General features: G+C 43.0%; 56 protein-coding genes and 1 pseudogene (1 of these 57 running past the window's edge). 30 read left to right on the top strand and 27 right to left on the bottom strand.

Annotated elements, in window-relative coordinates; genetic code table 11:
* Positions 1-361: the beginning of a DUF3541 domain-containing protein gene (locus ACQEXU_RS09660; RefSeq protein ID WP_427010639.1), read on the bottom strand. Its footprint begins 722 nt before the window's first position; the window shows 361 of its 1083 coding nt (coding positions 1-361); the start codon lies at positions 359-361; its stop codon lies off the left edge, out of view.
* 128 nt (positions 362-489) lie between these two features.
* Positions 490-1101, bottom strand: coding sequence for an alpha-ketoglutarate-dependent dioxygenase AlkB family protein (locus tag ACQEXU_RS09655; protein WP_427010638.1), 612 nt, complete (start codon positions 1099-1101; stop codon positions 490-492).
* A 162-nt stretch (positions 1102-1263) separates the two neighbouring features.
* On the opposite strand from ACQEXU_RS09655, the gene ACQEXU_RS09650 reads away from it, so the two are divergent.
* Together ACQEXU_RS09650 and ACQEXU_RS09645 are read left to right on the top strand one after the other, a co-directional pair.
* The gene (locus ACQEXU_RS09650) at positions 1264-2634 is read left to right on the top strand and encodes a diguanylate cyclase (RefSeq protein WP_427010637.1); all 1371 of its coding nucleotides are present in this window, start codon (positions 1264-1266) and stop codon (positions 2632-2634) included.
* Between the two features lie 98 nt (positions 2635-2732).
* On the top strand, positions 2733-3167 hold the full coding sequence (locus ACQEXU_RS09645) for a DUF962 domain-containing protein (RefSeq protein WP_427010636.1): 435 nt from the start codon (positions 2733-2735) through the stop codon (positions 3165-3167).
* 331 nt (positions 3168-3498) lie between these two features.
* Here ACQEXU_RS09645 and ACQEXU_RS09640 read toward each other — a convergent pair whose 3' ends face one another.
* Entirely contained in the window at positions 3499-5013 is a 1515-nt protein-coding gene (locus tag ACQEXU_RS09640) for a DUF3612 domain-containing protein (RefSeq protein WP_367990163.1), read from the bottom strand.
* Positions 5014-5207: 194 nt separating this feature from the next.
* Between ACQEXU_RS09640 and ACQEXU_RS09635 the strand changes: the two genes are divergently transcribed.
* Positions 5208-5777, top strand: a complete 570-nt coding sequence (locus tag ACQEXU_RS09635) for a hypothetical protein (RefSeq protein ID WP_367990162.1) — start codon at positions 5208-5210, stop codon at positions 5775-5777.
* Positions 5778-5841: 64 nt separating this feature from the next.
* Here the strand turns inward: ACQEXU_RS09635 and ACQEXU_RS09630 are convergent, their stop codons facing one another.
* The 4 genes from ACQEXU_RS09630 to ACQEXU_RS09615 all read right to left on the bottom strand — a co-directional run bounded on the left by ACQEXU_RS09630 (position 5842) and on the right by ACQEXU_RS09615 (position 7834).
* The gene (locus tag ACQEXU_RS09630) at positions 5842-6615 is read right to left on the bottom strand and encodes a substrate-binding periplasmic protein (RefSeq protein WP_427010635.1); all 774 of its coding nucleotides are present in this window, start codon (positions 6613-6615) and stop codon (positions 5842-5844) included.
* Positions 6616-6722: 107 nt separating this feature from the next.
* Positions 6723-6977, bottom strand: coding sequence for a Rho-binding antiterminator (locus ACQEXU_RS09625; protein ID WP_427010634.1), 255 nt, complete (start codon positions 6975-6977; stop codon positions 6723-6725).
* A gap of 11 nt (positions 6978-6988) precedes the next feature.
* Entirely contained in the window at positions 6989-7297 is a 309-nt protein-coding gene (locus ACQEXU_RS09620) for a cupin domain-containing protein (protein WP_427010633.1), read from the bottom strand.
* Entirely contained in the window at positions 7298-7834 is a 537-nt protein-coding gene (locus ACQEXU_RS09615; RefSeq protein WP_427010632.1) for a DUF924 family protein, read from the bottom strand.
* A 175-nt stretch (positions 7835-8009) separates the two neighbouring features.
* Here ACQEXU_RS09615 and ACQEXU_RS09610 point away from each other — a divergent pair, with 175 nt between their 5' ends.
* The 3 genes from ACQEXU_RS09610 (at position 8010) to ACQEXU_RS09600 (ending at position 10161) form a co-directional block, all read left to right on the top strand.
* The gene (locus tag ACQEXU_RS09610; RefSeq protein ID WP_427010631.1) at positions 8010-8852 is read left to right on the top strand and encodes a DMT family transporter; all 843 of its coding nucleotides are present in this window, start codon (positions 8010-8012) and stop codon (positions 8850-8852) included.
* A gap of 145 nt (positions 8853-8997) precedes the next feature.
* Positions 8998-9279 (top strand): hypothetical protein, encoded by a 282-nt coding sequence (locus ACQEXU_RS09605; RefSeq protein ID WP_427010630.1) that lies wholly within the window; start codon positions 8998-9000, stop codon positions 9277-9279.
* Between the two features lie 108 nt (positions 9280-9387).
* Complete coding sequence (locus ACQEXU_RS09600; protein ID WP_374144823.1) at positions 9388-10161, top strand: substrate-binding periplasmic protein; 774 nt, start codon at positions 9388-9390, stop codon at positions 10159-10161.
* A 61-nt stretch (positions 10162-10222) separates the two neighbouring features.
* On the opposite strand, the gene ACQEXU_RS09595 is transcribed toward ACQEXU_RS09600, so the two are convergent.
* Positions 10223-10771, bottom strand: coding sequence for a hypothetical protein (locus ACQEXU_RS09595; RefSeq protein WP_367990155.1), 549 nt, complete (start codon positions 10769-10771; stop codon positions 10223-10225).
* 298 nt (positions 10772-11069) lie between these two features.
* On the opposite strand from ACQEXU_RS09595, the gene ACQEXU_RS09590 reads away from it, so the two are divergent.
* A complete protein-coding gene (locus ACQEXU_RS09590) occupies positions 11070-11510 on the top strand; it encodes a GNAT family N-acetyltransferase (protein WP_427010629.1) in 441 nt (146 codons plus the stop codon).
* A 113-nt stretch (positions 11511-11623) separates the two neighbouring features.
* On the opposite strand, the gene ACQEXU_RS09585 is transcribed toward ACQEXU_RS09590, so the two are convergent.
* Positions 11624-11779, bottom strand: coding sequence for a DUF3012 domain-containing protein (locus ACQEXU_RS09585; RefSeq protein WP_367990152.1), 156 nt, complete (start codon positions 11777-11779; stop codon positions 11624-11626).
* A 298-nt stretch (positions 11780-12077) separates the two neighbouring features.
* Between ACQEXU_RS09585 and rbsD the strand changes: the two genes are divergently transcribed.
* From rbsD to ACQEXU_RS09550, 7 genes are all read left to right on the top strand, one after another.
* Complete coding sequence (rbsD, locus tag ACQEXU_RS09580) at positions 12078-12497, top strand: D-ribose pyranase (protein WP_367990151.1); 420 nt, start codon at positions 12078-12080, stop codon at positions 12495-12497.
* A 24-nt stretch (positions 12498-12521) separates the two neighbouring features.
* Positions 12522-14027 (top strand): ribose ABC transporter ATP-binding protein RbsA, encoded by a 1506-nt coding sequence (gene rbsA / locus ACQEXU_RS09575; RefSeq protein ID WP_427010628.1) that lies wholly within the window; start codon positions 12522-12524, stop codon positions 14025-14027.
* Positions 14024-15007: a ribose ABC transporter permease gene (gene rbsC / locus ACQEXU_RS09570; RefSeq protein WP_367990149.1), complete on the top strand. Its 984-nt coding sequence runs from the start codon at positions 14024-14026 to the stop codon at positions 15005-15007. Before rbsA ends, rbsC begins: the two co-directional genes overlap by 4 nt.
* A gap of 58 nt (positions 15008-15065) precedes the next feature.
* Positions 15066-15944 carry a ribose ABC transporter substrate-binding protein RbsB gene (rbsB, locus tag ACQEXU_RS09565; protein ID WP_367990148.1) on the top strand — a complete coding sequence of 293 codons (879 nt, stop codon included), beginning with the start codon at positions 15066-15068 and terminating at the stop codon, positions 15942-15944.
* A gap of 147 nt (positions 15945-16091) precedes the next feature.
* Entirely contained in the window at positions 16092-17009 is a 918-nt protein-coding gene (gene rbsK / locus ACQEXU_RS09560) for a ribokinase (protein WP_427010627.1), read from the top strand.
* A gap of 13 nt (positions 17010-17022) precedes the next feature.
* Complete coding sequence (locus ACQEXU_RS09555) at positions 17023-18033, top strand: substrate-binding domain-containing protein (RefSeq protein ID WP_427010626.1); 1011 nt, start codon at positions 17023-17025, stop codon at positions 18031-18033.
* A gap of 20 nt (positions 18034-18053) precedes the next feature.
* The gene (locus ACQEXU_RS09550; RefSeq protein WP_427010625.1) at positions 18054-18716 is read left to right on the top strand and encodes an SDR family NAD(P)-dependent oxidoreductase; all 663 of its coding nucleotides are present in this window, start codon (positions 18054-18056) and stop codon (positions 18714-18716) included.
* Positions 18717-18767: 51 nt separating this feature from the next.
* Here ACQEXU_RS09550 and ACQEXU_RS09545 read toward each other — a convergent pair whose 3' ends face one another.
* The 3 genes from ACQEXU_RS09545 to glpT all read right to left on the bottom strand — a co-directional run bounded on the left by ACQEXU_RS09545 (position 18768) and on the right by glpT (position 22184).
* Positions 18768-19448 (bottom strand): outer membrane beta-barrel protein, encoded by a 681-nt coding sequence (locus ACQEXU_RS09545; protein ID WP_427010624.1) that lies wholly within the window; start codon positions 19446-19448, stop codon positions 18768-18770.
* 249 nt (positions 19449-19697) lie between these two features.
* On the bottom strand, positions 19698-20753 hold the full coding sequence (gene glpQ / locus ACQEXU_RS09540) for a glycerophosphodiester phosphodiesterase (protein ID WP_427010623.1): 1056 nt from the start codon (positions 20751-20753) through the stop codon (positions 19698-19700).
* Between the two features lie 66 nt (positions 20754-20819).
* Entirely contained in the window at positions 20820-22184 is a 1365-nt protein-coding gene (gene glpT / locus ACQEXU_RS09535; RefSeq protein WP_367990142.1) for a glycerol-3-phosphate transporter, read from the bottom strand.
* A 420-nt stretch (positions 22185-22604) separates the two neighbouring features.
* On the opposite strand from glpT, the gene ACQEXU_RS09530 reads away from it, so the two are divergent.
* From ACQEXU_RS09530 to ACQEXU_RS09520, 3 genes are all read left to right on the top strand, one after another.
* Positions 22605-23504: a LysR family transcriptional regulator gene (locus ACQEXU_RS09530; protein WP_427010622.1), complete on the top strand. Its 900-nt coding sequence runs from the start codon at positions 22605-22607 to the stop codon at positions 23502-23504.
* A 365-nt stretch (positions 23505-23869) separates the two neighbouring features.
* Entirely contained in the window at positions 23870-24763 is an 894-nt protein-coding gene (locus tag ACQEXU_RS09525; RefSeq protein WP_367990140.1) for a LysR substrate-binding domain-containing protein, read from the top strand.
* A gap of 374 nt (positions 24764-25137) precedes the next feature.
* The gene (locus ACQEXU_RS09520) at positions 25138-26313 is read left to right on the top strand and encodes a lytic polysaccharide monooxygenase (RefSeq protein ID WP_427010621.1); all 1176 of its coding nucleotides are present in this window, start codon (positions 25138-25140) and stop codon (positions 26311-26313) included.
* A 123-nt stretch (positions 26314-26436) separates the two neighbouring features.
* Here ACQEXU_RS09520 and malK read toward each other — a convergent pair whose 3' ends face one another.
* Positions 26437-27561, bottom strand: a complete 1125-nt coding sequence (gene malK, locus ACQEXU_RS09515; RefSeq protein ID WP_427010620.1) for a maltose/maltodextrin ABC transporter ATP-binding protein MalK — start codon at positions 27559-27561, stop codon at positions 26437-26439.
* 647 nt (positions 27562-28208) lie between these two features.
* Here malK and malE point away from each other — a divergent pair.
* The 3 genes from malE (at position 28209) to malG (ending at position 31939) form a co-directional block, all read left to right on the top strand.
* Positions 28209-29390 (top strand): maltose/maltodextrin ABC transporter substrate-binding protein MalE, encoded by a 1182-nt coding sequence (malE, locus tag ACQEXU_RS09510; protein WP_427010619.1) that lies wholly within the window; start codon positions 28209-28211, stop codon positions 29388-29390.
* 71 nt (positions 29391-29461) lie between these two features.
* Positions 29462-31036, top strand: coding sequence for a maltose ABC transporter permease MalF (gene malF, locus ACQEXU_RS09505; protein WP_427010618.1), 1575 nt, complete (start codon positions 29462-29464; stop codon positions 31034-31036).
* Positions 31037-31048: 12 nt separating this feature from the next.
* Complete coding sequence (malG, locus tag ACQEXU_RS09500) at positions 31049-31939, top strand: maltose ABC transporter permease MalG (protein WP_367990135.1); 891 nt, start codon at positions 31049-31051, stop codon at positions 31937-31939.
* Between the two features lie 326 nt (positions 31940-32265).
* On the opposite strand, the gene ACQEXU_RS09495 is transcribed toward malG, so the two are convergent.
* Both ACQEXU_RS09495 and ACQEXU_RS09490 read right to left on the bottom strand, forming a co-directional pair.
* Positions 32266-32511: a hypothetical protein gene (locus ACQEXU_RS09495; RefSeq protein ID WP_367990134.1), complete on the bottom strand. Its 246-nt coding sequence runs from the start codon at positions 32509-32511 to the stop codon at positions 32266-32268.
* A gap of 134 nt (positions 32512-32645) precedes the next feature.
* Positions 32646-33131, bottom strand: a complete 486-nt coding sequence (locus ACQEXU_RS09490; protein WP_367990133.1) for an acyl-CoA thioesterase — start codon at positions 33129-33131, stop codon at positions 32646-32648.
* 383 nt (positions 33132-33514) lie between these two features.
* Here ACQEXU_RS09490 and ACQEXU_RS09485 point away from each other — a divergent pair, with 383 nt between their 5' ends.
* Complete coding sequence (locus tag ACQEXU_RS09485) at positions 33515-35242, top strand: amidohydrolase (RefSeq protein ID WP_427010862.1); 1728 nt, start codon at positions 33515-33517, stop codon at positions 35240-35242.
* A 49-nt stretch (positions 35243-35291) separates the two neighbouring features.
* Here ACQEXU_RS09485 and ACQEXU_RS09480 read toward each other — a convergent pair whose 3' ends face one another.
* From ACQEXU_RS09480 to ACQEXU_RS09465, 4 genes are all read right to left on the bottom strand, one after another.
* Positions 35292-35492 carry a hypothetical protein gene (locus tag ACQEXU_RS09480; RefSeq protein WP_367990131.1) on the bottom strand — a complete coding sequence of 67 codons (201 nt, stop codon included), beginning with the start codon at positions 35490-35492 and terminating at the stop codon, positions 35292-35294.
* A gap of 154 nt (positions 35493-35646) precedes the next feature.
* Positions 35647-37083 carry a glyceraldehyde-3-phosphate dehydrogenase gene (locus ACQEXU_RS09475; RefSeq protein ID WP_427010617.1) on the bottom strand — a complete coding sequence of 479 codons (1437 nt, stop codon included), beginning with the start codon at positions 37081-37083 and terminating at the stop codon, positions 35647-35649.
* Between the two features lie 329 nt (positions 37084-37412).
* A complete protein-coding gene (locus tag ACQEXU_RS09470) occupies positions 37413-38459 on the bottom strand; it encodes a sulfate ABC transporter permease (protein WP_427010616.1) in 1047 nt (348 codons plus the stop codon).
* 3 nt (positions 38460-38462) lie between these two features.
* Positions 38463-38891, bottom strand: coding sequence for a hypothetical protein (locus ACQEXU_RS09465; RefSeq protein ID WP_367990128.1), 429 nt, complete (start codon positions 38889-38891; stop codon positions 38463-38465).
* Between the two features lie 121 nt (positions 38892-39012).
* Here ACQEXU_RS09465 and ACQEXU_RS09460 point away from each other — a divergent pair, with 121 nt between their 5' ends.
* Positions 39013-41667: an ATP-binding protein gene (locus tag ACQEXU_RS09460; RefSeq protein ID WP_427010615.1), complete on the top strand. Its 2655-nt coding sequence runs from the start codon at positions 39013-39015 to the stop codon at positions 41665-41667.
* Here ACQEXU_RS09460 and ACQEXU_RS09455 read toward each other — a convergent pair.
* From ACQEXU_RS09455 to ACQEXU_RS09440, 4 genes are all read right to left on the bottom strand, one after another.
* Complete coding sequence (locus ACQEXU_RS09455; RefSeq protein WP_367990126.1) at positions 41650-42102, bottom strand: dCMP deaminase family protein; 453 nt, start codon at positions 42100-42102, stop codon at positions 41650-41652. The two genes, ACQEXU_RS09460 and ACQEXU_RS09455, sit on opposite strands and share 18 nt — an antisense overlap.
* Positions 42103-42880: 778 nt before the next feature.
* Complete coding sequence (locus ACQEXU_RS09450; RefSeq protein WP_427010614.1) at positions 42881-43783, bottom strand: AraC family transcriptional regulator; 903 nt, start codon at positions 43781-43783, stop codon at positions 42881-42883.
* 428 nt (positions 43784-44211) lie between these two features.
* Positions 44212-45435, bottom strand: coding sequence for an HlyD family secretion protein (locus tag ACQEXU_RS09445; RefSeq protein ID WP_427010613.1), 1224 nt, complete (start codon positions 45433-45435; stop codon positions 44212-44214).
* Positions 45432-45761, bottom strand: a complete 330-nt coding sequence (locus ACQEXU_RS09440) for an MFS transporter (RefSeq protein WP_367990123.1) — start codon at positions 45759-45761, stop codon at positions 45432-45434. Before ACQEXU_RS09440 ends, ACQEXU_RS09445 begins: the two co-directional genes overlap by 4 nt.
* A gap of 109 nt (positions 45762-45870) precedes the next feature.
* Here ACQEXU_RS09440 and ACQEXU_RS09435 point away from each other — a divergent pair, with 109 nt between their 5' ends.
* Both ACQEXU_RS09435 and ACQEXU_RS09430 read left to right on the top strand, forming a co-directional pair.
* The gene (locus tag ACQEXU_RS09435) at positions 45871-46878 is read left to right on the top strand and encodes a helix-turn-helix domain-containing protein (protein ID WP_427010612.1); all 1008 of its coding nucleotides are present in this window, start codon (positions 45871-45873) and stop codon (positions 46876-46878) included.
* 108 nt (positions 46879-46986) lie between these two features.
* Complete coding sequence (locus ACQEXU_RS09430; protein ID WP_427010611.1) at positions 46987-47745, top strand: class II glutamine amidotransferase; 759 nt, start codon at positions 46987-46989, stop codon at positions 47743-47745.
* Here ACQEXU_RS09430 and yjeH read toward each other — a convergent pair whose 3' ends face one another.
* Positions 47746-49008, bottom strand: a complete 1263-nt coding sequence (gene yjeH, locus ACQEXU_RS09425; RefSeq protein ID WP_427010610.1) for an L-methionine/branched-chain amino acid transporter — start codon at positions 49006-49008, stop codon at positions 47746-47748.
* A 285-nt stretch (positions 49009-49293) separates the two neighbouring features.
* Between yjeH and ACQEXU_RS09420 the strand changes: the two genes are divergently transcribed.
* The 5 genes from ACQEXU_RS09420 (at position 49294) to ACQEXU_RS09400 (ending at position 52675) form a co-directional block, all read left to right on the top strand.
* Positions 49294-49779: an Lrp/AsnC family transcriptional regulator gene (locus ACQEXU_RS09420; RefSeq protein ID WP_427010609.1), complete on the top strand. Its 486-nt coding sequence runs from the start codon at positions 49294-49296 to the stop codon at positions 49777-49779.
* Positions 49776-50690 carry a LysR family transcriptional regulator gene (locus tag ACQEXU_RS09415; RefSeq protein ID WP_427010608.1) on the top strand — a complete coding sequence of 305 codons (915 nt, stop codon included), beginning with the start codon at positions 49776-49778 and terminating at the stop codon, positions 50688-50690. The genes ACQEXU_RS09420 and ACQEXU_RS09415 overlap by 4 nt, the downstream gene beginning before the upstream one ends.
* A 97-nt stretch (positions 50691-50787) precedes the next feature.
* Positions 50788-51402 carry a LysE family translocator gene (locus tag ACQEXU_RS09410; protein ID WP_427010607.1) on the top strand — a complete coding sequence of 205 codons (615 nt, stop codon included), beginning with the start codon at positions 50788-50790 and terminating at the stop codon, positions 51400-51402.
* Positions 51403-51522: 120 nt separating this feature from the next.
* The gene (locus ACQEXU_RS09405) at positions 51523-51921 is read left to right on the top strand and encodes an OsmC family protein (RefSeq protein ID WP_367990116.1); all 399 of its coding nucleotides are present in this window, start codon (positions 51523-51525) and stop codon (positions 51919-51921) included.
* 136 nt (positions 51922-52057) lie between these two features.
* Positions 52058-52675 carry a DUF1294 domain-containing protein gene (locus tag ACQEXU_RS09400; RefSeq protein WP_427010606.1) on the top strand — a complete coding sequence of 206 codons (618 nt, stop codon included), beginning with the start codon at positions 52058-52060 and terminating at the stop codon, positions 52673-52675.
* 3 nt (positions 52676-52678) lie between these two features.
* On the opposite strand, the gene ACQEXU_RS09395 is transcribed toward ACQEXU_RS09400, so the two are convergent.
* Positions 52679-53107, bottom strand: coding sequence for a L,D-transpeptidase family protein (locus ACQEXU_RS09395; protein WP_367990764.1), 429 nt, complete (start codon positions 53105-53107; stop codon positions 52679-52681).
* 341 nt (positions 53108-53448) lie between these two features.
* Here ACQEXU_RS09395 and ACQEXU_RS09390 point away from each other — a divergent pair, with 341 nt between their 5' ends.
* Positions 53449-55572 carry a GGDEF domain-containing protein gene (locus tag ACQEXU_RS09390; RefSeq protein ID WP_427010605.1) on the top strand — a complete coding sequence of 708 codons (2124 nt, stop codon included), beginning with the start codon at positions 53449-53451 and terminating at the stop codon, positions 55570-55572.
* 51 nt (positions 55573-55623) lie between these two features.
* On the opposite strand, the gene ACQEXU_RS09385 is transcribed toward ACQEXU_RS09390, so the two are convergent.
* Both ACQEXU_RS09385 and ACQEXU_RS09380 read right to left on the bottom strand, forming a co-directional pair.
* The gene (locus ACQEXU_RS09385; protein ID WP_427010604.1) at positions 55624-57252 is read right to left on the bottom strand and encodes a BatD family protein; all 1629 of its coding nucleotides are present in this window, start codon (positions 57250-57252) and stop codon (positions 55624-55626) included.
* 14 nt (positions 57253-57266) lie between these two features.
* Positions 57267-57671: pseudogene (locus tag ACQEXU_RS09380) on the bottom strand (hypothetical protein); the annotation flags it as partial.

Genomic DNA, 57671 nt, shown 5'->3' with positions numbered 1-57671 from the left:
TGTAGCGTCGGACACTGCGTTCATCTTTGTCACCAATATAACCACTGAGACGTTTTTCTGAATACAAATAGATCTGCTCTGGTGTATAAACTTCGGCCGCAAATTGATTTAACCGACTACTTACACGGGCCAGATCACTCCAAACCGCAGCACGATATTTGGTATCCAGTGTTTGCCTGAACATGCGCAGGCCATAATGCCCTTCTTTAAAGGCTGAAAGCGTATAGAGTTGAGGTTCGTATGTCTGTCGAATGACAGCTGCAGAATCAGGATAAGAAAGCTTTGGTACGTCTTCAACCGAGGCTAAAGCGCTGAAAGAACATGTTAAAGAAAGGCATAATGCTATCAAAGGGTTGCGCATATAGTGTACCAAACGTAAATAACAACAGAGTATTTGAACGTATCAGCTATTGAACGTATCAATGTAATCGTAGCGTCAGATTCACGTTAAAGCCCTTTTACAAGTGATCTTATGCTCATTCCGAGAGATTATTTTTGGTCGTATACGTAACGATAAGTCAGATTAATTCGTTCGCTGCAAGGGCGGCGTGTTTTGGGTACGCTGTGTTTCCAGAAATGCTGGGTAGCGCCTGCCATAATCAGTAAGCTGCCATGTTCTAACTCCATCGTGTGTTTTTCTCCAGATGGCTGGTGGCGAAGTGTAAATCGGCGGGTTTCCCCCAAACTTACTGAGGCGATAACGGGATTTTTGCCCAATTCAGGTTCGTTATCTTGGTGGGAACCCATAGAGTCTTGGCCATCACGATACATATTTGCAAGCACCGAGTTGAATGGACAACCAGCAATCTCTTCACAGCGCTGTTTAATGTCATGTAATGGTTCTACCCAAGGAAGTGGATTAACGGTTAACCCCGAGTACGTGTAGGGGTGTGAACCATACCAAGCTTGCAATCTCGGTTGTAAAACGGAGCGGCCGAATAGACGTATGGTTTCTTGTTTCCACGGGACGCATTGCTTAAGGCAGGAAAAGAGCTGATCAGACTCTTGTTGAGAAAGGAAGTTGGGTAACCAAAGTAATTGACTATCAGGCAGTGTTAACCAAGAGTGTTGATTTGCTGATGATGTAGAGAAAAGATCCATTTTAACCTCTCATATTTATAAATGAATCAATAGGCGTGAAGGTAACGTCTGTATTATTATAATTGATATAAATATTGGCTTGGTAAACAGATTGTTTTACAAGTCAGATAATAACAAAAAGATATTAATTTAATATGTTGCCAGATTTTTACTGGGGGAAGAATGAAAGAAACTCATGGTGGACATAAAACGGTAATATTGCTGTTTGTAGCGATTGTTATGCTGTCCATTGTTATGATTGAGTTCCTGAATCGTAGTCAAGCGTCGTTTGTCCGAGACGGGTTGCTGACACGAGCGAAAGAAGAGCTATCCATTATTCGATCTGAATTAGAAGCCGCGATTGTGTCAGATATCTACATTGCGAATAGTCTATCGGCACTCGTTTCTGCTAATCCTGATATTCAGTTTGTTAACTGGATATCGCTTGCATCGAGCATCAAAAGAAAAAGCAGTCATATTCAGGTGATTGGGCTCGCCCCCAATGATGTGGTTGAGTATGTCTATCCGATCAAAGGAAATGAAGAAGTTATCGGGTTAGATTATCGAAGTGTGCCTGCTCAGTGGCGTTCGATAAAGAAAGCCAAAGAGATAGAAGAAATATTCATTTCAGGGCCAGTGAGTCTAGTGCAAGGTGGGAACGCATTAATCGCACGTGTCCCTATTTTTGTCGATCCACCTTTAAACCTAAGGTATTGGGGGGTGTGTAGCATTGTGCTTAACTTGGATACCTTATACCTTGATGTCGGCATTCCGGCTTTTGCGTACAAGTACCATTTGGCAATACGAGGAGTAGATAGCGCAGGGAAAGATGGCGAACTGTTTTATGGTGAGCAAACGACCTTTGATAATGCATTTGCAGTGGAAGAAGTCCATTTTCCGTATGGTAGCTGGGTAATTGCGGCAGCAGCAAAAGACAACCTGATTGAGCAAGTGCCATGGTATCGGGTTCATATAGCCAGAGTATTAGGGTACCCAGTGATCCTGATGTTACTGCTGGCATTTGGCACCATCTATCATTTGTACACATTGGCTTATGAGCGCTCATTGCACGATGAATTAACTCGGCTTCCCAATCGCCGTTATTTCATATACACCCTAAAACATCATTTCGATACTGTAGCCAGAAACAAAAAAGGGGATGTATTTGCGATCCTCAATATAGATATCGATAAGTTCAAATCGATTAATGATAACTATGGACATGCGGCAGGGGACAAGGTGCTGATCGCTTGTGCAGAAAGGATACGATCAACATTACGTGCGACCGATGTGGTAGCGCGTATGGGAGGAGATGAATTCTTGGTTCTATTGCCTCGAATCTCCAAACCAGAAGATGTAGACATGATTAATATCGAGCTACAGAAGGCAATCTGTCATACCCCAGTAATTTACGAACAGCACCTGATTAACCTCAGTGTGAGTGTCGGCTATGCGTTGTATAAACCAGAGTTTGACGATATTCACCAAATGATGAAGTTAGCGGATACGCGTATGTATGAAGAGAAACGCCGACAAAGCGCCTACTTCTTATAAAGTGCAGTTTCATAATGAATGGCAGGCGTGGAAAGCCTGCCCACCTACTTTCTTTGTGAGGGTATATACTTAAAGAAAACAAAGAAGTGGGGTGAGCCATGCGTCAATTATCAGATTGGCTTTCAGCGTATGGAGAAAGCCATCAAAATCCAATCAATCAGAAAATCCACCACATCGCTGTTCCGGGTATCTTCTTGTCGATTGTCGGCTTGATTTGGTCGATTCCAACCTTGAGCATTGCTGGCATCGAGTTTAACTGGGTGTGGCCTGCAATAGTTCCTGTTTTGATTTTTTACTTTCGTTTATCGCTCAGCGTGTTTCTCATGATGCTCGGGTTTACCTTTGCATGCATTACACTTATTTGGTGTTTAGAGCTGCTTCATGTCCCTATTTTCCTAGTATCTGTTTGTGGTTTTGTCATTCTTTGGTTGTTTCAATTTGTTGGTCATAAGGTTGAAGGTAAGAAACCTTCTTTCTTTACTGATATCCAATTCCTACTGATTGGCCCTATATGGGTGTTTCGTAAACACTGACTTGTATTAGTAGAAAAGTAAAATTGCATTATAGGAATGTGGTAATTTGCATTTTGCACGCAAATTGCAAAATGCATTTTTGCTATGCATTGTGTTTTGTTAAATCTGGTGCTTATTTGAGCAAATACGTGTTTTTTTGGTGATTCAAAAGTTGGCACGCATCGTGCTTTAGTATTAATGACCCTTATTAAGCCGAGGGTCACCTAGCCAACTGACGTTGTTAGTGAACCTTATATTTTGTTCACACTTATATATAGCCAATCACGCGTATTGTGATTGGCTTTTTTTCTTTTTGTCACTGGTAAATGTGGAAGTAGGTTTATTGTCCTAACTAGCTACACGGTTGATAGCAACTTGGCTTTCTCGGGCATACCGCTCCCCTTGAGCAGATAACTCTTGCTTCTGATTGCAACCCTCTTTCTATCCAGTTGATGTTAAGAATGCGAGCAATAGTCGTGAACTCTTTCTGAATATGGTGTGGAATGGCTGATGTGCCCCCGTTTTGCACACACATAGCTTTCAGATCTTCTGCGATTTCTCTTGAGTTACCACCTTGCGCGTCGATAGCGGGGTTAAGGTCAATACCAGCACATAACACGCGATTATTCCCCGCAGGATCGGTCATATTGACGGACTCACAACAATAGATCCTTGGTTCATCGCCAACATGTAAGATAGAAATTTGAGCAGAACTTCCTTCTCTAGGTTCCGACAAACGACGAAAAACAGCCCAATGTTGGCAAGGGTCATTGACTTGTCTCATGTTGCCCCAAGGAAGTGGAATACCATTACCCCGATAAACGGCTTTAAGTTTGTTTTGCCCGTAGGCATCAAAATAGTGCCAATGTGGGTAAGGTGATACCACCGTCATACGTCGCATCGCAACTGATGGGGATACTCCCGCTTTTTTGTGAACATCGATTTCGTACCCATTGCGATCCAGCAGCTGTCGAAAAGGGACTTTGGGGCATAATAACGCCCCGGCAAAAAAGCTCGATTCAAAGTCTCGCCAAGCTTGTAAAATATCTTGAGAGTTGAGCTCAGAACTACTGGGTGGCGTCATGCCATTGTTCCACTCGTTACTGTGACCAACAGAAAGAACGCTTTTCAGACCTTCCTTGCTATGCAATACGCAGTGCCCAATGTAGACCGCCAAATCATATTTCAGCCGGGTAGGGTACTCTTTGAGTACTTCATTAAGATAAATGCTGCCTGGCGGCTCAAAAAAAGAGGTGACAACTTGTTTTGCACTGACGCCAAGTTCATCCACCACGTCCTGTGGTGCTCTCGAAACCCAGCGAATGGTCAGGCCTATGCTACGGGCGATGTCCATCAAATCTTCAACTGACAGATTGAGGCGCTTTAGGCCAACTTCTTCTGCTGCGCGCTCTAGATCAGGAAAATGATTCTGATGGCTCTCTTGGTGAGCACGAATCAGCAGGTGCGCAAATTGTCGTCCAGTGATCCCAGTTTGTGACAGCATTTCTGGAATGGCAATTTGCAATATGTCATTTGAGAAAAGAAAGCTAGGCTCTAGTGCCATGCCGCTGATGCCACCACGATTGCCTTTATCCGGAGTGATGGCATTTTGTTCAGGTTCATCATCGAGAAACCATGCGGGATCTTTCTGAAATACCTCAGCGATGACTTCCAACATATCGATACTGGGAACACGCTTTCCGCGCTCAATCATGGATAGATATGAAACGGAAGGCGCGTATTCGGGGCTAACACGAACACAGCGAGCTGAGAGATCTTCCATCGTTAAATGGTTGCGTTTTCTCAGGTTTCTAATTTTTGTCCCTAAAAAGTGGGACTGGCGGATCAGACTTTTCGACAGCGACATTTTGTAAAATTCACATTGTAAAATTTTTGTTGTGAAATTGTAGTAAAAAATTCGCTAGTCTACAAAGTAAGCAAAGTCACAAATTTGCAGACAACTGAAAGCAAGATTGAGAACTTTGCTCTAAATAGGATTTTTAGTGAGTCGTACCAGCCTCATTCATAACAAAGGTTGGTGACGTAAAAGAGGGAAAGACTATGAATATGCTGACATTCGATAACCAACAAATCCAACAACAAGACACGACGTTTATCGCTGAAGCAGTCTTTGCCGTCGAGACCATCAGCGCCAACAAGCAAATGGAGAAGCAAGAGAAAGCGAAACAATTACTTGATCGCCTATTCCCTCTTGAAAATGGCTCACACAATGATGTTACGGCTTACGTAATTGATTATCGCCATGTGATGGCATACTTCAAAGATGGAAGCCACAGCGGCCTTAAGCATCCAAAACACTTTGTTGCCTTTACCGGAGAAAAGGAAGACCCAGAATCTATTCTTTTCCGAGATGGTTCGGGTAGCCACGTTGAAGTGATGTTTGGCAAACATAAAGGTACAGGGTGCATTGAATTAATTGAAATTGATGACATCCACCTAGAAACATGCACCATGTTTCCACAATCCACATCAGGTGTTGCTGCAATGCGCCACTGGATTAGCTTGGTAAAAGGGGATGAAAAAGGGAAGCCTAAAGCATGCAGCGAGCATAAAGAATATACCGCTAAAAATGGTGAAGATTACACCTTAGATTGCTGCTATACCCTGTAAAGCCACGTTATGCAAAAGCCTCTGAATATGATTCAGAGGCTTTTTTCTTAGCGCTAAAAGAAAACTAAGGAGAGGTATGCCGGATAATAATATTTTCTATCTCTCCGCTGCGTTTTAAGCGGGCAATCTCTTTGTTGATGAGTTCTCGGAGTTGCTCTTTATCTGCTCTGGTTTGCGAGATCATCATGTAAAAGCGATGTTTATCCATGTTGGGGACGTTACGTTCCTCAAACTCATCGCCAATAATGCTGATATTCCAAATCTTTTTGAACCCTTGATGAATCTCTTTCCAACTAATAAAGACATCACACTGTTTCTGGCGAACGGCATTTAAGCCTTGATAAATGGAGTTTGCATACTGCTGAATGTCATCAAGGTTGAAGTCGCGATAGTTATAACCAAAGATCCCGCATACCACGTAATTGTTCAGATCTGAGGGGGATTTTAATTCAATCCCTTTTGGATGGTTCATGCGAGAAAACACATAAACAGGGGTAATGTCATAGTACCAGTCGGTGTAGAGGTATTTTTGCTCTCGTTCTTTGGCGAATGTTGCACTTAGGGCAATATCATACATGCCTTGTTCGACGCCTCTTAAGCAGCGGGTCCAAGACGTCATCGATACGTCGTAACGGATATCGTGTTTATCAAAGATGTTCCTCAAGATATCAACATCAACACCCAAAACTTGGCCTTTATCGGTATAAGTGTAGGGAGGCCAATCGACGGCATCACCACATAGATGGATAGTGCCGTCATCACGCTCATGAGCATACGCGGAGGAGATAAAGGAAAGCACACTGATGATAGCAGTGCTAGAAAGTAACATTGGATTCATACACGCACTCAAACTAAGGTTTAGTTTGAGTATAGTTGAGAGGGAGCATGGCGTGCGCTATCTCCCCATTTTAGTTTGGCTTTATGACACTCTTCACACCCCAAGTATCACGCTGTTTGTGTGAACTGGATGGTGTCAAAATGTGGATTTGCGATGAGAGCTTGCATGGTGAGTAGTTCCTCTGTTGGAACCACGATTTCCCCTAATGGACCAAGGATGACTATCGACTCTTTTTTGTTTTCGTTATATCGCGTATCCATTGCTTTGCCTTCAATAATTTTACCTGAGAGCAAAGTGAGTTTGACCGGGATCTGATACAGGCAGGCAACTTCGATATAGTCATATTGCTGGCATGAAATCATGTGAAACTCCTTTAGTAAAAGACAGCTAACCAAATGGTGATGGCATCTGGTTTGGTCCAACTTACCTGATGTTTGGTATGGGCGGGAATATTGACATGATCGCCGACGTTTAACTCTATCTCTGAGCCATCGCCATAACGAATTCTTCCAGCCCCTTCAAGTACGACCACCCACTCATGTTCTGGTTGATCGTACCACTCGTCTTCTGCAGTTACATGCCCGAAAGAGACGATGCGTTCAACGCGTACATGTTCTGTTTTGATTAAGTCTTCAAACACTTCACTGGAAAGATCACCGGGTAATTGCTTGAACAAGTTCATCTAGAAACTAGACCCTGGTTGTTTGAGAAATTCAATTTCTTCTGCTGTACTTTCGCGACCGAGGAGTTGATTCCGGTGAGGGTAGCGACCAAACCGGTCGATGATCACTTTATGTTTTAGCTCAAAGTCGTAATTATTTTCCATACCCGGTTGCTTAAATAGTAACTCTGCTTTTTCATGAATAATTGGAGACTCACTGTGCATGAATGGCATGAATAAGAAGCTTTTTTCAACGGTACTTAGTGATTGCTCCGCCCCTGAAGCGATGGCTTCTTGTGCTAGAGCGAGCGCAAGAGGGTCTTGAGAGAAAGCTTTAGCCGTATTGCGATAAACATTACGAGAAAACTGGTCAAGCACAATGACTTCTGCAAGTCGACCATGTGGCGTTGTACGCCAGCCACTAAGCTCACATTTAGAGGCCTGTTCAAGGAGTTCGGAAAATCGATTTGTGATGAGCTGATCAATGTCGGTGTTGGTAACAAACCAGTCTTTAGGCTGAAGTTCTTTAAACCAAAACTCGAGTACTTGTTGGTACATATTAGGCTCTCTATAAATGATGACTAGATGGACTTACAGTAGAGGGAAAAGAGAGTGAGGTAAAGTCAGTCTGTTTGGTGTGTTTCTTCTAATTATCTGAACAAGTGGGAAAAATATTGAATATCTTCATTGATATAACCGGTCTTATATCGCGTTTATGTAGGAATAAAAGAAAATGCACACTTATTTAGTCACGTTTGTCGCCATGGCGGCTTTTGCGGCAAACTCCATTTTATGCCGCTTAGCATTACAATCAGGAGCGATAGAACCGGGGACGTTTACCGTGATTCGGTTGTTCTCTGGAGCATTTGTGCTTGTTGCACTAAGTGGTGTTTGGAAAGGGCGAGTTTACGTACTGAAGTCGTCTATGACTTTATGGAATGGCTGCGCACTTTTTGTTTATGCGATCTTTTTCTCTTACGCGTATGTTGCTCTTGCGGCAGGGACTGGCGCTTTGATTTTATTTGCGACGGTGCAATTTGCTCTTATCGGTGCCTATTTGTGGCAAGGCCATAAATTATCAGGGCGTGAAGGCTTTGGAAGCTTGTGCGCTATTGTTGGCTTTATTATCTTGATGTTGCCTGGTGCGCAGCAGCCGGATCTGTTCGCAGCCATCATGATGATCCTTTCGGGATTGGGTTGGGCAGCTTTCACGCTTTTAGGTCAAAAAAGCAGTTCAGCGGTGGTTGGTATTACTCAAGGGTTCGTTGGCGCAAGTCTTGTCATGTTGTTTATTTTACCTTGGATTGGCTTTGCGTCTGGTTTAAGTGGCTATGGGGTATCGCTTGCACTGCTTTCTGGTGTGGTGACTTCTGGCGGTGGCTACGTATTGTGGTATTGGATCTTAAAACGGCTTTCATTATTGCAAGCTTCAGTCGCGCAGCTCTCAGTGCCGCTACTCGCGTTTATTGCTGGCACAATATGGTTAGGAGAAGCGCTTTCTCTACAAGCCGTCATAGCTTCAATTTTGATCTTAGGAGGCATCTTAGTGGTCATGAAAGTCAAGTCTGAGCGTTGAACTTGCCTAGGGTCTGTGACCTTTCGAGCTGATTTTAACCGCGAAAGATCAACAGACCCTAATCTAAGCCATCAGTAAATACGGTTATTCATCGTGATCATATGGATATATAATCCACCCTTTGCTGTTGCCGTGTTACTTCATTATGAGCCCCAAACCTGATCGCATGACCGCCATGCAGTTGATTATTCAACAAGTAAAAGCAGAATTGCCGCTATATGAGTCTGAAACATTTGTATGTGGTGTGAAGGGAAACTGTATTGGCTGCCCCAAAAAGCTGCTAGAGCTGGTGGATTCAGAGCTTACCTATTGGGAATCTGCGATGTCACGCGGAGTCATTCCTCAATTTGATGATATTCGGCGCTTCGGAAAACTGTGTACTAATGTGAGACGAGGACTGGTTAGAAATAATCTACTGTCTGCTTAGGTATGAGTTAACAAAGTAAATAATGTCTCAGCCTTAGTACAATTTTTTCTATACGGAGGGCTTCCACTGGACTAGCTTTAAAGTAGCTACATGGATGTGGAGCCTACTATGTTTACAGTCCGTATCACTGGTTTTTCTACCGTATTGATGATGGTGGCAGCTAATGCGCATGCTGCGGTCAACAGTTTATCTGACTTACGCTTTAATACCGAAGAGTATCCGCCAGCTAATTTTACGCTTGATGGAAAGCTTCAGGGATTTGCCGTCGATATTTTGCTGTCTGCCAGTCAGATGATGGGGCAGGAAGTGAAGATGGAACAGATTCATGTCGGGCCTTGGGCACGGTCCTACCGAGCGACATTAACGCAAAAAGATGCGGTTCTTTTCTCCACGACTCGAACTGAACATCGTGAAAACTTGTTCAATTGGGTTGGTCCAATTAGTGATATTAAAGTTGTTGTTCTTGCCCGCAAAGACGCCAACATAAAAATCAATGATCCAATGGAAATGGCCAATTACACCATTGGTGTCATTCGGGATGATATTGGAGAGCAGTCCTTACTAGCCATGGGAATTCCCCGGGACGCCATGCAAGAAGCGTCGTATGTTACAACCTTGGCTGAGCAATTGATGAAAAAGCGCATTGATCTTTTAGCTTATGATGAAAAAGCAGCGTATTGGTGGGCAAAACAAGTTGGCGTGGAAAGCAGTTTGTTTGAGGCGGTGTACACCTTAAGAGAAGGGGAAGTTTACTATGCGTTTAATAAACACATCCCGCAGCCTTTGTTGGATGAGCTGCAACAAGCGCTTGATGAAATGAAGACAACCATGACGGAAGAGGGTGTCTCTCTCTACGATAGTATCATTTTCAAATATCGTTAGAGATATTGTATGGAATAAACAAAAACAGCCCGATAAGGGCTGTTTAACGTTTGATTAAGGTTTAAAACACCGCTTTCTTCACGAAATATGGGTTATCAAATTTCTTTGGTGAGCCCAGCTCTGAAATCACCAATTTGTTCCACAGTTTGCGGTCAAACTCCCCTTTAGGGATTGAAGGGTAGATGGTTTCCAGTTCTTCATTAGCATAACGCATCATCTGTTTCTTTTTGATTTGGTTATACTTTTTTGCAACTCGGTTGTGTTTTTGAATCCACTCTTGCTTGAATGCTTGCAGTGCTGGCTCCGCCTTTTCTAATGCTAAGCGCGATAGATAAACACGTTTATAAGAGACTTTACGATCCAGCATAGTCCGCATTGCCGTTTGGATATAATTACCGTGATGGGTAATGGAGAAGTCATCTTTCTCAAACGGTTTAACACACCAACCTGCGGGAAAATAATCGGTTTTACGATAACGCTGATTGCGAGTTTCCAGCACGCGGTGCAGGACAAGATCAGACGTGCCTTTGAATGTTTGTTGCCACTTACCGATGCGGATTTGAAAACCCGTTGGTATGCGGTACACATTGATAAATTTGTCTTGTTCCATCGGTGAATACGCTAAATAAACAATTACACACACTTCCTTGAAGTGCTCAAAACCTGAAAAGAAGCGTTAAGGCATTGGCAACACAAGGAAAACTGAGTTTGAGAAAAATATATAGACTTATGCCGCACATTCTAGGGTAAAGAATAAAATGTCGCCAGCTCAATTTAGTCATAAAAACGCAAAATTTTCATATTCGAGTCTTGTGTTACATAGGGTTAGCTTTTAAAAATGAGTATTGTCTATGTTTTTATATGCGGCTTAGTGCATCGTTAATATTGGGGCTGAAAAAGTGAGCACAATGAAGTACACAGTGCGTCCGGCGAAGGTATCGGATTATTCATTTCTTTTTGAATTGAAAAAGGCGGCGGAGTTTCCTGTGATAGAGCAGGTATTTGGGTGGAACGAACAAGATCAACGCGTTATCCATGCAAGAGAGTGGCAGGAAGATAGGCCAACGATCATTGAGGTTGAAGGAAAAGCTGTAGGCAGCTACTTATGGAAAATTAGCGAAGAGCAGTGCTACTTAGGACGCTTCTTCATACTGCCTGAATATCAGGGAAGAGGCTTGGGCAGTGATGTTTTGAGTCAGCTATTAACCGAAGCCGATCGCTTAGGCGTACCGACAACACTGTGTTACTTGCAAGGCAATCGCGTAGCAAAGTTATATCAACAATTTGGGTTTTCAAAGAATTCCGAAGATGATGCCTTTGTTTATATGAAGCGAGAGCCGAGTGTCTGATGAAGAGTTATTGAGAGGTTTTGCTTAGAGCTCTAGGCGAGAAACCTCTCACACACTTAACTCGCTGTTCGCTTGAGCGATATACGCATCTCGCGAGCCAGTGTATCACTCACTTAGAAAATGCAGTGCTTAGCAAAGTCTTTTGCTTCGTTGGCTGTCCAGTCACCTTTTGGTTTTTCCTGCATATCTTTACACCATTCTTCACTGCCGACTTCTGTACATGCCATCAGTTGAGTCGCTAAAAATAGTAGTAGTGCGATTTTTTTCACATTGTGCTCCTTCAAAATTCTGAGACCGAAAAGGTCGCGAGTATAACGGCTTTTACTTAACCGATATGTAAAGAATGCCTGATTTTTTACTTATGTCGCAACTTTGTTACCGTGATCAAATTCTCTTTTTCTATTTTGAAAATCCCTTGTTCAAGGATCCCAATCACACAATAACTTTAACTACCTCGCAAATCTGATGAGACCAATTATGATTTCATCGAAACGTTTCGATGAGTGTTTTATCACTAATGTAGTTAAGAATGCTTACTGTCGGCGTAACGTGTCTGAGAGATGAAAAATGAAAAAAAGTACCCTGATAAATTCTGAACTTTCTTATTTGGTGGCGACCTTGGGCCATACGGATGAAGTCACTATTTGTGATGCAGGCCTGCCGATTCCTGAGGAAGTGCAACGTGTTGATTTAGCCCTGACTCGAGGCACGCCCAGCTTTATTGAGACCGTACGTGTTTGGCTCTCGGAATCTCAAATTGAAGGGGTGATTATGGCAAAAGAGTTTGCTGACGTTAGCCCAGAGCATCATGTTTGGTTGCTCAACGAATTAGAAGAGGAGCAGCGACAGTCAGGCAGGAAAATCAGCATCGACTATGTTTCTCATGAAGAGTTTAAAACTCGAACCCAGCAAAGCCGAGCGATTATTCGTACTGGGGAATTCACACCTTATGCGAACGTTATTTTCAAAGCTGGTGTGGTGTTTTAACCCATTAAAGGTTGAGGACGGATTATGACTGAAGCGATTTTGCAACTCAGTGATATTGAAAAAGCTTTTCCCGGAGTGAAAGCTCTGGATAAAGCATGCTTGAACGTGTACCCGGGAAAGGTGATGGCCTTGATGGGAGAAAACGGGGCAGGTAAATCAACATTAATGAAGGTGTTGACGGGGATATACAGCTTAGACGCTGGTTCAATTCGTTATCAAGGACAACCAGCAGCCTTTAAGGGACCACGAGATTCCCAACAAGCGGGCATTAGTATTATCCACCAAGAACTAAACCTTATCCCAGAGTTGACTATTGCAGAAAATATCTTCCTAGGCCGAGAGTTTACTGGTGCGTTGGGTTCAATCCAATGGGGCCGAATGTACCAAGAAGCCGACAAGTTGCTGGCGAGGCTGAATGTTAAACACAGCTCCAGAGCTTTGCTAGGTGACTTGAGCCTTGGTGAGCAGCAAATGGTTGAGATTGCAAAAGCTCTCTCTTTTGAATCTAAAGTCATCATCATGGATGAACCAACCGATGCACTCACTGACACCGAAACCGAATCTTTGTTCAAGGTGATCAATGAGCTACGTGATGAAGGGTGCGGCATTGTTTATATCTCCCACCGTCTGAAAGAGATTTTCCAAATTTGTGATGACATTACGGTGCTTCGCGACGGTAAATTTATCGGTGAGTGCCAAGTCGCAGACACCAATGAAGACGGCCTGATCGAAATGATGGTTGGGCGAAAGTTGGAAGAACAATACCCACGGGTTGATGTTAGACATGGTGACACCTGCCTTGAAGTCATCGGTTTAACGGGATCGGGTGTGCATGATGTCAGTTTTACCTTGAAACGCGGCGAGATCTTAGGTGTTTCTGGCCTGATGGGAGCTGGGCGCACTGAGCTGATGAAGGTTATCTATGGCGCACTCCCCAGCAAACGAGGGGTTATTAACCTAAACAACAAAACCATTAACCCTGTGAGTCCGCAAGATGGCTTAGCAAATGGTATTGCATACATCTCAGAAGATCGTAAAGGGGATGGTTTAGTGCTCGGGTTGTCGGTTAAAGAAAACATGTCTCTTTGCGCGTTGGATAAACTGACTAAGGGTGTTCAGATTCGTCATTACGACGAAGTGACCGCAGTCGAAGACTTTATCAAGCTATTTAACATTAAAACGCCAACTCGCGATCAGATCATTGGCAATTTATCGGGTGGTAACCAGCAAAAAGTAGCGATTGCGAAAGGGTTAATGACCAAACCAAAAGTATTGATCCTCGATGAACCCACTCGTGGCGTTGACGTTGGGGCAAAGAAAGAAATTTATCAACTCATCAACAAATTTAAAGCAGACGGCATGAGCATCATACTGGTTTCCTCTGAGATGCCAGAAGTTCTGGGAATGAGCGACCGCATTCTGGTTATGCATGAAGGCCGTATTAGTGGTGAGTTTGATGCCAAAGACGCCGATCAAGAAAAACTATTGGCGTGTGCAGTAGGCAAAAAGATTAACGAGGAAGCAGCATGAGTACCAAGACCATGAGCAAACCAACTGAAAACAGTACAAAAACGCTGTTTAGCAAAGAGTGGTTGATTGAACAAAAATCACTGATTGCATTACTATTTTTAATTGTTGTTGTGTCGTTTTTAAACCCTAACTTTTTTACCGTCGACAACATTCTCAATATTCTTCGTCAAACTTCTGTTAATGCAATCATTGCGGTGGGTATGACGTTAGTAATACTCACTGCGGGTATCGACTTAAGTGTCGGTTCCGTACTGGCGTTATGTGGTGCATTTGCAGCCAGTTTAATTGCAATGGAAGTTCCGGTTTTGATTGCGGTACCGACTGCGTTACTTGCAGGTGCGGCACTTGGAGCGATTAGCGGCATAATCATCGCGAAAGGCAAGGTTCAAGCCTTCATTGCTACACTGGTTACAATGACGTTATTACGTGGTGTCACCATGGTTTATACCGATGGTCGACCTATCTCAACTGGCTTTACTGATACGGCTGATGCGTTTGCATGGTTTGGTACTGGTTATGCGCTAGGTATCCCTGTTCCTGTTTGGCTTATGGTCGTCGTATTTGCTGCTGCTTGGTATTTACTAAACCACACTCGCTTTGGCCGCTATGTCTATGCACTGGGTGGTAATGAGTCAGCGACTCGCTTGTCGGGTATCAATGTTGACCGTGTAAAAATCGGTGTCTATGCCATTTGCGGTTTGTTAGCTGCTTTGGCTGGCATCATCGTGACTTCGCGACTTTCTTCTGCTCAGCCAACGGCTGGTATGGGATACGAGCTCGATGCGATTGCTGCGGTGGTACTCGGTGGCACCAGTCTAATGGGAGGTAAGGGCCGTATTATGGGAACATTAATCGGCGCACTGATTATTGGCTTCCTTAATAACGCCTTAAACCTTCTAGATGTTTCTTCTTACTATCAGATGATAGCAAAAGCAGTGGTGATTTTGCTGGCGGTACTGGTAGACAACAAAAACAAGTAAACCATAACAATAGAGCCAGTTGCTAAGCACTGGCTCACTTAAACAAAGGACGATAACGATGAAAAAACTGGCAACTCTTATTTCTGCTGCACTGCTTTCTTCCACCATGTCTGTTGCTGCGCAAGCGCAAGACACAATGGCCATCGTGGTATCCACGTTGAATAACCCATTTTTTGTCACCATGAAAGATGGCGCGGAAGCAAAAGCAAAAGAGCTGGGCTACAACTTGATTGTTCTGGACTCACAAAACGATCCAAGTAAAGAGCTTTCCAATATTGAAGATTTAACCATCCGTGGTGTTAAAGCTATTCTGATTAACCCAACAGACTCTGATGCGGTATCCAATGCTATTCGCATGGCAAACCGTTCGAAAATCCCTGTACTGACGCTAGACCGTGGCGCGAGCCGTGGTGATGTTGTGAGTCACATTGCTTCTGACAACATTGTTGGCGGTGAAATGGCGGGTCACTACATTGTGGAAAAAGTAGGTGAGAAGGCGAAAGTTATTCAGCTTGAAGGCATTGCAGGTACATCGGCTGCGCGTGAGCGTGGTGAAGGTTTCATGAATGCCGTTAAAGGCAGCAAGATGGAATTACTGGCTAGCCAACCTGCAGACTTTGACCGTACGAAAGGTTTGAACGTAATGGAGAACTTGCTTGCAGCTAACCCAGATGTGCAAGCGGTATTCGCGCAAAACGATGAAATGGCGCTCGGCGCGTTACGTGCGGTTCAAGCATCTGGTAAAGATGTCATGATCGTTGGCTTTGATGGAACTGATGACGGCATTGCTGCGGTTAATCGAGGCAAGCTTGCAGCGACAGTAGCTCAGCAGCCAGACATGATTGGTGCGCTCGGTGTTGAAACGGCGGACAAAGTACTTAAAGGTGAATCGGTTGAAGAGTACATTCCTGTGCCACTTAAAGTGATCACCAAATAAGTTTTATGCCCTCCTTTCATTTTTCTCCTGTCGTTTGTTGGGAGGAGGGCTTTCTTCACAGAGTAGATAGCTTTGCGTTTTGGCAAAGTCCAAAGCTATCTGTTCCAACGTTTGTATAAAGGTTCGCTAAGAACCGAGGATTACCTTATGAGTAAGTTAGTGGTGTTAGGTAGTGTTAATGCTGACCATGTTTTAAAAGTGCCTTCATTTCCTCGCCCGGGCGAGACGTTACATGGTCATGGCTATCAGGTTATTCCCGGTGGGAAAGGAGCAAATCAAGCGGTTGCTGCGGCACGACTAGGTGCTGATGTCGGGTTTGTGGCATGTGTCGGCGATGATGCGTTTGGTATTAATATCCGTGAAAGCTTCAAGCTTGACGGTATCAACATCTCAGGGGTAAAAATGCAGCCCAATTGTCCCACTGGTATTGCGATGATCCAAGTGGCAGAAAGTGGCGAAAATAGCATTTGTATCTCTGCAGAGGCGAATGCAAAGTTAACCGCGGAAGCGATTGAGCCGGATTTAGAAAAAATTCGTCAAGCCAACTACTTACTCATGCAGCTAGAAACACCGACTTGTGGTGTTGAAGCAGCAGCAAAAGAAGCGGCGCTCTCGGCGACTAAAGTGATTTTAAACCCGGCACCAGCGAAACCATTGAGTGATGAGTTGCTTGCGTGTGTTGATGTGATCACGCCAAATGAAACGGAAGCGGAAGTGCTTACTGGTGTGGCGGTCTCTGATCACGACTCGGCTCAGGAAGCGGCTAATATTCTGCATGCGAAAGGGGTGGAGACGGTCCTTATTACACTAGGTGCACAAGGTGTTTGGTTAAGTGAAAACGGAGTAGGCGAGATCATTCCGGGCTTTAGAGTGGAAGCCACGGATACAACAGCGGCAGGAGATACGTTTAATGGGGCATTGCTCACTGGTTTATTAGAAGAGAAGCCACTAAAATCAGCTATTCAGTTTGCTCATGCAGCGGCTGCGATCAGCGTAACACGTTTTGGAGCACAAACGTCGATACCAAAACGGGAGGAAGTGGATCGCTTTCTTGCTAGTCAATAATTAGGAGAATGACATGGCAACAATGAAAGATATTGCGAAACTCGCCGGAGTTTCTACCTCAACGGTTAGCCATGTCATCAATAAAACCCGTTTTGTTAGTGAAGAGATTTCAGAACGGGTGAATAACGCAGCTAAAGAGCTCAACTACTTTGCCCCTTCCGCTATCGCTCGAAGCTTAAAAGTCAATCGAACTCAAACCATTGGTATGCTTGTGACTACCTCGACCAACCCATTTTTTGGTGAAGTGGTGAAAGGGGTTGAACGCAGCTGCTATCAAAAAGGCTACAACCTCATCTTATGTAACACAGAAGGTGATAATGAGCGGATGAAAGCCTCGATTAATACCTTATTGCAAAAGCGAGTTGATGGCTTGATCTTGATGTGTTCGTCTTTGGAAGGTGAGCGACTTGATGTCTTTGAAAAGTACACCAGCCTGCCTGTTGTGGTGATGGATTGGGGGCCGATGCTGTTTACCAGCGATAAGATCCAAGACAATTCACTTCGTGGAGGATACCTTGCGACCAAGCATCTGATTGAAGCAGGACATCGAGACATTGGTTGTATTGCAGGGCCTTTGATTAAACACCAAGCTCAAATGCGTTACGAAGGCTATAAACGGGCGATGAACGAGGCGGGACTTGAGTTCGCCTCACGCTGGATTGTCGAAGCGGATTTCGAATGTGAAGGTGGCTACGAAGCATTTAATAAAATGCATCAAGCAGGCCCGCTACCGAGTGCCATTTTTGTGTGTAATGACATGATGGCGATGGGGGTAATTAATGCGGCGAACGAAAAGGGTATAAAGATTCCTGATGAGCTTTCCCTTATCGGTTACGATGATATCCATATTGCCAAGTTCATGACTCCGTCACTCACCACCATTCACCAGCCTAAATATCGTTTGGGTCAAGCGGCCGTAGAAACGTTATTGAACAAATTAAATAAAGTGACATCTGAGCCGCAAATCGTGCAGCTGGAGCCCACGTTGGTGAAACGCAAAAGTGTTGCCCAGCACCATCAATAGACCACACTGAAGGAACCATTATGATTTTAATTACGGGAGCAACAGGGGGACTAGGCTCTGCATTGGCTAAGCTCTATAGCGAAGAAAGCCCTGTATTACTCAGCGGGCGGAGTGAAGCTAAATTAGCGGCGTTAGCTCAGACTCTGTCTGGTGATGTGACCACTTCGGTAGCGGATTTAATGGACGAAAACCAGATTGTTCAATTGCTCGATACGCTACCTGAAACGCCAAAGATGATCTACCACTGTGCGGGAAGTGGTTGCTTTGGCCCGATTGAAACACAATCAGCAGAATCATTGACTCAGTTAGTGGAAAATAACCTTACGTCCACTATGTTGTTTTTAAAAGCTTTAGTTAGCCGTTACCAAAACCAACCAGTCACAGTGGCGGTGGTGATGTCTACCGCAGCACAAGTCGCGAAAGCAAATGAATCCACTTATTGCGCAGTGAAGTGGGGCGTGCGTGGATTGCTGGAATCGCTTCGTATCGAGCTGAAAGGAAAGCCCATGAAATTAGTTGGTGTATATCCGGGTGGGATGGCAACGGAATTTTGGGTAACCAGCGGTACGGATATGGATACCTCTTCATTTATGACAGGAGAAGAGGCGGCCACCATGCTTAAGCAGGCGATGCCATCAACCAAACATGGGTATGTGTCTGATATCACCATTAATCGACAATAGTGCATAAAAGCTTGGCAAAAAAAAGGATGGCGCATGCCATCCTTTTTGTATTTACATAAACCAGAATACGCCGACTTTGAATGTTTGCTGATCCAGTTTCTCGTCGCTGCTGAACTGAACCCCGTCAAATAGGTATTGGTAAGAAAACTTCATTCCAAAATTCTTAGTTATGTTGAAATCCGTACCCAGCTCAACGGCACCATGAAAGTACTTTTCTTTATTACTTGCATTTGTACTTTTGCTGTCACTGTCTAGGAATAATCCGCTGTCATAAATGCTGCGTGAACCACTGTAGTACACATCAGCATCGGTAATGGTGTAATGGATAGAAGGCTTAGCGAACAGGTTTAACTTGGTATTCAAAGGTAGCGTGAACTTGGGTGCAAGTGAGAACGAATAAATATTAGTCTCTAAATCCAAGAAATTACGTGTTCTTACACTGGTGCTACCCAAGGTCACCGTATTATAAATGGTCTCTGTAATAGGGTTTGAGTATGTATAACTTGCACCTGCTTCCAAAGACAGCCACTGACTATATCGATACCCTAACGTCGCACCAAGACCAAATGCAGATTTATCTACATCATAATTTTGGCCGTCGATGGCGTAGTCTGAAGATTTATAATCAATCACCGAACCTGTCGTTTCTAATCCGATGTAAAAATGATTTGCTTGGGCAAAAGGAGCAAGTAAAAGCGTGGTTGCAGCAAGAGATTTTATTGTCAATTTCATTGATTAAGTCTATTACGTATTATTGTTGTGTCAGCAATCCATTCCGTTATGTTTGATGCGGTTGTCCATCTGGGTAACAACGCGCAAATTGAATTAATTGTCCGTAATTATATTTCGCGCTGAATTATATAAATTACAAATTGCTTGCCAACATCTTGAGCGGCAAAACAGTTTTGTCGTATGGAAACAATAACGTTAGGGGAAAGAAAAAGGTGGCATCAACGCCACCTTTCATAGGGGATTTGAAGGTTAGTGATTTAGAAACTCGACGGCTTTATCTGGGAAGTCGGTGAATAATCCATCTACTTTCACTTGGTTGTAGAAAATATCTAGCATGTCTTCAAAGTTTTCTGCGTATGGTGCGATACGCCCTGGATCGGCACGGAATGTATAAGGGTGAACTTCAAGCCCGGCCATTTTTGCCTCTTTCATTAAAGGCTTGATGATAATATTGCCTTTGGTTGATTTGTTATCCACCAACATTGGCTTCCAAGGGCCTAGTCCTTCTGCATATTCCGCCACTTTTTTCATTGCGCCGGGCTCAAACATCCAGTCGTAACTGTAAGGTGTGGCTTTTTCACGTTGGTATACCATGGTTTCGTTCCAGTCGGTATAAGCGACTAACTGAACTAATTTTACGTCCATATTCATTGATGGCATCAGCTCATCGTTGATTCGTTTTAATTCATTTGGATCGAAGCACTGAAGGTAGACTTTATCGTCCTTGCTGTCGTAGCCATATTGTTTCAGTACTTTTAGCACGGCGCTACTGATGTCTTTACCTTCATGGCGGTGGAACCAAGGTGCTTTTATTTCTGGGTAAATACCAATGTCGTAGCCCAATGTTTTGTTCAAACCTTGGATGAGTTCGATCTCCTCTTCCAGAGTTGGAACGGTAAAATCACCTTTCCACATAGGGAAGCGAGTTGGGTACCCAGCAACCTTGTTCCCTGCATCATCCAGTTTAAACCCTTCGGTGACCTTTAAGGTTTTGATTTCAGCAAGCGTAAAGTCAATTGCATAGTAGCGGCCGTCTTTTCTTGCTCTGTTTGGGTACCGCTCAGCAACGTCAGTCACGCGGTCTAGGTAGTGATCATGTAAGACAACCAAGCGATCATCTTTGGTCATGACAACATCTTGTTCGATGTAATCCGGCTTCATCGCATAGGCAAGTGCTTTGGCTTCCAGTGTGTGTTCGGGTAGGTAAGCTGAAGCACCGCGGTGTGCGACGACGAGTGGTTTGGCGAATGCATTGGCGGACAAGCTGAGTGCAATAACGGATGCACAAAAAGTAACAGTTTTCATGATTTATTCCTTATCAGATAGCAGCCCAAAGGCTGCCATCAATTTATGACGTTATTACGACAGATTTTATGCAAGTGCTTCTTTTTCTTTTTGCTTACGTTCGTGGTGAGCTCGTTCGCCAAGGAAGGCATAAGTCAGACACACGATAGATGTAATACAAGAACCAACTAGAATGATAAAACCACCATCCCAACCGAAGTGATCAACGGTATAGCCCAAAATTGCATTTGCAGCGACCGCGCCACCTAAGTAACCAAATAGTCCGGTTAAGCCAGCCGCCGTACCCGCTGCTTTTTTCGGTGCAAGCTCAAGTGCGTACAGGCCAATCAGCATCACTGGACCGTAAATTAGGAATCCGATCGCAACCAAAGCCGCCATATCCACTGCTGGATTACCAGCTGGGTTAAACCAATACACAAGCACCGCAAGCGTAACGAGTACCATAAATAGAATGCCCGCTGGGGCACGGCGCCCCTTGAATAGTTTGTCAGAGATCCAACCACACAAGAGCGTGCCAGGAATGCCCGCCCACTCGTATAAGAAATAAGCCCATGAAGATTTATCCACGGTAAATTCTTTGGCTTCTTTTAAGTATACCGGAGCCCAATCGAGCACACCGTAGCGGATCAGGTAAACGAAAGCGTTGGCAATAGCGATCGACCAAAGCAATTTATTATTGAAAACGTATTTAAAGAAGATTTCTTTAGCCGTCATCTCTTGCTCATGGGACTTATCGTAGTCATCTGGGTAATCGTGTTTGTATTCTTCAATCGGTGGTAAACCACAGGATTGTGGAGTATCACGCATGGTTAACCAGATAAAAATGGCAACGAGAGTGGCAAAAAATGCGGGAACATAAAATGCGGTACGCCAGTCATCGTTAAAAGCCCATAAGCCAAGTAGGAACATAGGACCAATTAAGCCGCCACCGACGTTGTGTGCAACATTCCAGACGGAGACGATCTCACCCCTTTCTTTACGGGACCACCAGTGCACCATAGTTCGTCCACAAGCGGGCCATCCCATTCCTTGAAACCAGCCATTGAGGAATAACAGAATGAACATGGCAGTAATGCTTCCGGTTGCCCACGGCATAAAACCAAAGCAGAACATAACCAGTGCTGACATCAGAAGGCCAGCGCTCAAGAAATATCTCGGGTTTGAACGGTCGGAAACGCTGCCCATTAAGAACTTAGACAGTCCGTACGCAATAGAAACGGCAGCCAGTGCTACCCCTAGATCTCCTCGGCTAAAGCCTTGTTCAATTAAGTAGGGCATCGCCAAACTAAAATTCTTACGAACCAGATAGTAGCCAGCGTAACCAATGAAGATGCCAGCAAATAATTGCCAACGTAATCGGCGGTAAGTGCTGTCAATCACGCTTTCGGAGAGTCGATCAATATGAGCCTTTGGTTTAAATATACCTAGCATAAGAGCCTCTTATGGAGTTATGTATGTATTTTTGTTTCGAATGAACGTTCGAAATCTTTCGTTATGCGAGCGGTATTGTATTAAAACGAAAATGTTTTTCTGTGATAAATGTTACAGAAACATTAAGGCCTTATGCTAAGGCTAAGATTTTGATAAGAAATGACTCATTTTTGAGCCTGTTTTTGTTTGTTGTTAATGGTTGTTAATTTTCGATTAAGAAGAATAACGAGCGTACGTAATGTTATTAAATTAAATGAAGAGGTTAATGCAGAGAAATAAGGTCTAAAAAGTCTTTTAAGAGAGAGTTAATACACATTAAGAGCTATTTATGTAATCTTTTAATACTTCAAAACAATATTTATAAAATACAGCGACTTAATACGGTGATTTTGGAACCGACGTCAAATTGTTGGGCTTATAATGGAAAATATAAAACGTTACCACATTTTTTCTACAGTTGTAGAAACGGGGAGTATGACAGCAGCGGCAAAACATTTAGGGATGACACCTTCTGCTGTGAGTCAAAATATTAGTTACTTAGAAAACTCTTTAGGAATGACATTGTTATATCGTTCTACGAGAGGAAATTCGCTGACTGAGGCGGGACAAATATTATGGAAAGGTTATGATGAAATGCGCCTTCACTATAATGATTTGGAACGAAAACTGACAGAGAATAAAGTTGTTGTACAAGGCGATGTGCGGATTTCTTGTCCTGAAGGCATTGGGCAAGAATTATTAGCCCATGCTCTGAAAGAGTTATTTGCTAATAACCCAAAATTGACCGTCAATGTGATCTCCGAATATCAACTTACGGATATTTACACGAACAATATCGATATTGCTATTCGCGTAGGAAAGATCAGTGATAACAACTTAGTTTACCGGCCGTTAGGTAAGCTTCGTATGGCCTTGTGCGCTTCTCCAGATTACCTTGAAGAACATGGCGAGCCTAAAAATGCGGAAGATCTCAAAAATCATCATTTGCTACGTCATGCCGATGATCTAGCTGAGCTCCAGTTTCTTGACAAAACTGGTAAGTCATATCGAATCAAACCAAAGATGAAAATGGTCAGCAATAATGTCTTAGTTATTCGATCGTTTGCTACCAATGGTTATGGCCTTGCATTGCTGCCAATAGACTTAATTCGTGAGCATATGGCAGAAGGTGTATTAAACCCTGTTATGGCGGACTATGAGTGGCCAGTTTTAGATATCCAGGCATTAACTGTCGGTCGAATTCTGCCAAAACGAGTGGTTGAGGTCGTTAATGCATTAAAGAGCTATTTTGAAAACGTGAACTCAGTTCAGACAAAGTAATTGCATATCCAGACTGCATTTAAAACAAGTCATTAACAATCAAAAAAAATACTTCTCATTTTTGAGAAGTTTACCTTTTTTATTTTTGTGACAAATACGAGTTTGTCATAGTTAAATTTGTGGTAAATATTTGTTTTCAATCACCTAATTTGGACGCCATTATTTAGAAATAAGATGATATATAAAAATAATTTCATATTTAATGCCAAATCTAGCTTTGTTGTTCAATTGATTAGTCATTGCAACTCAAGTTGAAATTTGTATTATCAAAAAAACATTATAAAAAGTAAGGTAAACATTGTTTACCAAATAATAACAATAAATTTAAAAATTATATAAAGTGCTGTCTTATTAGGAAAAATAAAATGGAAAACATGAAGCGCTATTGCATTTTCTCTGTTGTGGCCGAAACAGGGAGCATGACGGCAGCCTCGAAACGTTTAGGCATGTCTCCATCAGCAATAAGTCAAAATATTGCTCATTTAGAAAAAAAACTAGGTGTAACTTTGTTATATCGTTCAACACGGGGTTTTTCGTTAAGTGAAGCTGGTAGAATTTTGCTTCAAGGCTATGAAAACATGCGTGAGCACTTTAGCGAGTTAGAAGACCGGCTAAGTGAATGTAAATCGTGTGTGAAAGGGGAAGTGAGAATTGCATGTTCAAGTGGGATCGGCCAAGAAACGGTTGCTCGAATACTTGCTGAATTAAACGAAGATTACCCTGAATTAAACTACACCATTTTTGTTGGCGACGAGTTCCATGATTTGGTGGGTGAAAATATCGATATCGCCGTGCGCATCGGGGACTTAAAAGACAGTGGGCTTGTGTTTAGACCACTTGGTCAAATCAAGGTTGTGTTATGTGCATCCCCTCACTATCTTGCGACAAAAGGAACACCAGAGTCGCTGTCTGATCTGAACCAACATGACTGGATCTTAAACTCGGAATGCGATATTGGCACTCGTGTCAATCAAATGCCAGAAGTTGCAGCCGCAAAAGTCGTACTCACGCCTAAGATCGTATCGAGTAGTGCCATGGTGTCACGGACCTTCGCAATTGAAGGACATGGGTTGGCTTTCCTTCCAGAAGAATTCATTGCTCCCAATGTTCATCGTGGTGAATTAGTAACGTTACTGGACGATATTCAGTGGCCGTTACTAAAAATTCAAGCATTAACAGTCAGCCGAGTTTTACCAAAAAAAGTGGAAGTTATTTTGGATGCATTAAAGATCCATTATCTGCAACATGCGAATAAGTAAGATATTTATATTCCACCGATTTTATTTCGTTCAACATCTTATTATTAAATTAATTAATATAACTTGCTGATTATTAAATTTCTTATTTTGAAGTTAAATAGAATATTTGTTTGTTTTTGAACAAATATTCTATCTATTTGGTTAATTTGGCGAAAATATCTTCAGATAAATGATGTAATTGGTAGCGTTAAAATTTTGAAGTCGCTCGAAACTTGTGAGTGAGATTGCAAGCTCGCGGTGTTGGCGCTGGAAACCAGCTAAAAGAACGTTTGATATATCAGTAAGGTCAATATATTTCCTTGATAACCTGAATTTGCTCAAAACATCTCGCGATGCAGTAGAAGATGCGAGTTCAAATATCAAAAGGAAATGAAATGAAAAATCTTACAACCTTATCCCTCATCAGTGCTGGCCTTGTGGCCTCACTGACTTCAATAAACGTTCAGGCTCATGGCTGGGTCGAGTTTCCAAGTGCACGTCAGAACACCTGTTATCTTGATGGCGGTTTTTGGACAAATGAAATCCCAAACCAAGCGTGTCAGGCTGCTTATGACATCTCAGGTGCCTATCCTTTTGTTCAGCGCAGTGAAGTCGCGGCAAATGTACCAAACTACCGAGATATGGCACATGTAAAAGCCATTGTTCCAAATGGTGAACTCTGTTCAGCAGGAGATTCTGCGAAAGCAGGGTTGAATGTGACGTCTCCCCATTGGCAACGAACGAATATAACCCTAGATGCGAACAATCAAATTGACCTCGTTTTTTATGGAAAAGCACCTCATAACCCGTCCTATTGGGAGTTTTACTTAACCAAACCAACTTACGATCCAACCTTGCCGCTTACATGGGATGATCTGGAGCTGATTGATACCGCAGGTGATATCGCAGTCGATGCAGAGAAACGCTACCGCATGAAAGTAACGTTCCCTGCAGGTCGAAGTGGAGATGCGATTCTTTATACGCGCTGGCAACGTATTGATGTTGCAGGAGAAGGATTCTACAACTGTAGTGATATCACCTTTAAAGGCGATGGCACAACACCAACGGATCCTACAGACCCAACAGAACCAGGTAACAATTTAACGGTACTAGGGTACTACGTGCCACAAGGCTTCGGACCTGTTGAAACAGGTGATACGGTGCGATTCCGTACTTTTGATGCCACAGGGGCTGAAACAACAGACATCTCACTGCCGATCACGGCTAACAACACGTCAACATGGTCTGCTGAGCTTGCGGGACAATTTAACGATACCAAGAAAGGAGAATGGTATATCGGCATTTGGCATCAGGAAATGAACCACTACATGTACGATACCAACAATGTTCACGCGAATCAGGTTCATGCCCCGAATGACACCTTCAGCTACGCATTATCATTGATTAAAGGTGATACGACTGTGCCAACAGAACCTACCAATGCATGGCGTACTGATGCAACATATTCTGCTGGTGATGTGGTTTCACACAATGGTCGAGAGTGGACAGCGCAATGGTGGACTCAAGGTGAAGAACCGGGTACGACTGGTGAGTGGGGCGTTTGGCGTTAATTTTATCGCCAGTTAAAGGTATGCTGGTGGGTGTTTGAAAAACGTCATACAGCAGTTGCCACATGTCATTTCGATTAAGTAAATAAAGCCCCTTGCGGGGCTTTATTTTTATGTAGTGTTAAGTTAAGCCTGAGGTAGTGCGACACCACTTTCTTGGTGAAGACGACGACACGCTTTTCCGTCACTGTGGAACAGATGACAACGATGGGCTGGAATGCCAACAGACAATTTGTCGCCAGCTTCAACGGGCAGCGTATCCGGTTGGCGATAAATCATATCTGCATCTGCGGCGTCAATGTGCATGTAAACTTGTGTTTCGTTACCCAGTTTCTCAACGATATTCACTTCACCTTCGATGGTTGCATCCCCTTCGTTTTCAGGCAGTAAATGTTCTGGACGAACACCAAGAGACATACGTTCTCCGCGCGTAACTGTCGTACCATCGACGGGAATCCAGAATGTTGTACCATTGGCAAGTTGGACCATGACGCGCTCTTTTTCCACCGCTTCAATGAATACGCTCATGAAGTTCATTTTTGGTGAGCCGATAAAGCCCGCAACAAAACGATTTTGTGGGTAGTGATATAACTCGAGCGGTTGGCCTACTTGAGAAACATAGCCGCCATCGAGTACCACGATCTTGTCAGCCATAGTCATTGCTTCAACTTGATCGTGGGTCACGTAAATCATAGTGCAGCCTAATTTACGTTGTAATTTGGTGATTTCAGAGCGCATTTGCACGCGAAGAGCCGCATCTAGGTTAGAAAGAGGTTCGTCTAATAGAAATACTTTAGGTTGGGAAACCAGTGTACGGCCGATAGCTACACGCTGTCTTTGTCCACCAGACAATGCTTTGGGCTGGCGTTCTAGCAAATGACTTAGCTGGAGAATCTCTGCGGCGTGTTCGACGCGTTGATCAATTTCCTCTTTGTTTGCTTTTGCGAGTTTTAGGCCAAATGACATGTTGTCGTACAGATTGAGGTGTGGGTACAAAGCGTACGATTGAAATACCATGCCCACACCACGTTTTGACGGTTCGACTTCATTCATCTTCTCTTCACCAATGAAGAGTTCGCCAGAGGTGATGTCTTCAAGACCAGCAATACAGCGCAACAATGTTGATTTACCGCAGCCTGATGGTCCAACGAAAACGACAAATTCGCCTTCCTTGATCTCTAAATCGACGTTTTTAGAAATTAATACGTCGCCGTAGGCTTTACATACATTTTTTAACGTGACACTCGCCATTTAGCTCGTCCTCGATCTTAATTTTTATTTTTGTCCTGCTCATCATTATATGAATTACCTCCTGAGCAGTAACAGTAGGAATTCGGTTATCCAGTCTTAATGAGACCTAGGTAAGAAAATAGGGTGACCGCATTAAGGCGTTACGTCACCCGTCTGAGCCTAAATTGAGAATACTTCCCCCACTGATAAACATCTCCCCCGTATTGTCATAACCACGAATGTTTATCAGCACAGTACCTCACTTGGCGTGAAACCAGTGTTATCGATTTTGATTCACTGGAAAGGGTTCTTACCATCCACTTAAGGATGAGTTCATTGTGTGTTTTTCCTTGTGGTTAAACATCCTCCCGTGGGTGTTTTTTACGGGGGGAGTAGTCGAGGAGGAGGGCGTAGGGAGTAAAAAAAGGGTGAACAGATCGAGTTCAAATAAATTTGCAGGCCAATAGTGAAGTGACTCACATTGAAGGTCGTATTTGTGAACTCAGTCATCAATGTGCACCGATGATGATCACGAAAATAAGCCATAATACAGAGGGCGTAGGGAGTAGGAGGATTCGCGTTGCCGTGTTTTCTTTGAAGATATATGTCGAGATATGGCGAAACCTTCTGGTGAAGCCCTACAACACAAATATAAAAAGGATATGAACATGAAAAACGCCCTAAGCACGGTAGCACTTGGAACGCTTGTTGCTCTAGGCTCATTCGGTGCGCACGCTGCGATTGAAGAAGGCCAGCTAACCATCTGGATTAATGGTGACAAAGGCTACAATGGACTGGCTGAAGTAGGTAAACAATTTGAAGAAGACACCGGGATTAAAGTGACGGTCGCTCACCCTGATGCGCTTCAAGACAAATTCCCTCAAACAGCGGCGACTGGTGATGGTCCGGATATTGTGTTCTGGGCTCATGACCGTTTTGGTGGTTACGCTGAAGCGGGCCTTTTGGCTGAAGTTAAACCGTCCAAAGAAGTGAAAGAAGGCATTGTCGACTTCGCTTGGGATGCCGTGAAGTACAATGGTAAGCTCATCGGTTACCCTGTTGCGGTTGAATCACTTTCGCTTATCTACAACAAAGATCTTGTTCCAACCCCACCAAAAACTTGGGAAGAGGTTGCTGCGATTGATGCCAAACTGAAAAAAGAAGGCAAATCAGCGATCATGTGGAACCTAAAAGAACCGTACTTCACATGGCCATTGATGGCAGCAGATGGTGGTTACGCGTTTAAATACGGCGCAGATGGCTACAACGTAAAAGATGCGGGTATTGCAAAAGATGGTGTTAAAGATGCAATGTCTTTTGTGAAAGGTCTTGTGGAGAAAGGGGTGATTTCTTCAGACATGGATTACTCGGTGTCAGAGTCTGCGTTTAACCAAGGTAAAACAGCGATGACGATTAATGGGCCTTGGTCTTGGGGCAACATCGAGAAATCGGGCATCAACTATGGTGTAACGACGCTACCTAAATTTAACGGCCACTCTTCTAAGCCATTTGTTGGTGTACTCACGGCAGGTATCAGCACGGCGTCACCAAATAAAGACCTTGCTGTTGAGTTTATTGAGAACTATCTGCTGACGAATGACGGTCTGCGTAAAGTAAACAATGACAAACCACTTGGTGCGGTTGCATTGAGCTCATTCCAGAAAGAGCTGGATTCAGATGCACGTATTGCGGCGACAATGGACAATGCAATGAATGGTGAAATCATGCCAAACATTCCTCAGATGAACGCTTTCTGGGGCAGTGCGAAGAACGCAATCATTAATATTGTTGAAGGTCGCCAAACTGTTGATGCCGCTCTGGCAGACGCAGAAAAACAAATGACGAAATAATCTTGTCGTAACTTTTTAGGAGGGACATTTCCCTCCTACATTTCTTCATTTTATCGCTAGCAGGTTCTTATATGCAGTCAGTTCAAGGTACCGATGCCATGGCATCACCAAAAGCGATCTTGCCTTCAAACAAAAAGGCTTATATTAAATGGTCACTGTTAGGTGCCATTGGTTTTCTCAATGGTTATGCATCAATTCTGATGTATTCCCGTGGCGAAGTCGCATTTGCATTGCTAACCATCATTCTTACAAGTCTTGCCCTTTTTATTTTTGGCAGTAAAAGGACATACGCTCATCGTTACATTTATCCGGGCATCGCCGGGATGATCTTATTTATCCTTTTTCCCTTGGCATACACCATTGGATTATCTGTTACCAATTTTAGTGCTAAGAACCAATTATCTCTCGAACGTGCTCAATCGGTTCTGTTAGACAGAACTTACCAAAGTGGCGAAAGCTATCCTTTTACTCTGTATAAATCAGAACAAGGCTACCAGCTTTCGATTACGAAAGAAGGCCAGTTGTTAGCGACTGATACTTTTGATCTTGCAACCTTGGTTGCTGGTGATATGGACCTTAAACCAGTTGAACAGGTTGAAGGCAGTAAAGAGAAAATAAAAACCATCATTCAAAACCGAGCACAACTTGGGTCGGTTGATCTTCATTTGCCTTCTGGTGAAGACATTCGCATGAGCAGTTTGCGAAAATTTGCGGCTGTTGTGGCTCAATATACGTTACAAGAAGATGGTGAAACACTCATTAACAATGAAACCGGAGAGACGCTGCGGCCAAATATGGAGGTTGGTTTTTATCAGCCTGTTGATGATGCTGGCCAGTTTATCGGTGCTACGGTTTCTCCTGGTTTCATTGTCGGGGTTGGCTCTCATAACTTTGAGCGCGTATGGAAAGACGAAGGTATTAAAGAGCCGTTTGTTAGTATCTTTATCTGGACGATCGTGTTCTCAGTGGTCACTGTTGGGTTAACAGGCATCATCGGTATGGTGTTAGCCAGCGTCGTACAATGGGAAGCATTAAAAGGGCGAGCGATTTACCGTGTGTTGCTTATTCTACCTTACGCCGTCCCTGCGTTTATTTCGATCTTGATTTTTAAAGGCTTGTTTAACCAAAGCTTTGGTGAAATCAATATGGTATTGGAAGCGATATTTGGCTTTAGCCCAGCCTGGTTCTCTGATCCGTTAATGGCGAAAACCATGGTGATTATCGTCAATACTTGGCTTGGCTTCCCTTACATGATGATCCTTTGTATGGGGCTTCTAAAAGCGATTCCAGAAGATCTTTATGAAGCGTCAGCAATTGATGGGGCAAATTTCATCCAGAATTTCGTTCGTATCACCTTACCGCTGATGATCAAGCCGTTAACCCCGCTTCTGATCGCAAGCTTTGCGTTTAACTTCAATAATTTTGTATTGATTGCACTTCTTACTCAAGGTGGTCCAAATATGATTGGAACATCGGAGCCTGCGGGTTATACCGATTTGCTTGTGAGCTATACCTACCGTATTGCGTTTGAAGGTGCGGGTGGTCAAGACTTTGGTCTAGCCAGTGCGATTGCGACCTTGATCTTCTTACTTGTCGGTGCGCTTGCTTTGTTCAACCTACGTTTCACTAAACTGGATCAGGAATAAGGAGAATTCGTTATGGCTATGGTTCAAGGAAAGTCTTTGAAATATCGGGTTTGGGCAACACATATCGCGATGTGGCTCTTTTTAGCAATGATTCTTTTCCCACTGCTTATGGTTGTTGCTATTTCATTTCGTGAAGGGAACTTTGCAACAGGGAGCATCATTCCTGACAACCCTTCACTGGAGCACTGGAAGTTGGCACTTGGCATTTCTGTTACCAATGCAGATGGCAGCGTGACGCCACCACCTTTCCCAGTACTGACGTGGTTATGGAATTCAGTGAAAGTGGCGGGTATTACGTCGATCCTTATCGTCGCGTTATCGACAACCTCCGCTTATGCTTTTGCGCGTATGCGATTTAAAGGGAAGAACACCATCTTAAAAGCGATGATGATCTTTCAAATGTTCCCGGCAGTACTTGCTTTAGTTGCCTTATACGCATTGTTTGACAAGTTAGGACAATACATTCCGTTTCTTGGGCTAAACACCCATGGGGGACTGATCTTCTCATATCTTGGTGGTATTGCTCTGCATGTTTGGACGATCAAAGGGTACTTTGAAACAATTGATAATTCGCTAGAAGAGGCTGCAGCATTAGATGGAGCGACACCTTGGCAAGCATTCAAACTGGTGTTATTACCGTTGTCTGTGCCTATTCTTGCTGTGGTGTTTATCTTGTCATTTATCGGGGTTGTGGGCGAAGTTCCTGTAGCATCCTTACTACTTTCTGATGTAAACTCATACACATTAGCGGTTGGTATGCAGCAGTATTTGTACCCACAAAATTACCTTTGGGGTGATTTTGCAGCGGCAGCAGTATTGTCGGCGTTACCAATAACCATCGTTTTCTTACTTGCACAACGCTGGCTTGTTGGAGGATTAACAGCTGGTGGCGTGAAAGGCTAATAAAAACGATAAGGGCGACCGCTGGTCGCCCATTTTGTATCTCTGTTTAACACTTTTGGTTTGGCCGCCGATCAGTTAAACAGAAGCAATTCTGGCGTTACGCATAGCTGGCTGTGAGCTTAATTCCTTACTATTGAAAACTAACAGTTTTTGTAACCATGACCCAAGCATCGCTTGGGTTTTTTTATACCTGTACTGCTGTCGCTATTATAAGAATTCAACTGGTCTCAAATAGCATACAGCTGACGGTATGCGACAGACTCTCCAAATGAATATGTAATGAGATGACTATTTTCACAATAATGTGTCTTGTGCGTAATTCCTACTTAAAGCTCTTTACTCGACGGAGCACAACCAAGGTAACGAAGCAGAACGTAAAGGCTTTCTTGTGATAGGGCGACTTTTCGAAATAGGTCAGCAAAAACATCGTCTCCGCCGAAGCAGGTTTGAATATAATGATTGATTTGTTGGGTGTTGTAGCCTTCGACATATAACGTACGAACCCATTGATATTCTACGGATTTTAAATTAACGATTGTCTCTTCACTGAGTTTGGTTGCCAGCTGAACCACGGTATAAGCCTTATTGTTTTTAAATATCGGCGAATTTAATCAGGTGAAGATGAAGGAAAAATGACAAGCACGACAATTTCGCTCTGCAACATAGTGTGTGAAGTAAAAAGCCACGTTGCCGTGGCTTCTACTGGTTATTTGAGGTATTTGACGTGTGCTTCCATCTCTTCGCCAATTTGTTTTCTCATGTTCATCAATCGTATCGCAGAGTCGCGTAACTCGATATCTTCCTGTGTTTTAGGCACCCACTCAGGAACAGAGCTTGGTTTCCCATCTTCATCGACGGCAACCATAATGACGATGCAATGCGTGGTCAGACGATTTTTGAGTTCTTTTGGATCACTGGCTTGTACGTCAATAGCAATATGCATTGAACTATTGCCCGTGTAGATCACTTTTGCACTTACTTCTACTAGGTTTCCAACTTGGATTGGCGCAACAAAGCGAATGCCACCTGCGTATGCGGTGATACAGTATTTTCCACTCCAAGCTGCGGCGCATGCATAAGCGGCTAAATCGATCCACTTCATCACGGCACCACCGTGCACTTTACCACCGAAGTTTACGTCTCCCGGCTCAGCCAGAAATCTCAATGTAATATCTCTTTGACCACGACTCATCACTGTATTCCTTATTGTTATTCTTTCCGACATCTCTCTTGGTAGCCATATTCGCTAAGCTTGATGTGACTCATTTTAAATAACAAACCTGTCAATTATGTGCAACATCTATTTGAGTTTAGCCAAAAAACATTACTCAAACTTGAGGCATTATTTTGTGCAGGAAGAATACAGATGTCTCAATATTGACATGGCGTATGTTTTGCGCCTGAAGCCTACAAGCATCTTTTTCCGCAGCACTTACACTAAATTCAGTAAATTAGCTTCTGAGCACCAACTCATAGAATGAACACAACAAGGGTTGAATGTGCTGAATACGAGAGAGAATCATAATGAAAAGAAAAGTTCATAAACTCACCAAGCTTACAGCGTTATCACTTGGGATGTCGTTGGCACTAACAGCATGTGGTCCTGCGGAACAAACCACTGCGGAAGTCTCTGCTGCATCTGAGCACCCACTTAATACCTTATTTATCGGTAGCAGTGTTATCACCATGAATAAAGAGCAACCAAGAGCTCAGGCAGTGGTTGCTGGTGTGGATGGAAAAATCCAACTTGTTGGTAGTACTGAAGAAGCCAAAGCGCAGTTCCCTCATGCGAAAGTTGTTGATTTAGGTGAACGCATCATCATGCCAGGCTTTATTGAGCAGCATTTGCATCCATTCTTAGGCGCGTTAACGTTGAGCATGCCAGTGATTGCGCCTGAAGAATGGCAACTTCCAACTCGTACATGGCCTGCAGTCTCCGGCCATGACGAATATATGAAAGCACTGGCAAATATTGAGAAAGAGCTAAAAGATCCAAATGAGATCTTGTGGACGTGGGGATACAACAACTTTTTCCACGGAGAGTTAAACCGAGCTGAGCTAGATAAAATTTCTAGCACTCGCCCAATTGGTGTGTGGCACCGTTCGGCGCATGAGTTTTATGTGAATAGCGCATTTATCAAGAAGTATGGGCTTAATCAAGCTGATATCAATAAACTTGGTGAAGAAGTAAAAAGCCAGTCAGATCTTGAGCATGGTCACTTTTGGGAAGGTGGGGCACTGATTTACTTGCTGCCTCGCATCTACAAAGACTTAGGAAGTCATGATCGTTTTGAGTTTGGCCTGAATCAAATGGTGGAAATGCTGCACCAAAAGGGTGTGACGGCTTATAACGAGCCGGGTGCATTTATTCCACCTGAGATGCTTGATACCTATAAACGGATTCTAGGTGCTGATGAGACACCAATGTATTCGTTCTTTACACCAGAGAGTAAAACACCATTCCTATTGAAAGGAAAAGAAGGGGTTGTCAAAGCAGTCGAAGAGACAACCAATATGTTCCCTAAAGATGGGAAGGTGCGATTCTTTGATAACCAAATCAAAATTTTGTTTGATGGCGCGATTATTTCTCAGCTAATGAAAATGAAAGATGGTTATCTTGATGGTCACCATGGTGAATGGATTCAAACGCCCGAAGACGTAGAGGCGATCACTAAGATTTTCTGGGAAAAAGGTTACCAGATTCTTGTCCACGTTAATGGTGATAAAGGTGTTGAAAAGCTCATTGAAATTATGAAGCGTCGCCAAGCTGAATTTCCACGTGAAGATCACCGCTTTACCATTGTTCACTTTGCTAACTCGACTGATGAACAAGTGAAAGAGCTTAAGAAACTTGGTGCTATCATCAGCGTGAACCCGTACTACGTGACAGGATTTGGTCAACGATTTGGTGAAGTAGGGCTGGGTGAAGAACGAGCACATGCAATGGTTCGTTTGGCAACGATTGAAAAAGAAGGCATTCCTGTTTCACTGCATTCTGACATGCCAATGGCACCATCCGATCCTCTGTTGCTGGCTTGGAGTGCGGTCACTCGTCAAACGAACGAAGGTGAGGTTCTGAGACCGGATTTAGCCCTATCTTTGGATGCAGCGCTTCGCGGGATTACGATAGAAGCGGCTTATTCATGGGGAATGGAAGACACTTTAGGCAGTATAGAAAAAGGTAAGGTTGCAAACTTTACGATTCTTGAGCAAGACCCATACAAGGTAGACGTTAAAACCCTCAAAGATATACCCGTTTATGGTACCGTTTTTGAGAGTAAACTTTTCCCAATTGATAAGTAATATGTCATACAAAAACACCCGGCTTAGCCGGGTGTTTTTGTATATTGAATCAGGGCTTGGTGACTTCTTCAAACTCACCCTCTATCGTCGTTCTGTGACCATGGTGATGAGCAGAGGCTTTTAGCTGCTTCTCTATTTTTTTGCCAGTAATAAGTGCGGCGATAGCTAATGGGATAGCGAGAATCAAGCTGGCAATAAGAGCGAAGAAGCCAGTGACCAGCGCGAATGTTGTCATAATAAATCTGTTCATATGTTCCACCTCTTATTAGTTAGTCTTAAACTTAGCAGGGTGAAGATGAACGAAGAATGAACAAGAGCATTCAGGTACAAAAAAGCCGCTCAAGAATGATTTGAGCGGCAATAAGTAGAGATTGTTATTCTTATTCGTTGTGGAGTCGAGTTAATTACACGGCAGGGTACGTTTTGTAGCGCACGCCCATCATCTGTTCCATACAGTGGACAACTTGGCAACTATAGCCAAATTCATTGTCATACCATATGTACAATATGCATCGATTATCCTGAGCAATGGTGGCAGCGCCATCCACCACACCGGCATAGCGAGAGCCGACAAGATCGCTAGACACGACTTCCGTGGAGTCGGTGTAATCAATTTGGCCTGAAAGAGGTGAGTTCAAAGCCATGTCTCTTAAATAGGCATTTAAGCTTTCTCGGTCAGTGTTTTTCTCTAAATTTAGATTAGCGACAGCCATCGAAACATTCGGAGTTGGAACACGAATAGCGTTACCTGTTAGTTTTCCTGCAAGCTCGGGCAGTGCTTTTGATACGGCTTTGGCCGCGCCTGTCGAAGTCAAAACCATATTGAGCGATGCACTACGGCCACGACGCTCACCTGAATGGAAATTATCAATCAAGTTTTGATCGTTCGTAAAAGAGTGGACGGTTTCAATATGGCCGGAAGTGATGCCGTATTTATCATTAATCGCTTTTAAAACAGGAGTGATGGCGTTGGTTGTACAACTCGCCGCTGAAATAATTGTATCTTCAGACGTGATCACACCTTCATTGACGCCAAAGACGACGTTTTTAATATTACCTTTACCCGGTGCGGTTAATAACACTTTATCGGCCCCATGACATTGTGCATGTTGGCCTAGTCCTTCGGCATCACGCCAGACGCCGGTATTGTCGACGACGAGAGCATTGTTAATACCAAATGTGGTGTAATCGACTTCTTCAGGCTTATTGGCGTAGATAAACTGAATGTAGTTTCCATTTGCAATGATGGCTTTACGCTCCTCATCGACAACGATACTACCGTTAAATTGTCCATGAACAGAGTCTCTTCGAAGCAAGCTTGCACGCTTCTCCAAGTCACCCTTTTTACCTCCTCGCACAACCACTGCGCGAAGTCGCAATGGATAACCCGGACCGCTTTTTTCAACCAGTAATCGAGTCAGTAGGCGGCCGATGCGACCAAATCCATATAACACGACATCTTTCGGCTCTGAAACAGTTTCACCATTCATTGCACCCATCAAGGACGTATGCAAGAAGTCTTTGACGCCATGTTCGTCATCTCTATTTTGCCAAAACTGATAAGCGAGCTGCCCTACATCAATACGGCATGGAGAAAGCTCCATTTCTGAAAGCGCTTTGATGATAGGAAAAGTTTGTTGAGCGGAGAGGGGAGTGCCAGTGTAATGGCGGGCTAAGCGGTGGGCCTTGATGATGTCGATGGTTGCTGCGTTTACAAGCGTTTTACCAAAGAGTAGTACTTCAACACCTTTTTGGCGATAGAGCTGACCGAGTAAGGGGGAGATGGTTTCCGCAATCGTTTGGCTAGTTTGCCAGTCTAGAAGATGTTTTTCTGGACTCATTTTTACTTAATTACCTTTCACGTTTTAAGGGGAACTCTAAAGTTGGTTAAAACAATAGAGGTATAGGGTGCTGTAATATTGTTGTAATTTTTATGTGCCGGGATTGTAATGCCTGATGTCTTATTCTGCTAGGAAAAATAAAACCAGAGATTAATGCTTAAATTCTAGGTAATTATGAGGTGTTATAAGGAAAAATGTTGTATCAATCGCCTATTGACAACTGAATTTGAAGGGACTTTTTTTGGATTAAAAAATACTCATTAGCCATATTCTTATGTAATACAGCTAACAAGCATAAATAAAGCTGTGATGAGTTGCTTATTACCAACTTAAAAAGTGAACGAAATACCCGCAGAGAAAATATCGACTTTATCTGCCAACGGTTCAAGTGGGTTTTGTGGCATGGTGAACTGCCCACTGATAATTTCTTTTTGGCCGTAGATGCGTTGCCACTCCATTTTCAAGTTGATACTTGGGGTGATGTCATACCTAACCCCTGTGAGATAGGTGTTGCTGTGGAAAGCTCGCCTTGCTTGACCATATTGGAAGTATGGTGTCCAGTTTTTGATGTTGTAGTCGACACTGGTATACCAATTGACGTGAAACTCTCGTGATACAAGAAGTTCAGATTGTAGGTGAAGCTTATCAATGTAATAACTAAAGCCAGCAGAGTAGAGCTGAAGATCGAACTCGATAGGAAGTTGGTTTAGGTACTCCTGAACAACGCTGGCATTGATGACCGATGCGTGAATCGTATTGTCACCAAAAAACAGATCAGCGGAAAAACCGTAACTTTGCTTTATTTCCAAATTAAACCACTCACCATACAAACTGCGTCGGTCGTTACTTTTTCGTGAGTAGAATGGGGTGAGGTTGAGCTGAAAGTCATCCTCAAAGGTATGGCTCCAATCAACCGCAATGCCTTCATAGTGTGTAATACCAAGGGTATTGTTATAAACCTCAGAGGGAAGTCTTAACCAAGGGTAGGCACTGGAAACAAAGTAGTATTCAGACATGATGAAAATAGGAACACGCAAACGGCCTGCTTTAATTTTGGTTTCATTTAATGAGTACTCAACGAAAGCGCGTTCTATTTCAGGCTCAGAAAAAGTGTCCTGTGGTCGTTTAACAACTTGTATAGCACTTCTTAGTTTTGGTGTGATTGCCCAGTTGAGTTGCAGTCCCATTGTGGTATCGCAGTCGAAGCACCATTCATCGGTAATATCACGATTAAATAAAACTGGGGTATTGTTATCACTTTTTGCCGCTGCGAAAGTACCAAACCCATCCAAATAGAGGGATTCCGTAAGTTGGAGTTGGGCAAAGGCACTTGGGGGGAGTGCAATTAATATGGAAAGTAAATACTTGTTCTTCATAGCCTAGCCTTTGCTTTTCAAATAATAAATAACCCGTACATCTTCCGGTACTTGCTCTTCTGGAACGTATGCAATGCCATTTGGATTGTCTTTAAGCCAAGTGACTATAAGCTCCAAATTCTCTTGTGGAATTTCGAAAGGAGCGAGTGCTTTACCTGAAAAACTCTGTCGAGCCCAGATAGCGTTCATTTGAGTGGGTGATTTATTTAAAAGGGTTTTATAAAACAACTGACGATTTTCTGAATGGTTCGGCAGGTCCATTAGTCTGGCTGGAATACCATCTAAATGTGTGACCCTGCCCCGATAAAGCATCTTTACTTGATTAGTACGCAATGGCTTAATTTCATCATTAAGAGTTATAATGACGAAATCTCGTGCCAAAATACTACAGCTAGCCAACTGCAGAAGTACAAAAATCAAAAGGTTTTTCAAAGATATTCCTTATTTTTACCGGACTGCATCCACAAAGTATTATTTTTTATCTAAGATACAAGTTTTTATTAGCTACTATTAAAGATAGGCTAGGAAACTTTTGATTCAAGGATGAATTCAAATGTTAATAACAAAAATATCTATTAAGACAAGGCTGTTAATACTCTGCTTACTGCCAGCATTGGTGATTGTTGGTTTTAGTGCAAACAGCGTTATCCATATCCAGAACAAACTTCACAGTTATACTGTAATTGATGAAAAAGCCCAATCACTCTATATGCTTTCAGAATTATCTAAGCATATCTATGACGGCTTAAATAAACGTTTGAGTGGTGAGGATGCTTCTTCTTCATTAGAAAGAAGCAAGCGTGTTATTAGTGAGTTAAAACAAACGGCGCATTCTGTCGCACATAAACACTATGGTGTTGTTGAACTGGAATCGGACATTACGTCTGGTCTAGAAGAATTGGATGACATTATTTCTGAATTATCAGAAGTGACACCTGAAGGCAGTATTGAATTAGGCCGAGTTCTTTACGAAGTTTTACAAGATATATATTCCGATATACAACGTGTTGATAGCCATAATGCTGATGTGGATATTCACAAACTTGACCTTGTTTTGAGTGATTTAAGTTGGCTGCATTATTGGATGGAGCGTGAAGCTTGGCTAGCTCAAGAAATTGTTCGACTTGATTGGACTTATTCTGAGTATTCTTCTGACTATTTTCAAATTAGCGAAAGGCAGCAGTTCTATTTAGATAAATATATTACAGGTGGTGCTAATTCTAAGCAGATTGAATTACTACTTGGGCTATTTTCTAGTAGAGATTTTAGCCAGAGTACGTATCTACGTGAACAAGTACTGAATAATCGTCAAGGAGACGCAGATTTATCAAATCTCATTCATATTATTGAAAAACGGAATTTACTTGTTGATAGACAGTTGAGCTTGTTTGCTGAAAACCTTCGTTCTGAACTAGAAATCAGCATTACAAAGAATCAGCGTTCAATGTTATTGCTTGCACTAGCGATGTGTGCGGTATTAGGAGCAATGTTTGTTTGGGGGAGTAGCACTCTCTATCGGATTAACTCCAAGTTAAGGCGCATCTTAAATACGATGAGCAGTTTAAGAAGCAAAAATGGTGTTGAGCAAATTCCGGTCGATGGAAAGGACGAGTTTACTAAGTTTGCTAAGAGTCTCAATTCAATCATCAAAGATCAAATGAATCATGAAAAGCAGTTGGTGAAAGCGAAGGAACATGCTGAAGCAGCAAACAAGGCGAAAAGTATTTTCCTAGCAAACATGTCCCACGAGATCCGAACGCCTCTCAATGGCATCATAGGTATGGCAGAAATATTGTCTGATAGCCATCTAAACAACAGCCAAAAAGAGATTCTGTCAGACATTGATGCCTCGTCTCACGCGTTATTGGTATTGATCAACGATATTCTGGATCTATCTAAAATTGAATCGGGTAATTTAACGCTGTCGAAGCACGAGGCTGATATTCGTGATGCAGTGTTTGATACCGTCAATATGATTAGCTCGAAGGCCCTTAAACAACATGTTGAGCTGCTTATTGATTTGGATCCCACATTGCCAGATCTGGTTAATATCGATGAGTTTCGTTTCAAACAAGTGTTGATGAATCTGTTAAGTAATGCAGTGAAATTTACCAATGATGGCTTTGTGTCTGTTGAGTTGCGATACCACCAAGAAGATGAACAGTCTTGGTTGACTTGCAGTGTTATTGACTCTGGGGTGGGTATTGAAAAGGACAAGCAAGAAGACATCTTCAAACCTTTTACTCAAGAAGATGGCAGTATTACTCGTCAGTTTGGCGGCACTGGACTTGGGCTGACGATCTGTCGCCAGATTGTTGGGTTGATGGGTGGAACCATTAGTGTTGATTCAACGAAAGGAATGGGGAGTTGTTTTGAGTTCACTGTACCATTAGAAACATTCAAACAGGTATGTGAGCGGCCGACATACTCATACAAAGCACTATTGGTTTCAAACAAATCAAAATATACCGACTTAATTACCTCCGAATGTGAGCGCTATGGCTTAGAAGTTACGGTTTGTTTGAATATCGCCCAAGCTTTGGAGAAAGAAAACAACTACCAAATAGTAATGTATTGTTATTCAGGACAATCGGGTAGCCGAAATGATCTGTCGCAACTGTCTCAATGCCACTCAAGAGCAGAACTCATCGCACTGCAGCATCATTTATATCTTTCGTCTGATATTGAATCGCTTGTTTCAGCCACAATGACTTTACCTATATTGGGTAAGAAATTAGGGGCGCTACTCAGAAAGATTTCGATTTCAGGAGAAATGAGCCACAAACCATACGAAACGTTGGAAGATTTTTCGTCAGAATCTCTCAATCATCGCCGAGTTCTTATCGTCGAAGACAATTTAATGAACCAGAAAATTGCCAGTTTCTTCTTAAGTAAAGCCGGTATTGATTATCAGATTGCTAGCAACGGGCAAGAAGCGATCAATATTATCGAAACCGGTAAAGAGTTTAGCGCCATTCTTATGGATTGCATGATGCCAATTATGGATGGTTTAACAGCGACTAGAAAAATACGTGAGTGGGAAGAAAACAATCAAAAGGGGCGTATGCCAATTATTGCGCTTACAGCGAGTGTCCTGCAAGAAGAGATAGACAGCTGCTTTGAGGCAGGTATGGATGCTTACCTGCCTAAGCCTTATAAATCTCAGCAGCTCTTTGATACTTTTGAAAGACTAAACGTCGCTGTTTAAATCTTCTAGCGGTAGCCAATTCACTTTAACCCCCGCTTGCAAGAACATGTCCTGACTTACTTTGATTTTCTCTCCCCAACGAGAGAGAAAATCAGGAGTCTGCTCTGGGCAATGTACGGCAGAAATACCAGTCTGGATGATCTTCGCTGCACAGTTGGGACAAGGAAAATGTGTTACCCAAATTTCACATCCGTCTAGATCTCGCTTAGCAAACAAAATGGCATTTTCTTCAGCGTGCAGCGTTTTTAAGTATTTCATTTCTCTGTTATCAGTATTTGCACTATCAGAAATACCGTGTGGATAACCATTAAAACCCACAGAAACAATTCGGTTTTGTTTAGTAATGACAGCCCCAACTTGAGTTGATGGGTCTTTACTCCAAGAGCCAACTAGTTCTGCCATTTGGTAAAAGCGTTGTGCCCACTTTGAAATCATCGACGGTTCCTCGAACAACTATCTGAATTATGTGAGAGAGATCTGACAATAATATCCTAGTTTCTACTGTCTTAGTCCAGTGAAATACGAATAGAAATGGTTAACTGAAAACTGCTCTCGGATTTAGTGTGACTAAGTTCACAATATAGAGGCGTATCTGTCAATAACAAAAGCGGCCATTTGCTCATGGTTTTGTGCGAGATCTCTCACAAGCGCGTGAGTGATAAAGGATAAAAACGATAGGATATATAGCGGAGCGTTTTTAACTTGCTGATATTTAACAATTAAATTATCTATGCAATGTTTGTTCTAAGCGTTTTTTTGATATTTTCTATTGTGACTTTGAGAGCTTTGAGTAATCTTAATGGTGTCAGCAGGACGCAGACACGGAACAGGAAAGACCCAAGGATAGGTCATCTTCAGGAAGAAGATTCGATCGTTCATGAAGAGCGATTGGCAAGGATAGCGAAGGACATTAGCTGGACGCTTGTAGCTAGGATGGTTACTCATGGAAGGTTAATGGACGCTTAAAGGACTAAGGTTATTTCTGTCAGGATGACAGAGTAGGACACCGCTTAAGGATAAGTGATGTGAGTTAGTCGGGATAGACTAACGGGCAGGATTGCTAGGGACACCGCTAGGAAGGCGATGATAAGGAAAGTGCTGAACGGACCAGCGTACTATCAAGGAATAGATGCAGGGAGCACCTATTTGTAGCCGGATTGCTGCGAGTAAGAACTAACCCCATCAAGCGAGAGCTTGGTGGGGTTTTCCTTTTTTAGGCTTTTATGGCAGTGCAAAAGCTGACGTCTGCATGACCTGTTTCAAGGTCATAACTATGGTAAAGCTCAAAACAGGGGCGGTCATCACTTTCAACCCCTTGCTCAACAACCTGAGCCATGAGCTCATCCCAAGCAATAGAATACTGACTATGGTCTGTAATTGTTTTGCGGATCACACCATATTTTCCACCAGGAAATGATTTCTTTTCGATGCCATTAATAACTTGTACGTTGTTATCGACCATCAAACAGATATCGGTACGACATTTATCTGCAGGCGTGATCTCGGGATTGTCGTGGTAGATAAAGATGCAGGTATTGCTAGCTAACCCGTTTGGGCCAGCCCATGAATACAGCCTATTGGAGGCTGGCTCGTAGTTCTCGCCATAAGGTCCTGTTACTCGCACGTACGCCAAAGTAGACGGTTCAAAATGCTGGATGTCCATAAGTTCGCTCCATTGGTTGATGTTAGAGCTAGTATAAAAATCACTTACGGTTGCTGCGTTTCCATTCTTGCGAAGTGTGTGTCCAATCTTGCTGTTTTTCAATAGTGCAGAAAAGTCTTGAATTTGCTGGCAATTACGCACTTGAGAGGGAGTTAGGTCATATTGCTGTTTGAAGGCTTTTGCAAAACTCTGAGAGCTCGAGAAACCATACTCCAAAGCTACATCTAGTATCGCTGGTTTACGGTAGAAGAGATCGTTAGCGGCACTTTCTAAGCGTAGCCGCTTCAAATAGTCGTTTAGGGTTTCCCCGATCACGGCTTTAAAAATTCGATGAAAATGGTAAGGGGATAAACAAGCCAGTTGAGCGACGCTTTCAAGGTTTAATGGTTGGTTAAAGTGTGTCTCTAAGTAGCGTATGACGGGGAGTAAGCGTTCTTGATAGTTGGTTTTCATGATGGTTAATCCCTAAGCGTTGCTTGTGTTAACTCATATCTTACATGGATTCACTGGTGGGAGGCGTAACACAGGTTATAAGCTTGCGGTTCTTCACGAATAGAAATTGAGAAAGCAGACAAAAAAAGAGCCAACAGCAAATCATGCTATTGGCTTATATAGATGTGAACAAATTGGTTCACTAACAACGTCAGTTGGCTAGGTGACCCTCGGCTTAATAAGGGTCGCTAATACTAATGCACTATATGTGCCAAGTTTTAGAGTGCTTATTTGCTGCTTTTTTGGTCAATTAACGGGTCTTAGTAGTCATTGATTTGCATTATGCAAATGCATATTGCAAATAACCACAAATTTGCTAATGACATAATGCACATTTGTTACTGAAAATACCTTCCGGGATAAATATTTTAACAAAGTTATCAATAACATCAGATGGAATAAAAGAAATAGAGCTGGGACTTCATTCGTAAGATAATACCTCGAATAACGTCAAGGAAAGCCATAAAGCCGACGGGCTTGTCCCCACTGACCCAGGCGAGACCTACAGAGCCAACGGGTAAATCATAGCCCGTTGGTTCATCTATCTTTAGACGCACAAAGTGATGTTTGTTCTGAACGTTCTTACCAGTCGTTGTTCGAACGGAAGGATCAATGCCCACCAAATTTCCCTGTGCTTCCCCAGTTGCTTCTACAATACCTTCAACTTCTGCACGGAACACTTTCCCTGGGTAAACAGAAGAAGCAAATTCAGCTGCTTGGCCCGGTTTTATGTTGCGTATTGCTTGGTGATTAACGCGCATGAGAACATACTTTTCTTCAGTGTACATTTGTAAACGTGGGACGCGAGATACGAGCTGGCCTTCGCGTAACATGAAATTGGTAACAAACCCGTCTGCAGGTGCATAGACTTTCGTACTGTCTAAATCCCATTGTGCTCTGGCTGTTTTTTCTTGGGCAGTAATAATGTCGGCTTCACGTGCTTTCACTGCTAATTGAGCTTTCTTAATGGAAAGCTTTGCTTTATCCGTATCGACGTCTTTCTTCTTCAGTTGAGACTCTGTGGTAATGACTTTTTGTTTTGCAAGCGCCACTACACTGGTTTGTTTGTCTATATCGCTAGCAGTAATTGTGTTGCTTACTACTCGATTCTGCTCTTGGTATCGTTTCAACATTTTTGATTGCAAACGATAATCCACTTTGGCAGCCTCGAGTTCACTTTTTGTTGTTTCTAAGTCTTGAAGCAATGATTCGTAGTGGCGTTTTGCGATACCAACTTCTTCCTTAGCTGTCACTAACTTGATTTCGGCTGACGCTTCAGATGTTTTTGCTTGCTTAAAAGCGATGACATAAGGTTCATCTTCCAATTCGTAAATTAATTGGCCCTTCACAATTTTTTGATTTGGCTTGATGTATATATGTTCCACTTTACCACTGACATTAACAGAGTCAGGTCTCAGCTGGATATGAGGTGATTGCACCAATGAACCACCTGACATATCCATTGGAGTAAAGTTAATTAAACCTACCCATACAAACAGTAACCAAGAAATTCCGCCAAGATACGCAAATGCCTGAGTAAACTTGTTCCACGGCATACCAACCAGTCTCAGGAGATAAATAAACAGAGACCAAACAGCTAATCCTTCTATCATTTGTTTTTCTCCTCTGGATTCATTTCTTGTTGTGGTGCGTGTCGCCATGTATCACGCAAATTGACGATGGCTTTTTCCATATCAACGAAAGCAAGGATAACGGCGAGCACCCATACCCAGTGCCAGACGAATCCAATCCATGTGAGAGCGGTGATTAACCCTAACTGATGATGCTCTTTACTGTGAGCTTTGTTTATTGGTAGTTCATGGATGCGCCAAAAGCCGTATAAGGCTGCACCGACGGTTGCGAGTAAGACAACAGTGGCAAAGACGTGTAGCACTGTGTCTGCACTTGTCCCAACAAAAGGAACACTCAAAAGACTCATTCAATACTCCGGTTCTATGTTCTGGGAGGATTGTGATCAGAATTTGAATTTTGGAAGTGTTTGTGACAGATTTAATCAAAATTCATCTTTATTTGATTGGATCTGTATTTTGAAGTCGGTCAGGTTTATTCGCTCAATTGGTATTCTGAATATTCACAATGCCGTAAGACATCGCTATCAATTATCAAGTGGGGAATTAGGGATAGCAGAGAGTGTATTCTCTAGTTCAATGACTTTGATCCCTCTTAGTGATCTAAATAAGTGGTACAGAAATCTAGAATTGGCCACTTCAGAGCCAGATATCATTCTTAAAATGTCTCGTGATATTGAGATTGGCCGTTTGGGCACTATTAGCCGTTGGCTTCTTTCTGGTTATGATCTTGCTTCGACGATTCGGCGCGTAAACTATGGTCTTAGCTGTTTACAATCTGGCGCTTTCTTGGCAGGGGCCCAGATTGGCAACCTATTAAAATGGACGTATAGCAACCCTTTCATTGAGCCGGAACAAAAAGCACATGACAGCGTCAGAGTGGCTATTTTTATGACCAAGATCCTACGTGAATACCTTGGTGAATCCTTCAACCCTCTTCGTGTGATGCTGTCAGGGTCGCGAAAAAACACCAAGGAATATGAAGCGTTTTTTGGTTGTACTGTCGTCTGGAATCACAATAAAACAGAGGTATGGTTTAACGCGGATCTACGCTTAACGACTCAACAGTCTAAGAAAATATCGAACAAGCGCTTAGCTATGAACTTCAGTGATCTAGATGATTTTCTTAACATGCCGGAACCAGAAGATGGATTGAAAGTGATTTATGAGCTTATTAATTACAGCTGCCATTATGGTTTGCCAACGGTAAAGGGGGTTGCGCAGCTCTTAGGTTGTTCTGAACAACAATTTCAACGGCGTTTGCATCAAGAAGGTTTAAATTTTACAACGGTGTGTGGGTATGTTCTCAGTAATCGAGCGATCGCATTAATGTCAAAGAATGTCCCTCTTGCAGAGGTTGCGAAAGCGCTGGGATACAGCAATGAAGCGAGTTTCAACCGTATGTTTAAGAAGCAAAGAGGGGTAACGCCGAGGCAGTATATTGAACGCTTTCATGACGTTTTTTAAATATGATGATTTTCAATCAGCTTTACTCGATGACTGCTAAGCCAAACTATAATCTGGAAAGGTTTAATATCACTTAGGTTGTGTCATATTTATTAAAAGGAGAGCAATATGTGTCGATGGCTTGCATATCATGGAACCCCCATCTACATCGATGAATTGGTGTATGAACCTGAATTCTCATTAGTACATCAAAGCCTTGAGGCGAGAAAAGCGGTAACTCGAGTGAATGCGGATGGCTTTGGTTTAGGTTGGTACACAGAGCGCGATACACCGGGTCAATTTCATGAGGTGTTGCCCGCATGGGGAGATGAAAATTTGCGTTCTTTGGCGCACCACATTCGCTCACATCGTTTTATGGCACACGTACGCTCATCTACTGGAACACAAGTTTCTCGATCAAACTGCCATCCTTTTATCTTTGAAAACTGGATGTTTCTTCATAACGGGCAAATTGGTGAGTTTGAGAAAGTAAAATATGAACTTGAGAGAAGTTTGCCTGAGTTTTTATACCTACAACGAAAAGGGACGACAGACAGCGAGTTGATATTCTTACTCATGTTGAAGCATGGATTGCAGGTGGATGCTGTCGGTGCGGTAAAGAAAACACTATCTGAGATCAGCGAGTTAACGGAACGAATGCAAGTCAGCGAACCTTTTAAGGCGTCGATTTGTCTTTCTGATGGAGAGCAGTTCTGGGCGGTAAGATACAGCTCTGATCCATACCCGCCTACCATGTTTTTAAGCCAATATCAGGAAGGTATGGTGCTAACGTCAGAGCCCTTAGATAAAGTTCACATTTGGCATGCGATAGCCCCACAGACGCTGATTCATATCCATGGAGCACAGACCATCACTATTGACCTCTAGCTACTCAGTTACACGTGCTTTGCGATCCCCAAACCATTTGGACCAAGGCAGAGATAGCAATCCAAAAATACTCAATGCATATAACATAGACCAACCAAGACAAACAAAAACAACAGTACAAAGCAGCAAAGAGCATTTTGCTAACCGTTTGTTCCAGGCACTAAGGAGACGGCATGCGGCGAGCATGGCTAATAGGTAAATCAGAACAAAGATGCTGTTGGCGAGCTTCAAAAAGAACTCCAAATCTAAACCAGAAAGCTCGCCGATAAGGCAGGAGAACAATAACACCGCGCCAACCATGAGCGTTGCATTGGCTGGTACTCCACGCAAAGATACTCGGGCGATGGCGCTAGTCGGGCGATATTCACGAGCTTGGGCCCAGACCATACGTGATAAGCTTTGGGTATACAAATTGACACTTGCAAAGCAGGCAGAAAAGCCAAGAATCGCAATTAAAGTTTTAAACCCAGAACCAAACAACAGTTCACTGAGCCAAGGAATCGAACCATTGTCGAAGCTAGCATGACCATATGCGCCAAACTTTAAAATGACAACCGAACAAATCCAGTAGGTTGCTCCTGCGATAAAACTTCCAACGATAATCGCGATAGGGAAATCTCTTTGAGGATTTTTAAATTCTTCCCCCATATGAGCGAAAGCCTCAATACCAACAAAGCACCAAAACATCACACCTAACGCAGCGCCAATTGGCCAAATATCTTCTCCTGTGAGGTGTGGCATGGTGATGTCCGATGTTGAAATGTTTCCTTTCAAAACAAAAGCAATAACAAGCGAAAAGATGGCGACAGCAATAAGAGTTTGGAGTTGACCCGAAGATTTAGCACCGAGCAGGTTTACGCCAATTAAAAGACAGACAGTTATGATCTGCGCAATGAGAGCGCCGTTTATTGGAGAGGGCAGTAATGGTTGCAAAAAGCCAGCAGCTAAGGCGACAGCAGCAGGAACACCGACCGGAATTACACTGACAAACAACCAAGCCACGCTACGTCCCAGTTTCTCATTAAACGCTAGGCGAACAAAGTGAGCGGTGCCACCGGCGTTTGGGTAACGCTTCCCTAATTGGGCGAAAGTCAGCGCGACAGGGCAAATAGCAATGAATAATAGTATCCATGCCCATAGCGACAATGAGCCAGCAATTCCCGCTGCAATTGCTGGTACCATAAATAAGCCCGTCCCCATAAGCGTGGTAGAGAGCTGCCCAATGCCTGACAAAAGTGTAATTTCTTTTTTTAGCTCGCCCATCGTTCACTCCTTGAACCACATCATTAAATAACGGTACTGACTCTATAGGGAGATAGGTTAAACGTTGTGAGAAACAAAAGCAGCCACCAATTTGGTCTATTTAGTAGTCAATATGACGGTAATAATCGACACAAGTATCAATCTGCCTGCTTTCTTCTATGTTGAATTTATGTAACATTACGCAATCCAAGCGACCTGATTTTTTAGCTCTTACTAGGGAACTCACTCCTTAATGTCTTGGAATAAAGCAGAATAAAAAGTCATTAACAGGTGACAGGAAGTTATATGGATAAATTTGATGAGCAGATTTTGAATGTACTTAAGCAGGATGCTAGGCGCTCAGTGAGTGATATTGCTCGTGATGTGAATTTGTCTCGTTCTGCCGTGACGGCTCGAATTAAAAAATTAGAACACGATGGGACAATCTTGGGTTACTCGGTGAGCGTGAAGAGCCAAGAACAAGAAATGATCTGTGCCTATCTTGCGATTAAATTTGATATGTCAGAAGCAACGCACCATTGCGAAAAATACGCAGAAAAGATCTATCAAATTGATGGAGTAAAGTGGTGCCACGCAATCAGTGGAGAAACCGATATGATGCTGTTTGTGGAAGTGCCAAGTATGTCTAGACTGAATGACATTCGCGATCAATTACAGCAAATCCCTGAACTTAGGCAGTTGATCACTCATACGGTTCTCACGGAGTTTTTCAATGTGGACAAGAAGATACGTTCACCCTTACCGCATAGAAAACAAATGGGTAGCTGTTGATGAGCAATATCAATCTCAATTTACTTCGCACGCTACAAGTGCTGCTGGATGAATGCCATGTGAGTCGCACTGCGGAACGTTTGTGCATTACACAATCTGCTGTCAGTCGTCAGTTGGGGCAGCTACGCGAGTTGTATCGGGACCCACTATTGGTCCGCGATGGCAATATCCTTAGGCCAACCCCTAGAGCGTTAACGCTGCGCAGTCGAATTGAGCCTCTTATGGGGGAAATCGACGCATTGGTTGCAGACAAACCGTTTGACCCTATGTTGTGGCAACAAGAATTTGTTTTTTCTTCAAGTGATTATGTCGCTCAATATTTGATTCCGGATGTGGCCTCGAATGTTGCAGCCATGGCGCCAAAAGTAGACTTAGCTTACCGTTTATGGGAACCCTCATTCCTCAGCCACTTTCATGACACTGGAATTCATCTTGCCTCGACCATGCTACCTGAACCTCCATCTAATTTGAGTCACTTTCAAATAGGCGAGGATGAACCTGTATGCGTAATGCATAATACGCATCCGCTGGCCAATAAGAAGACCATTCTATTGCAAGATCTGCTGGAATACAGCCACGTAAAAGTAACGGGAGGCGGAGATAAAGATTCCTTTGTTGATGTTGCATTAAAACAAGAAGGATTGAGTCGTCGTATTGCGTTGAAAGTGCCTTTCTTCACCTCTGCCGTGAACACATTGCGTCAAAGTGACTATCTAATGACGGTTCCAGAGCACATTGCCACCAACCTTGCTGAGCCCAATCAGCTTGTCATCAAATCGTTACCGATAAAGACGCCTTCTTATAAGTACTGGTTTATCTGGCACCCTAAATACGATCAAGACGAGGCACATAAATGGATGCGAACGAACATGAAGCGCATCATGGAGTCATCTCAATACTCAATCAAATGATTTGAGGTCATGAGCGCAATGATGTTTTTTGATTTCAGATCATAATGGCGGCGCTTTATGGTAACGGTAGTTACATAACAAAACGAGAAGTACTTTCATGACATTTACGGTTTGGTTGTCTCTGTTTACCATTTGTATTTTAGGCGCAATGTCTCCCGGGCCTAGCCTAGCTGTTGTGGCTAAACATAGTCTGGCAGGGAGTCGGCTCAATGGGTTAGCAACATCTTGGGCTCATGCTTTTGGCATTGGTATTTATGCTTTTATCACATTGATTGGTCTTGCTGTGCTACTGCAACAGTCGCCGATACTGTTTAAAGGAATTAGTTACTTAGGTGCGGGGTATCTCGTTTATTTAGGTATTAATGCTATCCGATCTCGAGGTGGCGTCGCCGAAAAACTCGAATCAGGCCAGTCAGTTAGTTTGCTACAATCGGCGAAAGAAGGCTTTTTGATTTCTATTTTGAGCCCCAAAATTGCCATTTTCTTTATTGCTTTATTTAGCCAATTTGTTGCGCTGGGGGCTAGCAACGTGGATAAAGCTCTGATTGTTTTAACCCCATTTGTGGTTGATGGTCTTTGGTACACATTTATTACTTTTATTCTGTCTGTCCCGACCGTCCTGGAAAAAATACGTAATCGAGCTCAACTTATCGATTGCCTTACTGGCATTATTCTCATTGCACTCGCTGTACGGGTGCTTTTCACTGTATAGCGGTTTTGAACCTTGAGTAAGGGAGCGCTTGCATATTTACTTAATGCCTTAGTGAAAATAAGTTTATTTGGCGGTACACTTTTTGGCTAAAATCTTATTAGAACTGAAAGAGAGAAAAGTATGGAAGCCGAAGTTAAGTGGATTGAAGGTTTTAAGTTTTTAGGTCAATCCCAATCCGGTCATTCGATTGTTATGGATGGTAACGGTGGTTCAACAGCTCCAAGTCCAATGGAAATGGTGTTAATGGCTGCTGGCGGTTGCAGTTCTGTTGATGTCGTTGATGGGCTAAAGGAAGCAGGGCAACTTGTTTCTTCATGTTCAGCTAAGCTAACGACGGAGCGCCGTGATACTGCGCCGCGTATTTTCACTAAGGTGAATATTCATTTTGAAGTATCTGGTGACAACCTTGATCCTGAAATTGTGGCAAAAGTAACCGCTGACTCGTTAGAGAAGTACTGCTCAGTCTGTTTGATGTTAGCAAAAGGTGTTGAAACCACCCATACATGGGAAATTGTTTAACGTTGCCTAACTGATTGACGTATAAGACATTGAAAGTTTTTATACTAGATTACAGTTAAATTGAGAATTTCGAAGCCGGGCATTATGCCCGGCTTTTTTCTATGCTTGTATTCAAGTTGATTGGATCTGAGTTGATATGGCGGCAAAGAAGCTTAAGGGAAAAATCACTGAATGGTATGGTGAAAAAGAATACGGTTATCTAACCCCTGAAACTGGTGGGATGCGAGTGAAGTTTTTGAGTGCAGATACACGCAAAATCGGCTTTAAGCCAACCATCGGTCAGGAAGTTTTATTTAGGCTCAGCCAAGATGAACAAGGTAATCACAAAGCAACCAAAATTGAGCGGATGAGGCATTTCTATGTTTCAATCATTGTTGCTGTTTGGTTTGTTATTACGCTTGCGATGTGTGTATGGTTATTCGCGTACCCCTTGGTGATTATTTATTACTATTCTTTCATCAGTCTCATTGTGATGTTTGTCTCTTGGTTAGATAAACGAGCATTACAAAAGGGAACGCCATCAACCAGTGAGGCGAGTTACTTTTTTCTGTCAATGCTCGGAGGATGGATTGCAGAATCGTTATGTCACTATTTTATGCGGCTGAAAGCGAAGAGCTTGTTTTACCGCATATTTTTCTCGTTATGTATTCTGGTACACATTGGCTTTTTACTTTGGTCGCTGTCACCGTATGCAGAGCAACCCTTACGTGCTGTCGATCAGGCGTTTTATAATCAAGTACTTAACTACTTTTAATGTTTACCACTGAATTTCAATTGGTGTGCCGGGTTTCACTAAGCCCAAGAGTTCATCCATCTCTGCATTTGAGATAGCAATACACCCATTTGTCCAATCAAAGCTTTGAACAAAGTTAACGGGTCGATCATCACCATTTTTAAATCCATGAATTTTTATGTTGCCGCCGGGATCAAGTTGGTGTCTTGCGGCAGTCGCTTTGTCCCTGAGATTTGGGTAACTAATATGGATAGAGCGATAGAAATCAGAATCCTCCATCACAAAGTCCAAATAATAACGCCCTTCAGGAGTGCGCTGATCGCCCTCGTGAGTCTTATGACCTTTAGGCTCCCCACCTAAAGCGATCCGATACTCTTTGATCACTTCATTGCCATGAAGTAGGTACATTCTTCTCTTAGACTTATCGACTTTAACTAAATCAACTGCTGCCATGCTGGTGCTGGATATCACAAGTACCAGCAGGGCAAATATTATTCTTTTCACACTTCTAACAACCTCAGTGAACGTTGGCCCGCATTGTAGAGTAAGTTCGTAACTAGTTTAAGTATGACATCTGATACAAAATTATCTGCAACAAAAGTCAATAGGGAAAATACGTCATCTGATGAAATAAATGGAAATAAGATCAAAAAAATGCCATCTAACTCAAGCTTGTAGAACTATGAAGAGAATAACTGCGAGTTGGTTAACACGGCGTACGGAATTTGTTTGATTGATTAGGGTAAGGTGCTAGTTTTTTAGTTGCATATAATAAAGAACGTCAGGCTTATAAAATGACATCCCGTGTCCTACTAAAAAATATAATGTCAGCGAGAAATCAACGGTTTCTTGCTAATTCTTTATTTCAGTTTGTTGATGAAATACTTGAGCCCAAGGCTGGTGGGGTATTTTATGAACCCAAAAACTCAGCATCACCAATACACTTATATACTATGGGTTCACCAGTAAGTTTAGATGCGTATCCTGAAACTTTCTGGACATGGGCTTCTCAATTTGACACCTCTGATGGATTGTTGCCTTTAGCAATGAATACTTGTCACTGGGACTATCAACAAACGCTAGATAGTAATACGTATGTGTTTATGCTCGATAATCACCCTGAAATGCGAACATATTTAGTGCTGGAGTCGATTAATACAGAGCTTCTTCACCAAGCGAATAAAAACCATAGTATCGATACATTGCAGTTGATTGCCTCGCGCTGGCAGTGTGTACGGGCGGAGACAGAAGCCGCGAAAGAATTTAAGAATCGAGATATCAAAGAAGCGCAGTATCTCGATGTGATTAAACAGCGTGAATCTTTTATCGACAATATGAAGCTAGTTCATAAGGTTGCCATCGATATATCGAACCCATCAAGTCTTGATGAACTGCACAAAATGGCTGTTGAAGCTATCCGTAACCAGCTTGGCTTTGACCGAGCTGTTTTTATGTTGCTGGACATTAAAAAACGTTGTTTTAGCGGTACGTACGGTACAGATGAAGAAGGCAATACTGTCAGTGAGCATCACACCCAATATGACTTGCACCAGCTTGATGAGACCTATATCAATGCCTTATTAGAAGGAAAAGAGAACCTTGTTGTTATTGATGGTGCACCTTTGTATACCGCGGGTAATGTGATTGGGCAGGGGTGGAATGGCATGTTGATCCTGCGGGATGGAGAAGAAACCATTGGCTGGATCGCGATGGATAACTACATCAACCGGGCTCCAATCAGTAACTATCAGAGACAAATGTTAGAGTCGTTTGGTTCCTTACTATCACAGATCTATATACGAAAACGTCAGGAGCAGAATGTTCGTATGCTTCATGCAAGCATGATGGAATTGTCACGCTGCATGACGGTACGAGAAGTGTGTAAAACGGCGGTGACATTTGCAACCAATCGTCTGGGCATTGATCGTCTGGCGGTTTTTTTAACCGATGCTAATTGCACGTACATGCAAGGCACTTGGGGAACAGACATTCAAGGTAACTTAGTTGATGAGTCTTACTATCGTTCGGAAACTACCGATCGTTCTATTGTGCATTTAGCGAGATCAACTCCTAACGAGGTTGCGTTTGAAGAATCAGTGCCCATCTATCACGATTTTCATATTGTTGGCTTTGGTTGGACAGCGATGACGATGCTGACAAACAATAATGGTGAACCTATTGCGTTTATTGCAGCAGATAACTTGATTAAGAGAACGCCACTCACCCAACAACTGCGGGAAGTGATCCGTATGTTTGCTTCCAATGTCACGGAGGTTTTATTGAGAACGCGAGCTCAAGAAGCCGTTCATGAACTCAATGAAAACCTTGAGCAAGAGGTCAAAGTTAGAACCAAAGAACTGCAATCAGCAAACGATAAGCTTGAACTACTGGCAAAGATGGATCCCTTGACCCGATTAGGTAACCGCAGAATGTTGGAGTCGATGCTTGAAGAGCTCTGTCATAAGCCAGGAAATAAGGAATGTTCTTATGGGCTTATCTTGATTGATATTGACCACTTTGGGCTATACAACAATGAATATGGTCATATGCAAGGTGACATCGCTTTGATGCGGGTTGGCAACATTCTGCAGCACCATACTCAATATGAAAACGAAATGTTTTGTCGTATTGGTGGTGAAGAGTTCGCGCTGCTGGTTGTTGAACAATCGGATGAACAAGTAGCGAAACTTGCAGAGTGCTTAAGAGCATGTATCGAAGAAGAAGCGATCATGCACAGTAAAAGCCCTGTATCAGAAGTTTTGACGGTTTCTGTCGGTTACGCCATTACATCCACAAGATCGAAGGATTTTAATTTTGATTTACTCTATGGTCAGGCAGATAAAGCACTCTACCAAGCAAAAGGTGCAGGTCGCAATACTGTCGCGTATTGGGAAGGTGAGTTAGTGGCATTGGAATGAGAAGTGACAAATAAATAAAAAGAAGGGCGCTTAATGAAGCGCCCTTTGTGATCATAATGAAGGCAGTTCTTTTTCAGAAGGCTTCATTTTTACGTGTTGTTTGCGTGCGGTTGTGAGCTTCTTGATGAGTCTATCTTCATTCCAAGAGGCAGTGCCGGAAGCGTACTGAGCACGCTGCATTTCAGCGACTTCTTCAGTGATTTCCTGCTTGAGCTTAGGATCTAAGCTCGGGTTTTGTTTGAGCCACAAATCAACAAAGTGTTGAGCTCGAATAAAGTCTTTGTTTTTCAATGACTGTAGCGCACTCTCAAGTGTCTCCGTTTCCAGTGGGGTACTGTTCATCTCATCTGAATTCACTGATCTTGGTGAACGTTTCAATGCATAGATTCCAGTGAGTAACCAAAGAATGGCAAATAGTGCGGTTAAGTAAGGCCAGTACCCGCTGTCCTTAACTGTGACTGTTTTAACCTCAGCGGGTTGGTTTGGCGTCGTTGCTGTTAAAGGTGTGTTGATGACTTCACCGGGAGCAATATCTAAGGCGAGCCCAGCTAATTTATTACTTTCTGCTTTCTTACTTTGGCTATTCCACCAATTGATCGTGACATCGGGAAGCGTCGTTTCTCCTTGTTTCTGTGGAATGAGCACCTGTTTTACCGTCATTCGAGTAACGCCATTATCCAATTCGGTAAATTTAGGCTTTTCGTCGTATACACGAACAGAACTTGGATAATCCAACTTGATGTTTGGGAACCGCTCGGATGCCAAACCTGCGATGTCTAATGTTATCTCACGGCTGATCGAGTCTCCCACTTTAGTTTTTAACGTTTCTACAGGGTTGATCAGGTTCCCTTCTGTATCATGCCACTGCTGTGTCAGCTGGAGCGAAGCCGTTGGTAACCAAGTGCCTTTATAGCTCTCTGGCTTTGATTCAACATTAATATCAAACTGTTTTGCTTTTGTTATCACCGGGATCAGTTTGGTGGTGCCAGTGCGATTACTGCCATATATTACGGTGCCTTTAAACGAAGGCCCGCGTAACATAAACTGCCCCGCTTGATCAGCCGTAATACGATAGGTTTGGTCTACCACAGTCACTTCCATCCCATCAAGCACACTTTGATACTGGTTTGGTTCTCCTTCAGTGTCTAATGTCATGCCATTAATGCTTGGTGGTGTGATCTGTGGGTTTTGCAGTCGTCGAGGATCGGCTTTGATGATCAGGCGGGTTTTCAAATAAGCACTTTCATTTGGGTAGAGTTGCGTCTTATCTAGGTTGGCTTGCAGCTCGATGAGATCATCTGCTTTCGGGTCGTCCTGATCAACAGTCACCTGAATAGCAATGGGTTGAGATGTTGCGCCATTCACTTCAAAGGCGGGAATGGTAGCCATGCCCAATTGATGCGCTGCAAGAGAAATATTCCATTCACTTCGCGTACTGCGATCTCCATTGATAATATTGACAGAGGAACCGAAACTTGGTCGCCCTAAATAAAATTGATTCTCTAAAGAGGTAAAGTCGATGGCGTCGGAGGAGACTTTCTCATCAACCACAACTCGCAGTTGAAACACCTCATTCTTAGATACTTTGTTTTTACTGACGGTTGCCCAAACAGTCGTGGCAAAAGCGCTTGTACTTATTAAACACATTGCTCCAAGCAATATGGCCAAGCAATATCTCATATAACGTTTCATCATCACCACTGTTTACCTGTATTCTCTGGTGGTTGTTTCTGTTGAGCCTGAAGCAATAACTGAGCACGTAGTAGGCGGCTTGGATCTCGCGCACTTTCGACTTGCTCGAGTTTTCTTAACTCAGGGTCAATCGCTTGTTGATTATCTTCTTGAGGCTGAGGAGCACCATCTTTTTGCCGAGTGTTTTCTGATGGCTGAGAATCTTGTTCCATCTCTTGAGCCGGCTTTTTGTCCGCTTTCTGTTCAGATTTGTCCTCGGCAGCGTTCTGAGAACCTGAGGTCTCTTTTGACTGTTGCTCTTGACTCGATTCCGATTGGCTCTTTTCATTTTTCTGCTGATTCTGCTGATTCTGCTGATTCTGCTGATTCTGCTGATTCTGCTGATTCTGCTGATTCTGCTGATTCTG

Origin of the sequence: Vibrio sp. TRT 21S02 (assembly GCF_050113675.1) — a bacterium.
Taxonomy (GTDB): domain Bacteria; phylum Pseudomonadota; class Gammaproteobacteria; order Enterobacterales; family Vibrionaceae; genus Vibrio.
The sequence above is the reverse complement of the archived record's forward strand: the minus strand, read 5'-3'. Positions and strand labels throughout refer to the sequence as shown.

Coding starts and splice junctions, on each gene's coding strand:
- ACQEXU_RS09655 (WP_427010638.1), bottom strand. CDS start 1,101: ATGGATCTTTTCTCTACATCATCAGCAAATCAACACTCTTGGTTAACA.
- ACQEXU_RS09650 (WP_427010637.1), top strand. CDS start 1,264: ATGAAAGAAACTCATGGTGGACATAAAACGGTAATATTGCTGTTTGTA.
- ACQEXU_RS09645 (WP_427010636.1), top strand. CDS start 2,733: ATGCGTCAATTATCAGATTGGCTTTCAGCGTATGGAGAAAGCCATCAA.
- ACQEXU_RS09640 (WP_367990163.1), bottom strand. CDS start 5,013: ATGTCGCTGTCGAAAAGTCTGATCCGCCAGTCCCACTTTTTAGGGACA.
- ACQEXU_RS09635 (WP_367990162.1), top strand. CDS start 5,208: ATGAATATGCTGACATTCGATAACCAACAAATCCAACAACAAGACACG.
- ACQEXU_RS09630 (WP_427010635.1), bottom strand. CDS start 6,615: ATGAATCCAATGTTACTTTCTAGCACTGCTATCATCAGTGTGCTTTCC.
- ACQEXU_RS09625 (WP_427010634.1), bottom strand. CDS start 6,977: ATGATTTCATGCCAGCAATATGACTATATCGAAGTTGCCTGCCTGTAT.
- ACQEXU_RS09620 (WP_427010633.1), bottom strand. CDS start 7,297: ATGAACTTGTTCAAGCAATTACCCGGTGATCTTTCCAGTGAAGTGTTT.
- ACQEXU_RS09615 (WP_427010632.1), bottom strand. CDS start 7,834: ATGTACCAACAAGTACTCGAGTTTTGGTTTAAAGAACTTCAGCCTAAA.
- ACQEXU_RS09610 (WP_427010631.1), top strand. CDS start 8,010: ATGCACACTTATTTAGTCACGTTTGTCGCCATGGCGGCTTTTGCGGCA.
- ACQEXU_RS09605 (WP_427010630.1), top strand. CDS start 8,998: ATGAGCCCCAAACCTGATCGCATGACCGCCATGCAGTTGATTATTCAA.
- ACQEXU_RS09600 (WP_374144823.1), top strand. CDS start 9,388: ATGTTTACAGTCCGTATCACTGGTTTTTCTACCGTATTGATGATGGTG.
- ACQEXU_RS09595 (WP_367990155.1), bottom strand. CDS start 10,771: ATGGAACAAGACAAATTTATCAATGTGTACCGCATACCAACGGGTTTT.
- ACQEXU_RS09590 (WP_427010629.1), top strand. CDS start 11,070: ATGAAGTACACAGTGCGTCCGGCGAAGGTATCGGATTATTCATTTCTT.
- rbsD (WP_367990151.1), top strand. CDS start 12,078: ATGAAAAAAAGTACCCTGATAAATTCTGAACTTTCTTATTTGGTGGCG.
- rbsA (WP_427010628.1), top strand. CDS start 12,522: ATGACTGAAGCGATTTTGCAACTCAGTGATATTGAAAAAGCTTTTCCC.
- rbsC (WP_367990149.1), top strand. CDS start 14,024: ATGAGTACCAAGACCATGAGCAAACCAACTGAAAACAGTACAAAAACG.
- rbsB (WP_367990148.1), top strand. CDS start 15,066: ATGAAAAAACTGGCAACTCTTATTTCTGCTGCACTGCTTTCTTCCACC.
- rbsK (WP_427010627.1), top strand. CDS start 16,092: ATGAGTAAGTTAGTGGTGTTAGGTAGTGTTAATGCTGACCATGTTTTA.
- ACQEXU_RS09555 (WP_427010626.1), top strand. CDS start 17,023: ATGGCAACAATGAAAGATATTGCGAAACTCGCCGGAGTTTCTACCTCA.
- ACQEXU_RS09550 (WP_427010625.1), top strand. CDS start 18,054: ATGATTTTAATTACGGGAGCAACAGGGGGACTAGGCTCTGCATTGGCT.
- ACQEXU_RS09545 (WP_427010624.1), bottom strand. CDS start 19,448: ATGAAATTGACAATAAAATCTCTTGCTGCAACCACGCTTTTACTTGCT.
- glpQ (WP_427010623.1), bottom strand. CDS start 20,753: ATGAAAACTGTTACTTTTTGTGCATCCGTTATTGCACTCAGCTTGTCC.
- glpT (WP_367990142.1), bottom strand. CDS start 22,184: ATGCTAGGTATATTTAAACCAAAGGCTCATATTGATCGACTCTCCGAA.
- ACQEXU_RS09530 (WP_427010622.1), top strand. CDS start 22,605: ATGGAAAATATAAAACGTTACCACATTTTTTCTACAGTTGTAGAAACG.
- ACQEXU_RS09525 (WP_367990140.1), top strand. CDS start 23,870: ATGGAAAACATGAAGCGCTATTGCATTTTCTCTGTTGTGGCCGAAACA.
- ACQEXU_RS09520 (WP_427010621.1), top strand. CDS start 25,138: ATGAAAAATCTTACAACCTTATCCCTCATCAGTGCTGGCCTTGTGGCC.
- malK (WP_427010620.1), bottom strand. CDS start 27,561: ATGGCGAGTGTCACGTTAAAAAATGTATGTAAAGCCTACGGCGACGTA.
- malE (WP_427010619.1), top strand. CDS start 28,209: ATGAAAAACGCCCTAAGCACGGTAGCACTTGGAACGCTTGTTGCTCTA.
- malF (WP_427010618.1), top strand. CDS start 29,462: ATGCAGTCAGTTCAAGGTACCGATGCCATGGCATCACCAAAAGCGATC.
- malG (WP_367990135.1), top strand. CDS start 31,049: ATGGCTATGGTTCAAGGAAAGTCTTTGAAATATCGGGTTTGGGCAACA.
- ACQEXU_RS09490 (WP_367990133.1), bottom strand. CDS start 33,131: ATGAGTCGTGGTCAAAGAGATATTACATTGAGATTTCTGGCTGAGCCG.
- ACQEXU_RS09485 (WP_427010862.1), top strand. CDS start 33,515: ATGTCGTTGGCACTAACAGCATGTGGTCCTGCGGAACAAACCACTGCG.
- ACQEXU_RS09480 (WP_367990131.1), bottom strand. CDS start 35,492: ATGAACAGATTTATTATGACAACATTCGCGCTGGTCACTGGCTTCTTC.
- ACQEXU_RS09475 (WP_427010617.1), bottom strand. CDS start 37,083: ATGAGTCCAGAAAAACATCTTCTAGACTGGCAAACTAGCCAAACGATT.
- ACQEXU_RS09470 (WP_427010616.1), bottom strand. CDS start 38,459: ATGAAGAACAAGTATTTACTTTCCATATTAATTGCACTCCCCCCAAGT.
- ACQEXU_RS09460 (WP_427010615.1), top strand. CDS start 39,013: ATGTTAATAACAAAAATATCTATTAAGACAAGGCTGTTAATACTCTGC.
- ACQEXU_RS09455 (WP_367990126.1), bottom strand. CDS start 42,102: ATGATTTCAAAGTGGGCACAACGCTTTTACCAAATGGCAGAACTAGTT.
- ACQEXU_RS09450 (WP_427010614.1), bottom strand. CDS start 43,783: ATGAAAACCAACTATCAAGAACGCTTACTCCCCGTCATACGCTACTTA.
- ACQEXU_RS09445 (WP_427010613.1), bottom strand. CDS start 45,435: ATGATAGAAGGATTAGCTGTTTGGTCTCTGTTTATTTATCTCCTGAGA.
- ACQEXU_RS09440 (WP_367990123.1), bottom strand. CDS start 45,761: ATGAGTCTTTTGAGTGTTCCTTTTGTTGGGACAAGTGCAGACACAGTG.
- ACQEXU_RS09430 (WP_427010611.1), top strand. CDS start 46,987: ATGTGTCGATGGCTTGCATATCATGGAACCCCCATCTACATCGATGAA.
- yjeH (WP_427010610.1), bottom strand. CDS start 49,008: ATGGGCGAGCTAAAAAAAGAAATTACACTTTTGTCAGGCATTGGGCAG.
- ACQEXU_RS09420 (WP_427010609.1), top strand. CDS start 49,294: ATGGATAAATTTGATGAGCAGATTTTGAATGTACTTAAGCAGGATGCT.
- ACQEXU_RS09410 (WP_427010607.1), top strand. CDS start 50,788: ATGACATTTACGGTTTGGTTGTCTCTGTTTACCATTTGTATTTTAGGC.
- ACQEXU_RS09405 (WP_367990116.1), top strand. CDS start 51,523: ATGGAAGCCGAAGTTAAGTGGATTGAAGGTTTTAAGTTTTTAGGTCAA.
- ACQEXU_RS09400 (WP_427010606.1), top strand. CDS start 52,058: ATGGCGGCAAAGAAGCTTAAGGGAAAAATCACTGAATGGTATGGTGAA.
- ACQEXU_RS09395 (WP_367990764.1), bottom strand. CDS start 53,107: ATGGCAGCAGTTGATTTAGTTAAAGTCGATAAGTCTAAGAGAAGAATG.
- ACQEXU_RS09390 (WP_427010605.1), top strand. CDS start 53,449: ATGACATCCCGTGTCCTACTAAAAAATATAATGTCAGCGAGAAATCAA.
- ACQEXU_RS09385 (WP_427010604.1), bottom strand. CDS start 57,252: ATGAGATATTGCTTGGCCATATTGCTTGGAGCAATGTGTTTAATAAGT.